The following is a 57,671-nucleotide window of genomic DNA, read 5'->3' as shown; positions in this document are numbered from 1 at the left end:
TCACCAGTAGCGTACATAGCTCCTCCCCCGTCTTGGTGAGGCGGTATTCGACCTTCGGCGGAACCTGCGGATAGATCTTCCGAGTCACCAAGCCGTCCTCCTCAAGCTGCCGGAGCTGCTGCGTGAGCATCTTCTGCGTCACGCCGGGCATCGCTCGGCGCAGTTCGGTGAAACGCTTGCAGCCATCGATCAGGCGCCACAGCGCCAACACCTTCCAGCGTCCTCCGATGATATCAACCAGGTCGGTGAGGGGACATTTGCTCTTCGCAGCGGCGATTTGATTGGTCATGGTATCCTTTTGGTAACTACGGCACTATATAGTGCCATCTTACAAAACGATACCAAGTGCGATATGATGATGCAAGGAAGCAATCGAAACCTTCCATAACGCTGAAACCAACCACTCACTATCGCCTTATGAAACCTAAAGTAAACCGGGCCGCCTACGACAAAACGGCCCTCATCGTCGGTGCCACGGGCATCGTCGGCCATAGTCTCGCCGAACATTTGATCGCCCAGGGATGGAGAACCTTCGGCCTCGCCCGCCGTCCGTCGGTCGAAATCGAGGGCCTCATTCCCATCACCGCCGATCTCCTCGATCCCGGCGCCCTCCGCCAGGCCCTCGCCGCCGTCCGCCCCACCCACGTCTTCTTCGCTACGTGGGCCCGCCACGACACCGAGGCGGAAAACATCCGGGTCAACGGCGCGATGATGCGGAACCTCCTGAACGTCCTCCGCCCGAAGAAGTCCCTCGAGCACTTCGCCCTCGTCACCGGCCTGAAACATTACATCGGGCCGTTTGAGATGTATGCCCAGGTCCCTCCTCCTCCGACCCCGTTCCTTGAGACGATCCCTCGCCTCGATATTCCGAACTTCTATTACACGTTGGAAGACGAAGTCTTCGCGGCGGCTGCCGCCGAGGGCTTCACCTGGAGCGTCCATCGCCCTCATACGCTCATCGGGTATTCCCGGAGCAACGTGATGAACATGGGGATGACGCTCGGGGCCTACGCCGCCTTCTGTCGCGAGACCGGTCGTCCCTTTGCCTTCCCCGGAAACGCCCAGCAGTGGAATGGCCTCACCGACGTGACGGATGCCCGGCTCCTGGCCAGCCACCTTGAATGGGCCGCAACGAGTCCGGAGGCGAAGAATCAGGCCCTCCATATCGTGAACGGCGATGTCTTCCGCTGGAGCGCGCTATGGGGTCGGCTGGCCGAATGGTTCGGTCTCGAATCCGTTCCCTTCACCGGTCAGGTCAACCGCCTCGCCGACCAGATGAAGGGAGCCGAGGCGACGTGGAACCAGATCGCTCGCCGCCATGGCCTCGTCGAACCGGATCTCGCTCGCCTCGCCTCGTTCTGGCACACCGACGGCGATCTGAACCGGCCCTTCGAGTGTATCACCGACATGTCGAAGAGCCGTCGTCTCGGCTTTGCCGACTACCAGACCTCGGAACAGTCGTTCCTCGACCTCTTCGCCCGGATGCACACGGATCGGCTCATCCCCTGATCTCCACCCCCATAGTCCAAACATTCCAATCAACCAAACCAAGAAACAAACCGTTATGAACCTCCATCTCAAAGGTAAGAAAGCAATTGTCACCGGCGGCTCCGCCGGTATCGGCCTCGCCATCGCCCAACTCCTCGCCGAGGAGGGCGTCGAGGTGACCATCCCCGGCCGCAGCGCGAAGAAGATCGACGAAATCCTCGCCAAGCTCCCTGCCGAAATCCTCTCCTCGATCAGCGCCGTCGAGGCCGACCTCACGAACGCCGAGGGGGTGAAGACGCTCGCGGCGGCGGTTCCCGAGACCGACATCCTCGTGAACAACCTCGGCATCTACGATTCGAAGGAGTTCGGCGCTATCGACGACGAGACCTGGTTCCGTTACTTCGAGACGAACGTCATGAGCGGCGTCCGCCTCTCCCGGCACTACTTCCCGGGCATGCTGAAGCGGAACGAAGGCCGGATCGTCTTCATCTCGAGCGAGGCCGGTGCCGAGATCCATCCCGACATGATCCACTACGGCGTCACGAAGACTTCGCAGCTTGCCCTCTCCCGAGGCCTGGCCGAACTGACGAAGGGAACGAAGGTCACGGTGAACTCGGTCCTCCCCGGGCCGACCCGCTCCGAGACGGTCGATACCTATATGAAGGAATGGGTCGGCAAGCCGGATGCTACTTCTGAAGAGGTCGAGAAGATCTTCTTTGAAAAGCGCTTCCCGGGTTCGCTGCTTCAGCGGATGGCGGAGAACCGCGAGGTCGCGAGCCTCGTCGCCTACCTCGCCAGCCCGCTGGCCGCCGCGACGAACGGCGCCGTCCTCCGAGCCGAAGGCGGCATCCTGCCGACGCTCTTCTGAGTCCCGGCCTTGGAGGGAGTCGGCCTAGCGGCTGATTTCCTCCGGGGCTCACTTCCCAAAACCCCGCCCAAACCGGACCCGAAAATCCGGTGCAGGCACCCCCTGCGCTTATGAACTTTTCCCGTTTCTTCATCGACCGGCCCATCTTTGCTGGTGTCGTTTCCTTCCTGATCTTCCTCGGAGGACTCATCTCGGCCTTCCAACTTCCGATTTCGGAATACCCCGAAGTCGTCCCGGCCACGGTTGTCATTACGGCCCAGTTCCCGGGCGCGAATCCGAAAACCATCGCCGAAACCGTCTCGACGCCGATCGAGGAGCAGGTCAACGGCGTCGAGGGAATGCTCTACATGTATTCCCAGGCGGCGAGCGACGGGACCGTCTCGATCACCGTCACCTTCAAGCTCGGCACCGATCCCGACCTCGCCCAGCAGCGCGTCCAGAGCCGCGTCAATCAGGCCCTGCCCCGCCTCCCCGAAACGACCCAGCGCCTCGGCGTCGTCACGGCGAAGAGTTCCCCCGACCTCACCATGGGCGTCAACATGGTATCGCCTAAGGGCCGCTACGACATCCTCTACCTGCGGAACTACGCCGTCCTCAACGTGAAGGACCAGCTTGCGAAGATCCAGGGCATCGGCCGAATCCAGATGCTCGGCGGGGGCGAGTACGCCATGCGCGTCTGGCTCGATCCCGAGAAGATCGCCGAGCGGGGGCTGACGGCCAACGAGGTCGTCGCTGCGATCCGGAGCCAGAACGTCGATGCCTCGGCGGGGATCGTCGGTGGCCCGCCCTATGACAAGGGGGTCGAGATTCAACTCCCCGCCAACGTCCAGGGACGCCTTCAGACCCCGGAGGAATTCGGGCAGATGATCGTCCGACGCGGCGGAGGCTCGATCACCCGCCTCCGCGACGTCGCCCGCGTCGAAATCGACGCGGCGGAATACGGTCTCCGGTCGCAACTCGACGGGAAGGAGAGCATCGCCCTCGTCATTTTCGCCCTGCCCGGGGCCAACGCCCTCGATATTTCGAATCAGGTCCGGGCGAAAATGGCCGAGCTGAAGAAGAACTTTCCCGACGACGTTGACTACTCGATCGTCTACGACCCGACGAATTTCGTCCGCGCCTCGATCAAGGCCGTCCTCCATACCCTGGTCGAAGCCCTCATCATGGTGGTCATCGTCGTCATCCTCTTCCTCCAGAATTGGCGGGCCTCGGTGATCCCGCTGCTGGCGGTTCCGGTCTCGATCATCGGCACCTTTGCCGTGATGCACTTCTTCGGCGGCTCGATCAACGCGCTCTCCCTCTTCGGTCTGGTGCTGGCTATTGGCATCGTCGTCGATGACGCAATCGTGGTCGTGGAGAACGTCGAACGGAACATCCACGAGGGCCTTTCGCCTCGCGAGGCGGCATTGAAGGCGATGGGTGAGGTGACGAGTCCGATCATCGCGATCACCCTCGTCCTCTGCGCCGTCTTCATTCCGATCGCCTTCATCAGCGGCCTTACCGGCCAATTCTATCGTCAGTTTGCATTGACGATTGCCTTCTCGACGATCATCTCGGCGTTCAATTCGCTCACGCTGAGCCCGGCCCTGGCGGCGATTCTTCTTCGCTCTCCCGATGCGCCGAAGGATCGCCTGACGCGGGTGATCGATGCCGTCTTCGGACCGTTCTTTCGCCTCTTCAACCGGGCTTTTGTCCGGGGATCGGAACGCTACGGCGTGGGACTGGGTGGTGTTGTTCGCCGGAAAACGGCGGCGATGGGGCTCTACGCGCTCCTCCTTGCGGGAACCTTTTTCGCCTTCAAGGCCGTTCCTCCCGGCTTTGTCCCAACGCAGGACAAGCAGTACCTCGTCAGCTTCGCCCAGCTTCCGAACGGGGCGACGCTAGACCGGACCGAGGAGGTCTGCCGCGAAATGGCCGAGATCGCGATGCGGGAACCCGGCGTCGAACACGCCGTTTCGTTCCCGGGACTCTCGATCAACGGCTTCATGAACAGTTCGAGCGCGGGCATTGTCTTCGTCGTTCTCAAGCCTTTCGAAGAGCGGACGAGCGCCGATCTCTCAGGCGAGGCGATCTCCCGCAAGCTCCAGCATAAGTACAATGGCCTCTCGAAAGCCTTCATCGCGATCTTCCCGCCGCCTCCCGTTCAGGGCCTCGGCACCATCGGTGGCTTCAAGCTTCAGGTCGAAGATCGCACCGATCTGGGTTACGACGCTCTCGATTCCGCAATGAAAGCAGTCGTCGCGAAGGCGGCGCAGACCCCCGAACTGGGGGCGACTTTCACCAGCTACCAGACGAATACGCCCCAACTCCAGATCGATGTCGACCGGACGAAGGCCGAACAACTTGGCGTCCCCGTGAAGGAAGTTTTCGACACGCTTCAGGTCTACCTCGGCTCCTATTACATCAACGATTTCAGCCGTTTCGGGCGGACCTACCAGGTCATCGCCCAGGCCGACAAGTCGTTCCGGGCGCAGGCGGGCGACATCCTCGGGCTGAAGACCCGGAACGACGAGGGCCGGATGGTTCCTCTCGGGGCGATGGTTCGCGTCTCCGATACGACCGGCCCCGAGAGCGCCATGCGCTACAACGCCTTCCGCTCTGCCGACCTGAACGGCGGTGCCGCACCGGGCTACTCCAGCGGCCAAGCCCAGGCGGCGATCACGAAGATCCTGAAGGAGACGCTGCCGCAAGGCATGGATTTCGAGTGGACCGACCTGACGTTCCAGCAGGAGATCGCGGGAAACACGGCGATCTTCGTCTTCCCGATCTGCGTCCTCCTCGTCTACCTCGTCCTGGCGGCGCAGTACGAGAGCCTCTTCGTCCCGCTCTCGGTGATCCTCATCATCCCGCTCTGCCTTCTCTCGGCGATCACCGGAGTCTGGCTAACGCGGGGGGACAACAACATCTTTACCCAGATCGGTCTCTTCGTATTGGCCGCTCTGGCATGCAAAAACGCGATCCTGATCGTTGAGTTTGCTAGGGAACTGGAAATGCATGGCAGGGAAACCGTCGATGCCGCCGTCGAGGCAGCCCGTCTGCGGCTGCGCCCGATCCTGATGACGTCGTTGGCATTCATCATGGGCGTCATGCCGCTGGTGACGTCGACGGGAGCCGGTGCCGAGATGCGTCAGGCGATGGGTATTACCGTTTTCGCCGGGATGCTTGGTGTCACCCTCTTCGGCCTACTGCTGACGCCCGTCTTCTATGTTCTTTTACGGACGATCGAGAAGCAGATACGTAGAACCCGATGAGCACGAAAAGAGAGGATAAATGAACCCCGATAAACAGATCTTTTTGAATTTAAGAGCGAAGCCTGCTCGCTTAGGTGCCTTGGAGGCTGCATGGTTTTTGGGATTCAATCTGCATGACATTCCGATTCTTGTGGCTGCGCGGCTGATGAAGCCGCTCGGCACTCCGGCGCCGAACAGCCCAAAATACTTTGCGGAATGCGAGCTGGAGACGCTTAAAAAAGATCGGGATTGGTTATCGAGGGCAACGAAAGCGACCAGCAACCATTGGAAACAAAAAAACAGACACAACTCTCGTATCACTGATTTAGCTCCGCCTGATCAACTCTAATTCGATCAGGAAGACGATCGAATCTCCCCTTCTCCCGAGCAGTGCGGGTAAAGCCACGCTTCTTCCGGGCGAGAATTCAATTTTCATTCCCAATGCTGTTTTCAAGAACGAGTGAGCCTGACAGAATCTTGCCGTGAAAGACTCTCGGTCAATTCCCGCCGTTACTTACGCCGTGGGAGATATTCATGGGCGGCTGGATCTTCTTACGGCTCTTTTAGGAGTGATCGTCAGCCATCGGCATACGATCAAGGGCGCCTCCAAGCTTATCTTTCTAGGCGACTACATCGATAGGGGAGCCGATTCAAAAGGCGTCGTGGATCTTATGCGCTCCGGGAAGCTTGCCACCGACTTCGACGAAGTGATCATTCTTAAAGGGAACCACGAATGGATTCTGTGGGAAATTCTTCGCAATGGGAAAGAGGCCGAGTCGTGGCTCTATCGAAACGGGGGCGTTGCTACCCTGAAAAGCTACGGCCTTGCCCCTGAGGAAAGAGATCAGTTTCCTGATGATCACCTGCGGTTCCTGAACGGGCTTCCTCTTTACCATAGTGATGGAGTCCGTCTCTTTACCCACGCCGGGCCGCCGAACGACGCAAAAATCGAGGCGATCCCTGAAAAGGAGCTTCTTCGTTTTCGGGGGAGAGTTCAGGACGTGGATGGGCGACTGGTCGTCCATGGGCACAATTACGTTCTTCGTAAGCCTTTGGTGACTCAAAACGCGATCAATATCGACACCGCCGCGCACGAAACGGATCAGTTGACCTGCGCTGTCTTTTTAGACGACTCCAGAGAGGCGACCTTTATTGCGACGCCGGGTGACGAAACCAAAATTGCCAGAAGAGAAAAGATGAACGCTCTCTTGGCGCTTTCGGCCCTGTAACGTTTCTGAGGTCCTGCCGAAGGCACACGGCCTAGAGAACGGCAGAACGAATCGACCAGTCAAAAAGGACATGAATGGTGAAGTCGTCTAGCACCCATTCGCTGTAGCTGTTCTTGTAAGCTCTTCCTTCAAAGTTTCCTTCCGCATTCTTGCCGCCACCGGTTCGCGTGAGACGTACCGAGTAACGGAACGGATAGTAAGTGGTCTTGGTCCAACGATCCTCCTCAGGAGCTCCTAGCTGAATCACCTTGATCGAATCGATCGAAAACCGATTGCCATTGGCCTCCAGGTTTTGAGTTAGGCCTTTTCGCAAAAGACCCTCGATGGTTAATTTGGATGCTCCCCCTAGGTGAAAGTCGAAGAGCGGCTCTGCCTCCTTCTCCTGACGGCTATGGGGCGATGCTGGGCTATCTTTCGCGGCGAACAGGCCTAGGCCGACGCCTAGTAGCGCGCAGGCGCCCAAGATGATCCAGGTCTGTTTCATAGTTTTGGCGTGCGGTGAGGGGCAATCACCCGAGATCCGAGGTTCCCGGAATCGGGCTGAAGAACTTGCTACAGCGAACCAGTGGTTCGCCGCAAGCGAAAAGAACTGCTGGTTCGCCGACTAACGAACCCCTGGTTCGGCAGTCTAGGGCCGGTGAAAGACAAGGCGGCCCTCAAATCGCTAAAGGTTCTTGGAGAGAATCTCAGCCGGCTCCGTCGTGAGGCCGGGTTGAGCCAGGACCAGCTAGCGGTCAAGGCAGACTTGACCAAGCGGTACGTCCAGATGCTTGAAGCAGGTCAGAAGTGTCCGACGCTTTTTGCTGTGAAGCGCCTTTACGTTGCACTGTCTTGTAGTGCTCAAGATCTGTTCGATGGGTTTTGATTCAGCAGGTTTGGGGCGGCTGATGGCGACTGGTTCGTCAGATACAATGCTACCCAGCTCTGGCCTGCCGAGGGGACGATCCCACCAAGTCTCTGCTACCCCGTTTTTTCCTGAAGGGCTCGGTGTTTGGTAGTCTCATTGATTATTTCGAGCATCTCCAAGGGACGGGACATGCGTTGTTCGTATTGAGGCAAGATAATCCACTTCTTAGCTCGATACTCGACGAACCGTTTCTGAGCCGCAATGAACTCGATTTTTGCTTCTTCGACGTATTTTTCCAGAAGGTGTTTTGCTCGCGTTTCTTCGGCACTTACATCGGTTGTTTGAATCGCGTGATCTATCCTCGTACAGACCTTTATAGATGCTGAAATCAGATCGGCGAAGGTCGGTTGAAACACCATCTTTTTGCTGGTGCTCGAATCATGTTCTTCTAACGGGAGGTCCTCTGAAAATCCCTTCGCCCTGGGCAGGCTTTCCAATGGATCGTAATCGCGACGTCTTAGATACAATTGAAACACGGAGTCGTTGAAAGTGACTCTGGCCACACGTTTTCGGAAGCGTTCGCCGTTATTCCAATCTCCCCAAGCGCCAATTCTGGTGGCGACAAAGTGCCTTGAAAAAAGCTGCATCTGCTTTTTTTCAATGAGCCATACTGTGTCAAAAGCATTCTTCAGCGCATATCCGACAAAGCGCGCCTGACTCCACCCCAGTCGATTCGCGTGAACTTCAAGTAGTGGTTGGAGATCCTCTGGGATTCTTATCTCCAGTCGCTTGGATTTTCTCCTGACGCTCTTTGTTGGCGGTTTTGTCTTTTTGATTTTCAACGGCTTCCAACAATTTTTGAAGGAATGACGGCATTCCCTGGAACTCTTGTTGTTGCCAATTTTAGGGGTTTTACGCAAGTAATCCCGTACCGATACGATGCGATCCTTAACCCGTAAAGAGGGCTTTGCCTTGGCTAAATCGCCCAGGCTATTTCAGCGCTTTGAAGCGGCCGGATGGCTCATCGTCAACAGAAAGGGCGGTCCCCGAAAGGCCACGCTATTCAGCGAAACCAGTCTCATGGCTGCGCTAGAGCGGGTTGCTAACGGAGAACATCCTCCGCTGTTGCCGTCGGAAGTAGAAGAACGGAGAAAGAGAAAAGAAACCAAACTCTAAAAATCAACGCAGGCAAAAAAGAAGGGCTCCCAGCCTGGCAGCATGGGAGCCCTTCGAGTCCGGCAGGCCGGACAGATCGCTTTGGAGGCGGGTCTGTTCGGATCATGCCTCTGTTGCCTCGTGCAATCAAGCGAAAACATGATTCAAGAAGACTCCCGGAGGTTCACTCCGGTCAGAGCAACCGTGGGCAATCGCCACTGGGGAAATTATTGGGAAGGACACAGTCCAAAGCTGGGCCGAAGGGTCCAATTAGAAAGCAGTCATACTCGGATAGCCAACTGGCAGACGGCCTTGGGATACTTGAGGCTGCCCCCGTCGAAAGACGCAGATCGCTTGCGAACATTGCTTTGGAGCGCTGTTGCCTCTCAGAAGCGCCTTCCTCTACGGCAACTCGAAAGGGAAATGAGGGGCTTCGATGCGGCGCATGTTCGCCGAGAGGTCTTCGAGTTACTTCGGGTGGGAGCGGCCTGCTCGGACATGGACTGTAAACCTTTGTCGGGAGGGACTCTTGTATGGAGCGCGTAGCTAAAACTCGCGAGCGAGGGCGGACGAGGTCGACTGTCGACGCAGGCTACCTGAAGCTTGAGAATTGGGCCACGGTCGATCGAGAGGCTCTCCCTGCGAATGTTAGGGAGCGCTACGATCAAAGGGTCAATGCGATGCGAGAATATGTCGCAGGGGTGAGACTCAAAACGATTTCCAAGAAATGGGGAATCGAATCCAGCGAAATCAGGCGCTTTTTCCGAGGCTGCATCAAAGATCATCCAGACGGACGCGTTTGGGGATTTCGGGCGTTGATTCCCGGAATTCGGACGGGAGCCTATAAAAAGGTGAGGTTGACTTGTCCGAGTCGGCAATACGCCGGCGCGTTGGCCCTGCTCTTCTATCGTTATCCGAGGATCCAGCAGGACGTTGAAGCTCATTTCCTGTCGAAGCATCCAAGGGGCCTTGCAAAGGAAAGCCGGGCCAAGGTCAAAACGACCCACAAGCTCTTCATTCGCCTATGCCGGGAGGCCGGAATTAGCGGAGACGAGTATCCCTTTCCGACCAAGGAGTTGGGGAGGAGAGCTCTGGCTAAGCACCTTCGTTCTCTCGCAGACACGGAAACGAATGCATTTACGGGATCCCAATACGGTAGCGATGCCGCAAGGGCGGGAGGCTATGGTGGGCACGGACAAAATGATTTGGTCACGATGTCACCCTATCAACGGGTGTTTTTCGATGGTCATCGTATTGATAGCGTCTTCTCGATCTCGTATCAAACTCCGCACGGGGAGTGGATAGAAGCCATTGCGGAACGGCCTTGGCTTCTGATCATCATGGACGTCTGGTCCAGGGCTATTCTTGGGTACATCATGTGCCTGAAAGCCGAGTACTCCGCTGACGATATTCTTCGATGCACCAAACGCACGATTGAGCCGTGGAAGCCTATCCCTCTAACCATCCCCGGCTTGAAAAGGTCCGAAGCCGGAGGAATGCCGAGCGGGCGATTCCCGCAGCTGCATTACGCGGCGTGGGATGAACTGTGGTACGACAACGCTAAAGCCAACCTTGCGGATCGGGTGCGAGATAAGCTGGTGAAGGAGATCGGATGTGCCGTTAACGCAGGTCCCGTCAAAACTCCCGAAAGGCGAGGGGTTCTCGAGCGGCTCTTTCAGACGCTTGAAGAGGCCGGCTTCCATCGCCTCCCCTCGACCACCGGATCCGGACCTCAAGATACACGGCGAAAAAACGCAGAGAAGAGCGCCGTTAAGTTCAAAATCAAGGCGCATGAACTCGAGCAGGTGCTCGATGTCATCATCAGCAACTACAACGGAACATCACACTCGAGCCTGAACTGGCGGTCGCCCTTGGAAGTGATCCAGTTCTATCTCGAACAACAGGAGCAAACCCAATGATTCGAATTCTCGATCCTGAAACTCGAGCCCGGTTGGGCCTTTTGAATATGCGCGTAGAACGAACGGTTCGGGGCTGCCTTAAGAAGGGGCGCCGGCCGTATGTGGAGTTCGAAGGCGTTCGCTATCAAAACGAAGTCCTTTCGAAATCTCCTAGTCTGGTCACCAAACAGATCTCGATATTCATCGATATCGACGACCTTCGCATGGTGAAGGCGTTTTTCCCCGACGGGCAGGAGCTCGGAACGCTGGTGGCTCGAGGAGGATGGGCAATCAGGGCGCACGACCTGGCTACGCGAAGGGCGATCAATCAACTGCGCTACCGAAAGCTCATCCAATTCGTCGATACGGAGGATCCTATTGAGATCTATCTGAAGTATCTCAACGAGACTGCCGGCGAATCGAAAAAAGCCCGAACCAAGTTGGCTCATATTCAAAAGAAGGCTCGCGAGAGCCAAACGGCTGAAGAGGAACCCAACACGGACTCAGCTCCGGTCTCCGCTCCTCAGCAGTTCGAACCCTTTGACAAGGGCTTATTCCAATCTCTCGGAATCAAGGCCCTCAACTTCTAATCATTATGTCTTCAGATCTGACTCATCCAGTCGAAACAACCAACTACGTCGTGACCACGACGGAAATCGAAAAAGTAGGAAATGCAGTCCTTGAGTGGGCTGGCAACAGGTGCCCTGGCGGCATCGTTCACGGGCCTCAACGAACGGGAAAGTCGAGGGCTATCCGTTTCCTGAGCGCGGCTCTTAGGAAGGTGTGGCCTAAACTGTTTGTCGTTCACTTTCCGTGCAAATCGTACCAAACGCGCTCTGAATCGGCCTTCTTTTCGGATCTCTTGAAGGCTGCGGGCCATTCTCTGTTCGACAGCGGCAACATCGCAAAAAAGCGAGATCGGTTGACCGAATTTCTCGCGGATAAGGCCCTTTCTGCGGGCGAAGATCGAATCGTGATCTTTGCGGACGACGCCCAGAGGTTGTCCGACACTCACTACGAGTGGCTGATGGATATTCAGAACGAACTTCAACTTCGGAACGTTTCACTCATCACGATCTTGGTTGGACAACCGAACTTGCTCGAGATGCGAACCATGTTCTCCAAATCCAAGCAGAAGCAGATCGTCGGCCGGTTCATGGTTCACGTGATAGATTTCCATGGCCTTCGCTCTGCCAAGGATGTGAAGCGTTGCCTCAAAAGCTTCGATGAGGAGACCGAACACCCTCCCGGAAGCGGCCGCTCGTATCCGTGTCACTATTTTCCTGCGGCTTGGAAAAAAGGTTGGCGTCTCTCCAGTCTTTCCGACCCGCTATGGGAGGCCATTGGTGAAGCGGCGAGGGAAGGGGGGATCAAAAGAGTTAAGGAGGTTCCGATGCAGTATTTTTGCCGCGTCATCGAGAACATTCTGCGACGGCATGGACCTCCGTCTTCCGCAGAGCCGAACATCACTCACTTGATGTTGAAGGATGCCGTGAACAGGTCGGGGCTTATCGACGCTCTTGCGTTTGAATGATGAGCGCTCTCCTTAACGATATGGAAAGGCAGGCATTCCTCGGCGGTTCGTTGTGTCTTCCGGCGAGTGCTCGGCGGCCCTACGAATCGCTTTGGTCTCTCTGTCGGAAACTGATGTTCTTCAATCGTGCGTCTTTAAGGACGATCTCTGAGATCTTTCGAAAAGATCAGTGTGACCGGGTCACCGATCTATGGACGCTCCGGCAGGTCAATCCTCGGAAGCTAGCCAGGGTGTTGGATGTGAGCGACGAAGAATGCCGGAAGGCGGGGGCGGAATATTATGTCGGCACTCTCAAGCCTGATTTGGAAAAGCTACTGATCCATCGAAGATTGAGATTCTGTCCCGAGTGTATCGCCGACGAATTTCACACCCCTCTCTTCCAGGTCAGTTTTGTGGAGCGTTGCCCGGTTCACTTGCTTCCCTTGCGAACCAAGAATGCTTTGTCCGCTGCGCTGCCGAATGCGCTCACGGCAGGCAGGATTGCTGAAATTTCCATCGATCCCCACGCGACGAGATATTTGGACGAAGCCGTGGACTGGATGCGACGGACGATTCTGAATCCTCCTCTGATCAGCCGAACGACGCATCCGCAAAAGCAATTGTCCAGGTTCCCGTTGGTTTGGGCCGAGGCTGCTTGTCTGAACGATATTCCGAAATGGATTCGGACGGAGGAAACGTTCAGCGCGCGACTGCAAATGTCGACAAGATGGCCATGTCGATTCAAAGGACGGCCTGGGATGGAATGCGATTCTATTGGAACGAACCCTCTCATTTCAGTGTACAAATCGATCACGCGCCATCTTTGGCGCCGGTTTCTAACCCGGGCGGAGCGAAAGACGGTCGTTCGATTATCGCGCCGAGATGAGATCAATGACAGAAACGGTCCATATCGGTTATGGGCCCATCCCGAAATGGCTCCAAAGATCGCGGCGCTTTTTTCGTGGAAGATGTTTTGGGAGAACGCCTATGAACCGGCTCTTCTATTCAACATCGCAGGCAATCCTCGCTTCAGAGATTGCTTCAGAGGGTTCGACGAGTTGATTCTGCATGCTTCGCACGGCCTGTGGTCGGACGAGGGAGAGGAATGGCAGTCCCTGCCGCTAAAGATGAAAATGCGAGTATTCGGAAGATCCTGCCTTTTTGGCTGGAGACATGTACGTGCGAGATCGAAGCTCCGGACCGATTGGACGTTTGCGCACTACCCGCAGTCACGGCCTCAATTCCCTCCCGCAAAGACGCTTCGGGGATGGTTGGATAAGCCAACTTGTGGGGTGGAAAGTTTGAAATCCTCTCTTTTGGCCTCCTGAAGAAGGGGATGTTCAGCTCTCGAAAGGGGAGACTTTCAGCTCTCCGGACATCTCCCGACAAAAATTTCCCGACAGATAGCCGGTTTTCTTTAAGCGTTTACTTTTTACGTATTAAGATTTAAAATACTCATTCTTAGCTATTTATACCTAAAGCGCTTGACCGACGGGGAGAAAAGTGGAGGATAGTGGAGCAAAGTGGGGCGATATGGCCCTGCCTGTGTACCTATGCAACCGGACCTGCGCGCCAGCTATACCGATACGTTCGAGCATGCCTTCGACGAGAAGGGTCGTATTACGATCCCGTCGGAATGGCGTGGCGGCGCGTATGAGGTGCGTCTCTTCGTCCTTCCCGCGAAGGATGGCTGCATCAAGGTCTATCCCGAGTCGTGGCTCGGCCGTCTCCAGGCGGGGATGAAGGAGCTGGAGCCCGCCCAGCGGGAGCAGGTGCGCCAGCTGGTCGGCACGGTGCAGGCGGCGCTGATCGACGCGCAGGGCCGCATCCTGCTGAAGGAAAAATTTCGCAAGCCGGCGGGGATCGAACGGGAGGCTGTCCTCGTGGGCCGTCTCGATCACTTTGCCATCTACAACCCCGCCGCTCTGCGGGCGATCACGCCGCAGACGACGACGCTGGAGGATGTTGCGGACGCCCTGGGTATCTGATCGAGACGATCTTGATTCCAAGGTTTGAGTCACGACACCGCTCCCATGATGTTTTCCGCTGTTTCTACTGTTCCCGATATGGCCGCTTTCTCGCATACCTCGGTCCTGCTGGGGGGACTCCTCGAATGGGCGAAGCCCGCGAAGGGGGAGCGTTGGATCGACGCGACGTTCGGCCGGGGCGGCCACACGACGGCGCTGCTGGAGCGGGGCTGCTCGGTGCTGGCGCTCGACCGCGATGCGGAGGCGATCGCCGCCGCCGCGGAGCTGGAGGCGGTGTGGTCGCATCCTGACAACCGGCTTTGCGCGATGCGGAGCGATTTTTCCGAGATCGCGCTCCGGTGTGCCGAGATGGGCTGGAACGACGGGCAGGGGGTCGACGGCGTTCTCTTCGACCTCGGCGTCTCCTCCCCTCAGTTCGACGATCCGCAGCGCGGCTTCAGTTTCCGCTATGAGGCACCGCTCGACATGCGGATGGATCAGCGCCAGGAGTTGACGGCGGGCAAGATCGTCAACGAGTGGGAGGAGGAGGCCCTCGCCGATTGCTTCTACCACCTGGGCGGCGAGCGGCAGAGCTACCGCATCGCGAAGGCGATCGTCCGCCGCCGGGAGAGCCGCCCCATCGGGACGACGACCGACCTGGCCGACGTCGTCTCCGCCGCCGCGCCGCGCCGCCGGGGGGAGAAGATCCATCCGGCGACCCAGATTTTCCAGGCGCTCCGCATGGCGGTGAACCGCGAGGTCGAGGTGCTGGAGGCGGCCCTCCCGGCGGCTACGGCGTTGCTCCGTCCCGGCGGGTGCCTGGCGGTGATCGCCTTCCACTCCGGCGAGGACCGGATCGTGAAGAACTTCATGCGGGACCGCGCCCGGCGGACGCTGGAGACGCCCGACTTCGCCCCCGTGGCGGCCAATCCCGATTTTTGCTTCGACCGCGTGGAGCGGGTTCTCCCGGACGACGGGGAGATCGAGGCCAACCCCCGCGCCCGCAGCGCCCGCCTCCGGCTGGCGTGGAAAAAAGAATAACCGTTTTTATGAGCCGCAACCGCGTCAAAGAAGTCCATTCCCTGCAGCTGGCCGCCGTCCTGAAGTGGGTCGTCGTCGGCCTCACGCTCTGCCTGTTCGGCGGGAGCTATGTCTACGAGAAGAACGAGGTGATGCGCCTCGCCACCGAGGTTCGCAACCAGGACAACGATCTCCGCAGCTGGAAGCGCCGCAACCAGCAGATGCAGGACAACATCACCCGGATCTCCTCCTACGACGAGCTCCGCCGCCGCCTCGCGGCGATGAACAGCGGCATGGTCCGCATCGGCGAGCTGAAGGTCGTGCAGATGGAGAACGGCCGCGTTCCGATCAGCTCGATCGCCCGCAACAACAGCGGCGGGGGGATGCCATGACGTTCCGCGGGCGGGCGCTCACCGTTTTTGTCTGCCTCGCCTTCGGCTTCACCGTCATCTCGTGGCGGCTGGTCCAGATCCAGCTGGTCGAGCACGACAAGTACTGGCGGCTGGCCGTCGAGAAGCATTGCGACCGCATCGAGCTTCCGGCCCGGCGCGGCCTGATCCTCGACGCGCACGGGCAGACGCTGGCGCAGACGGGCGTCCTCCACAACGTCGCCGTCGACGGGCGGAACCTCCTCCACCCGGAGAAGACCCTTCCCGAGATGGAGCGCCTCCTGAAGCTCCCCGCGGGCGCCCTCGCGCCGAAGTTCTCCGCGGAGAAGCGCTACCAGGTGCTCGTCACCGACGTGACCGAGGACCAGATGAACGACCTGAAGAACTTCGAGATCGCGAAGCGGGCCGAATGGCGGCGCGAGATCCTGGCGGCGAACACCGCCGACGCGAAGAAGGTCGTCGGCCAGCTCGACCGCTTCCTCATCTTCGAGGACCACTACCTCCGCTCCTACCCGAACGGGACCTACGCCAGCCACCTCGTCGGCTTCCTCGACAACACCGGCAAGGGCGTCGCCGGGGTCGAGAAGGCGATGGACGCGGCCCTGCGCGGCGTCTCCGGGGAGCAGTGGATCGAGCGCGACGCGCGGGGCCGGGAGATCACCGGCTACCGGGGCCGGGACCAGCAGCCGGTCGACGGGTCGAGCGTGATGCTGACCCTCGACCTCGCCGTGCAGAACATCGTCGAGGACGGCCTCGACAAGATCGACAAGAAGTATCACCCCGCCGCGACCTACGCGATCGTGATGCGTCCCCAGACGGGCGACATCCTCGCCCTCTCGAACCGCCCCACTTACGATCCGAACAATCGCCGGGGCGTGGCGATGGCCAATTTCCGCAACCGCTGCCTCACCGACATGGTCGAGCCTGGCTCGACGTTCAAGATCGTCACGCTCGCCGCCGTACTGAACGAGGGGCTGATGGGCCTCGACTCGAAGATTTTCTGCGAGAACGGCCGCTTCTTCTACGCCGACAAGTGGCTCCACGACGACGAGCCGAGCGGTCTCCTGACCCTGACCGAGGTCCTCGCCCGCTCCAGCAACATCGGCTTCGCGAAGCTCGGCCTGGAGCTGGGGAAGGACCGGCTGTACGACTACGCGCGGCGCTTCGGCTTCGGCCGCCAGACCGGGGTCCTGCCCGGGCAGGGCGAGTCGGCGGGGACGCTCCGCCCCGTCTCGCTCTGGTCGAATCTCTCGCCGACCCGGGTCCCGATGGGCCAGGAGGTCTCGGCGACGCCGCTCCAGATGGCCGTCGCGATGTCGGTGGTGGCGAACCGGGGAAGCCTCGTGAAGCCCCGCCTCGTCATGCAGGTGAACGACGCGCAGGGGCGCGTCGCCCAATACTTCCCGCCGACGGTGGTGCGGAGCGTGATCGGGACCGAGACGGCGAAGCAGGTCTCGCACGCCCTCGCCAACGTCGTCCTCGAGGGGACGGCGAAGGGAAAGATCAATCCCGCCCTCCACGCGGCGGGGAAGACCGGGACGGCGCAGAAGTTCGTCAACGGCACCTACAATTCCGGCAAGTACGTCGCCTCCTTCATCGGCTTCGTTCCCGAGGAGGATCCGCAGTTCGTCCTCGTCGTGATGGTCGACGAGCCCCACGGCGCGATCTACGGGGCGCAGGTCTCGGCCCCCGCCTTCTCCGACATGGCGACGCAGATCGCCCAAGTGATGAATGTCACCGTTCCGACGGGAGCGCCGAACATCGTCCAGCGCAAGGCATCGGCCGCGCCCAACGGGGCCGACGACGAGCCGGTCCGCGAAAGCATCCCGAGCGAGACGAACACGCCCGACGGTCCCGACGCGACGGTCCCTTCTCCTCTCGTCGCTGCGCCCGCCGCCCCCGTCGAAGAGCCGAGCCGGAGGGCCTCGCTGTGAAGCTCGCCGACCTGATCCAGGCCCTGCCGCAGTGCGAGCTCGACGGCAGCGTCGACCGGGAGATCCGGGCGCTCCGCTATGACTCCCGGCGGGTCGAGCCGGGCGATCTCTTCTTCGCCTGGCGCGGGGCGGCCCAGGACGGCCATCGTTTCATCGCCGACGCCTGCGCCCGGGGCGCCGCCGCCGTGGTGCTGGAGAGCGAGACCCACGAGATCGCCACGGCTTCCTTCATCCGGGTTCCCGACGCCCGGCGCGCCCTCGCGCTGATGGCCGGGGCCTATTACGGCTATCCGGCGCGGGAGCTTTCCCTCGTCGGCGTCACGGGGACCAACGGGAAGACGACGACGGCCTTCGCGGTCCAGCATTTCCTCCGCCTCCTCCACCCCGGCCTTCCCGTCGGGATGCTCGGCACGGTCCGCTACGATCTCGGGGAACGGATCGTCTCCGCCTCCCGGACGACGCCGGAGGGGAGCGACCTCCAGGAGTTCCTCGCCGAAATATTGCGGGCGGGATGCCGCTCGGCCGCGATGGAGGTTTCCTCCCACGCCCTCGACCAGGGCCGGATCGAGGGGATCAATTTCGACGCGGCGATCTTCACGAACCTGACGCCCGACCACCTCGACTACCACCAGACGATGGAGGCCTACTTCACGGCGAAGCGGCGGCTCTTCGAGCGCCTGACGCCGGGCCGGGGCGCGGCGGTGATCAACCTCGACGATCCCTACGGGCGGCGCCTCTTCTCGACCATCGGGGCGAGCGAGGCGATCATCGGCTACAGTGCTTCCGGAAACGGGACGGCCAACCTGCGCGCCGAGAACGTCCGCGCGGGGGTGGCCTCGACCGGCTTCGACCTCGTCTACGGCGAGAAGCGCCAGGCGGTGACGATGCCGCTGATCGGAAAATTCAACGTCGCCAACGTCCTCGGCGCGCTCGGGGCGGCCTTCGCCCTCGGCTTCCCGTTCGAGCGGAGCGCCGAGGCGCTGCTCGGCATCCCCCCCGTCCCGGGACGGATGGAGCGTTTCGGCGGCGAGAGCCTCCCGGCGGTGGTCGTCGATTACGCTCACACCGAGGATGCGATGCGCAAGGCGCTGCGGACGCTCCGGGAACTCGGCCCGCGCCGTCTCTCGGTGGTCATCGGCTGCGGCGGGAACCGGGACAAGACGAAACGGCCGAAGATGGCTGCCGCCGCCGTCGAGATGGCCGACCGCGTCTACTTCACCGCCGACAATCCGCGCAACGAGAGCGTCGCGGCGATTTTCAATGACATGAAGGCCGGGGTTCCCGAGGGCAAGCCCGCGCTCTGGATCGACGACCGCCGCGAGGCGATCGCCCGCGCCATCGCCGAGGCGGAGCCGGGCGATCTGGTCTGCGTCGCGGGCAAGGGCCACGAGGCGATGCAGGAGGTGAACGGGGTCTACACGCCGTTCGACGACCGGGCGCTGGTGGCCTCGCTCCTCGAGGAACGGTCGAAGCAAGGGAGGGTTCTCTGATGGAACCGCTCCGCCTCGACGAGATCGCGAAGATGGCCGAAGGGACGCTCCAGGCGGGCGCGCCTGGGACGGTCGTCACCCGCCTCCACACCGATACCCGGACGGTCGCCCCCGGCGATGCCTTCGTCTCCCTTGTCGGGGACCGGTTCGACGGGCATGAATTCGTCGGACGGGCCGCCGAAGCGGGCGCGGTCGCCGCCTTGGTGTCGCGGCGGCCGGAAGGCCCGTTGCCCGCGGGCTTCGGCCTCGTGATGGTGCCGGACACCCTGGCGGCGCTCCAGCGGGTCGCCTCGGCCTATCGGCGGAGCCATCCCGTCCGCGTCGTCGGGGTCACGGGGAGCAGCGGCAAGACGAGCACGAAGGAGATGATCGCCGCCGTCCTCGGCACCCGCTTCCGCACCGTCGCCACCGAGGGGAACCTGAACAATCACATCGGCGTCCCGCTCACGCTCCTCCGCATCGCGGGCGATACCGAGTATGCCGTCGTCGAGATGGGGATGAACCATCGCGGGGAGATCGCCTCGCTCGCCTCCTTCGCCGCGCCCGACATCGGGGTGATCTCGAACATCGGCTCGGCCCACATCGAGCATCTCGGCAGCCGCGAGGCGATCGCCGACGAGAAGACCGATCTCCTGGCCGCGCTCGCCGCCTCCGGGGCGGCGGTCCTCTCGGGCGGCGACGCCCTGCTCCGCGCCCGCGCGGGCCGCGTCGCGGGGAAGACCCTCTGGGTCGGCGAGGGTGCCGACGCCGCCTGGCGGGCCGAGAACGTGGCGACGACGACGCAGGGCATTTCCTTCGACCTGATCCGGACGGAAAGCGGCGAGCGTGCGGCGGTGGCGCTGCCGCTCTTCAACCGCGTCATGGTTTCCAACGCGCTCCTCGCCGCCGCCGTCGGCGGATTGGCGGGGCTCTCCCTCGCCGAGATCGCGGCAGGGCTATCCGGCGTGAGGCTTTCCGGGAAGCGGATGGAAGTCTCCCCCCTCGGCAAGGGCTGGCTGATCAACGACTGCTACAACGCGAATCCCGAATCGACGGCGGCGGCCCTCGCCGCGCTCCGCGATTTCCCCGCTCCCGCCCGGCGGGTCGCGGTGATCGGCTCGATGGGGGAATTGGGGGAGATGGCCCCGGCGTTCCATCGGGAGACGGGCCGGATCGCGGCGACGGCTTCGGACGCCGCGCTCCTCGTCTTCGTCGGGCCCCATGCGGCCGACCTCGGCGCGGGCGCGCGGGAGGCCGGGTTCCCCGAGGCGGCGATCGTGCTCGGCGGGGACACCGCCGCCGCCTCCCTCGCGGTGCCGCCGCTCCTTCGTTCCGACGACACGCTGCTCGTGAAGGGTTCCCGTTTCCTGAAGCTCGAAGGCCTCGTCGGAACGCTCCAATCGGCTTTCGCCCCCCCCTCCACTCCCTAACGTCATGCTCTATTATCTCCACTTCCTCCACCGGACCTTCGAGGGGTTCAATGTCTTTCACTACATCACGTTCCGCATCGTCGGCGCGACGTTGACGGCGCTGGTCCTCTGCTGGCTCTTCGGTCCCTGGCTGATCGAGATCCTCCGCCGCCTGAAGATGGGGCAGCCGCTCCGCCAGAAGGACGAGGTCCACAAGCTCGCCGAGCTCCACAGCGGCAAGAAGGGGACGCCGACGATGGGCGGCGTGCTGATCCTCCTGGCGGTGACGGTGAGCTGCCTGCTCTGGGTCCGCCTGGAGGAGGCGAAGCTCGTCTGGATCACCCTCGGCGCGATGCTCTTCCTCGGCGCGATCGGCTTCCTCGACGATTACATCAAGGTCAGCAAGAAGAAGTCGGCGGGGCTTCCGGGGCGGTTGAAGCTCGTCGCGCAGGTCGCGACGGGGCTCGCCGTCGGCGGCATCCTCCTCGCCGATCCGGTCTACCGGCACGGGGCGGAGTCGCTCGCCGTTCCCTTCCTCCGCACCACCTCGGTCGACCTCGGCTGGTGGGCGCTTCTCTTCTTCGTCCTCGTCATCACCGGCGCGTCGAACGCGGTGAACCTCACCGACGGCCTCGACGGCCTCGCCGGGGGGTGCACGATCACGGTCGCCTTCGTCTACGCGGTCTTCGCCTATGTGGTGGGGAACGCGAAGATCGCTTCCTACCTCTTCATCCCCCACGTGCCGCACGCGGGGGAGCTCGCGATCTTCTGCGGTGCGCTCCTCGGCGCGACGCTCGGCTTCCTCTGGTATAACTGCCACCCGGCCCGCGTCTTCATGGGGGACACCGGCTCCCTCGCCATCGGCGGCGCGCTCGGCGTCGTCGCGATCTGCATCGGGCAGGAACTGCTCCTCGTCCTGGCGGGCGGGATCTTCGTCATCGAGGCGCTCTCGGTCATCATCCAGGTTTTTTCCTTCAAGATGACGGGGAAACGGGTCTTCGCGATGGCCCCGATCCATCACCACTTCGAGCTCAAGGGCTGGGCCGAATCCCAGGTCACGATCCGCTTCTGGATCATGAGCCTCCTCTGCGCCCTCATGGCGCTGGCCACCCTCAAGCTCCGCTGATTTCAGTCCCAAACCAAAACAACAACACAACGCAGCACAAACCACGAAAGGAAAACGACACCATGAAAAATCCCCTCCAAGGCATGGCGGCCCGCATCAGCCGCTTCCGCTTCAACACCGAAGGCGGCCACGGCTCCCATAACGGCCTGGCCGACACCGAAGGCTCCGCCGACGGGCAGACGGGCGGCCTCAAGCTGATGACGGTCTTCATCGTCGTCCTCGCCCTCCACCTCGTCGTCATCGGCGGGATCAGCGCCTGGCACTTCATCAAGGGTCCGAGCGAGGCGGCCACCGACGAGACGGCGAAGAGCGCCGAGATGGCCAACGCCACGCCCGCGACGCCGGCCGAAGGGACCGACGCCACGGCCTCGACCGACGGGACGGCCTCCAAGGACGCCGCGATTCCGACCGAAGGAAGCGAGGTCGGCAACACGACCGCGACGACTCCGGCCTCGATCCCCGCGACTCCGGCCAATGCGGCCAAGCCGGTGATCGCCTCCGCCAAGCCCGCGACGGCTCCGGCGACGCCCGCCGCCGCCGTGCCCAAGCCTGCCGCTCCCGCCCAGCCGGTGGCCGACGCGAGCGCGAAGGTCTACGTGGTGAAGGCTGGCGACACGCTCCATCGCGTGGCGAAGCAGAACGGGATGAGCGTCGCCCAGCTCAAGGAGATGAATCACCTGACCGGCGACATGCTCAAGATCGGCCAGAAGCTCTCCGTGACGGGCAAGGCTGCCGCCCCCGCTGCCGTCGCGGCTTCCGCCCCCGCCTCGGCCCAGCCCGCCGCCGTCGCGACGGTCTCCGCTCCCGCCGCCCCCGCCGTTGCGGCCGCCGCCTCGGTCGAGAACCACAGCTATACGGTCGCGAAGGGTGACACCCTCACGAAGATCGCCAAGCAGTTCAAGGTGACTCCCGCCGCGATCATGGCGGCGAACTCCCCGAAGCTGAGCGACCCGAAGAAGCTCAAGATCGGCGAGATCCTGACGATCCCGGTGAAGGGCGACCGCCACGAGGTGAGCCAGGGCCAGGCCCCGGCCTCCGCCGTGCCGACGCTCCGCACCTCGTCGCCCGACCTGGTGATGAACAAGTAAGGGACGCGCTCCGCGTTGTTTTGTAGTCGAACGATCGCTCCCGTCCCCACCGCCAAAAAATGAACCGCTCCAGCACCGCCTTTTTCCACCGGCAGGCAGGCTACCTCCTGCTCGTCGTGGTGCTGAGCCTCATTGCCCTGGGCGTCGTGATGCTTTTCAGCATCAGCGGCAAGCAGGCGGCCGAGGGGACGGGCGCGATCTACGGCGCCCTGCGGAAGCAGATGGTGTGGGTCGTGATCGGGGGGGCGGCGTGCGCCGTCGTCTCCCGGATCGACTATCACCGGTATGTCTCCAAGGGGCTCTGGGTTTGGGCCAGCTCGATCTTTCTCCTTCTTCTCGTCTTCGTGCCGCACGTCGGGAAGAAGGTGAAGGGTTCGTGGCGCTGGATCGAGGTCGCCGGAATGACCTTCCAGCCCTCGGAATTCGTCAAGCTCGCCGTCATTGTTTTCCTGGCCTGGTGGTTCGCCAAATACCAGCGCCGCCTCAATTCATGGAAGGGGATGGGCGTCCCCGTCGCCGTCGTCTTCTTCTCGGTCTGCATCCTGATTGTCTCGAAGGACATCGGGACATCGGCCCTCCTTTTCGCGGTTCTCTCGGTGATGCTCTTCGTCGCCGGGGCTCCGAAGCGTTATCTCCTCCCGATCCCCGTCCTCGCCCTCTCCGGCCTCCTGACCGTGGCCTGGCTGATCCCGGAACGCCGGGCGCGGCTCTTCGCCTTCCTCCATCCCGAGGAATCGAAGGCGGGCAAGGGGTACCAGAACTTCCAGGCGCTGATCGCCCTCGGCTCGGGCGGCACCGACGGCCTCGGCCTCGGGAACAGCCGCCAGAAGATGTATTACCTCCCCGAGGCGCCGACCGATTTCATCTTCCCCATCGTCGGGGAGGAGTTGGGCCTCTGGATCTGCCTCGGCATCGTGATGGCCTTCCTCGTCCTCTTCCTCTGCAGCGGGTGGATCTCGATCCACGCGCCCGATCCGAGCGGCCTCTTCCTCGGCACCGGGATCACGACGATGATGGGCCTCCAGGCGATGATCAACCTCGGCGTCGTCACCTCGCTTCTTCCCAACAAGGGTTTCCCCCTTCCGTTCATCAGCTACGGCGGCTCGAACCTGCTGCTCTCGCTCGTCAGCATCGGAATTTTATTCAATTTGCATCGTCAGGCTGTACATCCGGAAGAACCCCAGGGTACAGTCCTGCCGGGCCGCAAAAAAGGCGGCCCGATTCGTATCTAATTCATATGGCGCTCAAGGTTCTCATCGCGTGCGGCGGGACGGGCGGGCATCTCTTTCCGGGGGTGGCCGTCGCGGAGGAGCTGCGCCGTCGCGGGCATGAGCCGTTCCTCCTGGTCTCGAAGAAGGAGATCGACCGGACGGCCCTCGCGGGCCGCGATCATCTTCCCTCCCGCGCCCTTCCCGCGATCGGGTGGCCCGGCCTCCTTTCGCCGAAGATCTTCCGTTTCGCCGCGCAACTGTGGGAGGCGCGCGGCCTTTGCCGGACGCTCTTCTCCGAGGTCGAACCCGACGTCGTCCTCGGGATGGGCGGTTTCACCAGCGCCGTCCCGGTCTGGGAGGCGAAGCGCCAGAATATCCCCGCGCTGATCCACGAATCGAACGCCGTCCCCGGACGGGTGACGCGGCTGATGGCCGCCTGGGCCGATCGGACCCTCCTCGGCTTCGGCGCCTGCGCGGCCTTCCTTCCCTCGGCCCGCTGCGAGGTGACGGGGACGCCGGTCCGCACGGAACTCTCCCGAATCTCCCGCGACGAGGCGGCGAAGCTCCTCGGCCTCGATCCCGATCCCGCCATCAAGACGATCCTCGCCATCGGAGGGAGCCAGGGGGCGCAGGGGATCAACCGGCTCCTCGTCTCGGCCCTTGCCCTTCCCGCGTGGAAGGGGGCGCTCGCGGGGTGGCAGTTCATTCATTTGACCGGGGCCTCGGACGAGGCGGCGACGGCGGAGGCCTATCGCGCCGCCGGGGCGAAGGCCGTCGTCCGTGCCTTCGCGGCCGGGGCCGACATGGCGGCGGCCTACAGCCTGGCCGACCTCGCGATCGCCCGCTCCGGGGCGTCGAGCCTCACCGAGCTGAGCCACTACGCCCTGCCCTCGATCCTCATTCCCTTTCCCGCCGCCGCCGACGACCACCAGACGGCGAACGCCCGCATCTACGAAGCCGCCGGGGCGGCGGAACTCCGCCCGCAATCGGCGCTGAAGATCGGGGAACTGGCCGAATCGGTACGGAACCTGCTTTCCGGTTCGGGTGGAACCGTGTTGGAGGCGATGAAGAGCGCCGCCGCGGGGCTGGCGGTGCCCGATGCGGCGGCGAGGGTGGCCAACGAGGTTGAATCATGCGCGAAGAAGTAAGAGCCAAAATTGTCGAAGTCCTGAAGTCCGAGGGGGCCCGCATCCATCTGGTCGGGGTCGGCGGGACCGGGATGAGCGCCCTCGCGCGCCTCCTCATCGGGGCCGGCTACCGGGTCTCGGGTTCCGATCTCCACGCCTCGGTCCCGGTCGAGAAGCTCGTCGGGGAGGGGCTTGTCTTTTATCCGAAGCACGTCGGGACTGTCGTGCTGGAGAGCGATCTGGTCGTCTATTCCTCGGCGATCGGGGAGGGGAATCCCGAGCGGCTAGAGGCCCAGCGCCTCGGCGTTCCCTCCGTCCGCCGGGCCGAGGTCCTTGCTGTCCTCGCGGAGCGGCGGCAGTCGATCGTCGTCGCCGGGATGCACGGCAAGACGACGACGAGCTCGATGCTCGCCCACGTCCTGCGCGGGGCGGGGCTCCGCCCCAGCCATTACGTCGGGGCCGAAGTCCCGATCCTCGGCGCGAGCGCCGGCTGGGACGGGGAGGAGGGTTCCCCCCTCGTGATCGAGGGCGACGAGAGCGACGGGACGCTGGTCGCCTTCCGGCCCGCCCATGCGATCCTCCTCAACATCGAGGAGGAGCACCTCGATCATTACGGCGACCTCAAGGCGATCCTGAAGGCCTTCTCCCAGTTCCTCGACCAGACGAAGGGCAAGGTGGTCTATTGCGCCGACGACGAGAACACGGCCCTCCTCTGCTCGAACCGGAAGGAGGTCATCAGCTACGGGATCGGGGAGACGGCGGCCTACCGGGCGGTGAACATCACGGCGCGGAACTTCGTCTCCGAATTCGAGGTGCTCCGCGACGGGATCCGCCTCGGGCGGGTCGTCCTCGAGGTGCCCGGTTTCCAGAATGTCCGCAACGCCCTCGGCGTGATCGCGATGGCGATGGAACTCGGCGTCCCCTTCGAGGCCGCCGCCGCCGCGCTCCTCGAATTCCGCGGGGCGACCCGCCGCTTCGAGGTCCGCTACAAGAGCGAGAATTTCATGGTGATCGACGACTACGCCCACCACCCCACCGAGGTCCGGGCGACGCTCGCCGCCGCGCGGTCGGGCGGGTGGAAGCGGGTCGTCGCGCTCTTCCAGCCCCACCGTTACACGCGGACCCAGTCCCTCCAGGCCGAGTTCGCCGCCGCCTTCGCCGACGCCGACCTCCTCTTCCTGACCGACATCTACGCGGCGAACGAGGAACCGATCGAGGGGGTTACCGGCGAGGCTTTCGCCGCCGCCGTCGAGGCGGGGGGCCATCCGAAGGTCCAATACGAGGCCGACCTGCGCAAGCTTCGCAAGATCGTGGCGCGGGAGATCGAGCCGGGCGACCTCGTCATCACGATGGGAGCCGGAAACATCCACGAGGCCGCCTCGACGCTCGCCTCCGAGCTGGCCTGGTACGAGGGGCTCAAGAAGACGCTTTCCCCCGAAAGCGCGCTCCTCCGGCAGGAACCGATGCGGAAGCACACCTCGATCCGCATCGGCGGCCCGGCCCAGTTCTGGTTCGAGCCCGCCTCGCTCGACGACCTCGCCGTCGGCCTCCGCTATGCGAAGCGGCACAGCGTTCCCGTCACCTTCATCGGGCGGGGGACGAATCTCCTGGTCCGCGACGGCGGCATCCGGGGCCTCTCGATCTATCTCGGGACTCCGGCCTTTTCCAAGGTCGAGTTCGACGGGGAAAGGATCACCGCCGGGGCGGGGGCGATCCTCCGCGCCATCGTGGCGGCGGCGAAGAAAAAGGGCCTGGGCGGGATTTCGTTCATGGAGGGGATTCCCGGAAACCTCGGCGGCGCGCTCCGGATGAACGCCGGGGCGATGCAGGGCTGGACGATGGAAGTGATCGAGCAGGTGAAGACCGTCGACCGCGACGGCAACGTCCGCACCTACCAGCGCGACCAGCTTGAGGTTTACTACCGGAACGTCCCCGTCCTCCGCGACGAGATCGCGATCGAGGCGGTGATCCGGACGAAGCCGCTCCCCGTGGAGCAGATCGAGGAGGAACTCAAGGGCTACAGCAAGAAGCGGTGGACGAGCCAGCCCGCCGCGCCGAGCGCCGGCTGCATCTTCAAGAATCCCGGGCCGGCCCCCGCGGGGAAACTGATCGACGACACGGGGCTGAAGAATCTTTCTTTCGGCAAAGCGCGAGTTTCGGATGTACATGGGAATTTTATCGTGAATGATGGGGGCGCCACCGCCGAAGAAGTGCAGACCCTCATGAAGACGATCCAACAGCGCATCAAGGACCGGCACGGCATCGACCTCGATCCCGAGGTGATCATCATCGGAGACGAACTGTGAGCGCGACCTTTTCTTCCATCCGCCGCGTCGCCGTCCTCATGGGCGGTCCGTCGAGCGAGCGCGAGGTTTCGCTGCGCACCGGGGCCGCCGTCGCGGGGGCGCTCCGCACGCTCGGCTACGACGTCGTCGAGGTCGACGTGACGGCGCGCGAGGTGGTCCTTCCCGAGGGGATCGATTTCGTCTTTCTTTCGCTCCACGGCACCTTCGGCGAGGACGGGACGGTCCAGGCGATGCTCGAGGCGCGGGGGGTCCCCTACACCGGGTGCGGCGTCGCGGCGAGCCGCCTCGCTTTCGACAAGGAGGCGAGCAAGGAGCTCTTCCGCGCCGCCGGGATCCCGACCCCCGCGGGCCATTGCGTGTTGCGCGGCGGGAGCCTGCCGGAGCCGATGGAGATGCCCGTCGTCGTGAAGCCCTCGAAGCAGGGCTCGACGGTCGGGATGAGCTTCGTCTTCGAGGAGAAAGACCTGGAACCCGCCCTGAGGAAAGCGTGGGAGTTCGACGAGCACGTCCTGGTGGAGCAGTTCATCAAGGGGCGGGAATTCACCGTCGGCATCCTCGGCAAGGAGGCGCTCCCGCCCGTCGAGATCGTCCCGAAGAGCGGCTTCTACGATTACGACAACAAGTACACCGCCGGGGCGACCGATTATTACTGTCCGGCCCGGATCGACGAGGAGACGACGCTCCGCATCCAGCGGGCGGCGCTCCTCGCCCACCGCGTCCTCTGCTGCCAGGTCTATTCCCGCGTCGACGTGATGCTCGACGAGAAGGGGCGGCCCTTCGTCCTCGAGGTGAACACGATTCCCGGGATGACGGCGACCAGCCTCCTGCCGAAGGCTGCCGCCGCCGCGGGGATCGACTTCCCCGGCCTCTGCGGCCGGATCCTCGAGCTTTCGGCCGCCGCTGCCGCCCATGCCCAGGACGGCAAAGGAAAGGAGACCCTCTAGTATGGCCCTCCGACGCAACCGGATGAAGAAGGCCCAGGCGAACGTCCTCTTCGCGACGACGACCGGGGTTCGCCATCAGCGCCGTCTCTGGACGAAGCGGACCCTCCTCTGCGGGGCGGTCTGCCTCTCCCTGACCCTCGTCGGCATCGCGACCCATTACGCGGCGGGCTTCCTCCTCAACCAGGCCTTCTACGAAAATCCCCGTTACGCCCTGAAGACGATTGTCGTGGACGTGAAGGGCGGCCTCCAGAGGAAGCAGGTCATCGCGGCGAGCCGCCTCTTCACGGGCCGGAACGTGATGACCGTCGACCTCGCCGAGGTCGAGCGCAACGTCGAGAAGCTCCCCTACGTCGCCAGCGCGCAGGTCCGCCGGGAGTTGCCCGACAAGATCATCATCACCGTCTCGGAACGGATGCCGATCGCGCGGATCGCCGACGAGCTGAAGCTTCCCCTCTACGTCGACCGCGACGGCGTCACGATCAAGCCGATGGCGAACGAGCCGCTGCGGACGAACCTCCCCGAGATCGTCGGCACCCGCTTCACCGGGGTCGAGCCCGGGCAGCACCTCGACCAGCCCGAGGTCCTCGCCGCCGTCCAGCTGCTGAAGTGCATGGAGCTGACGCCGGTCCGTGCCCGCCTCGACATCGCCCGCCTCGACGTCTCCCATCCGCTCGCGATCGGGATCGAGACGCGGGACGGGGCCTCGGTCCTCTTCCAGCTCCGCTACCTGCCTCAGCAGCTGGGGCGGCTGGAGGAGATCATCGATTACGCCGAGAGCCAGGGACAGCAGATCGCGAGCGTCGACCTGACCCCGGAACGCAACGTGCCGGTTCGCTTTAAATAATCATTCGTTTTTAAAAAAACAGAAAAAAGGGGCAAAGACATGTTCTTCAGGAATTATCCGAACATCCTCGTGGCGATGGAAGTGGGCAGCAGCAAGGTGGCCGTGGCGGTCGCCGAGCAGCGCGGCGACGGCTCCCTCGTCCTCCTCGGCGTCGGCGAGGCGAAGACGAGCGGTGTCCGCAAGTGCGAGATCGTGAACTTCGAGTACGCGAAGCAGAGCATCTCCCACGCCCTGAAGGACGCGGAGGAAAAGACCGGGGTCGAGATCTCCGAGGTCTACCTCGCCCTCTCCGGCGCCCACATCCATTCCGAGAACGTCGAGCTGACGACGGCGATCCACAGCGAGGGGAACGAGATCCTTCCCGAGCACCTCGACGACCTCGACGGGATGATCCGCCACCAGTCGCTGGAGCCGGGCTATTCCTTCATCCACGAGGTGATCCGCCACTACCGCCTCGACGACGGCTCGACGGTCGAGAATCCGGTCGGCCTCTCCTCGCGCCGCCTCTCGGCGGAATATCACCTCGTCTCCGGCATCACGACGCGCCTCCAGACCACCATCCGGTGCGTGAAGGAACTGGGCGTGAACGTGAAGGGGTACGCCCTCGGCAGCCTCGCGACGGCGCAGGCGGTGCTGAGCGAGGCGCAGAAGCGGGAGGGCTCGATCGTCGTGAACTGCGGCGCGGGCGCGACCGACTGGCTGGCCTACGACGCGGGCGCGGTGGTCGATACGGGGGTGATCGCCGTCGGCGGCGAGCACCTGACGAACGACCTCGCCCTCGGCCTGAAGCTCCCGCCGCTCAAGGCCGAAGACCTGAAGGTCCGGCACGGCCGGGTCGATATCGACCACGAGATCCCCGCCGCCGTCGTGATTCCCGGCGACTACAGCTTCGAGGAACGCCTCGTCCGGATGGATCACGTCCTCACGATCCTCAACGCCCGGCAAGACGAGACGCTCCGCATCGTCCTTGGGAAGCTCTCGGAACAGCCGTTCTGGCATCACTTCCGCGGCACGGTTTACTTCACGGGCGGCGCTTCGCGGGTTCCCGGATTCCTCGAGCTGGCCTCGGAGATTTTCCCCGTTCCCGTCGCGATGGCCGAGCCCCGGCCCGTCGAGGGTGACCAGAGCCACGTCACCCGGCCCGAGCTAGCCACGGTGATGGGGATGCTCCGCTACGCCCAGATCGAGGATGCCAACGAGGTGCCCGAGGGGGCCTTCGGCAGCCTGCGCAAGTTCTTCGCCGCGATGCGGCTCTTCTCTTTCTAATCCAAAGCCCAAGCACAATCCTAATCCCAACAGGACACCCCTATGATCGAACTGGTTCACGACGGAGCGGACGAGAATAACGGCGCAGGCGCGAACGGCATGACGCCCGAGGCGCTGCCGACGGTGATCGGCCTCGGCCAGGCGGGGATCCATGTGATCGACCAGCTGGTGATGCGCGGGCGGGAACGCTTCGAGGCGATCGCCCTCGACGCCGACGCCACGGCGGTCGACGGCTCGATCGCGCCGGAGAAGGCGACCCTCGGGATGGCGCTCTGCCGCGGCCTCGGCTGCTATGGGGATATGGCTCTGGGCCGCGCGGTCTGGAAGTGCGAGGCGGAACGGGTGAAGGCCCGGCTCCGCGAGGTGCGGCAGGCGGTCCTCGCCGTCGGCCTCGGCGGCGGCGCGGGATCGATGCTCGCCGTCGAGGCGGTGCGGGAGATCAAGCGGAACGAGGGACGCGTCATCGTCGTCGCCTCGCTCCCCTTTTCCTTCGAGCCCGAGTCCCGCCAGACGGCGGCCCGCCGGACGCTCGCCGAATTGCGGAAGGAGGCCGACGCGGTCCTGGTCTTCGCCGCCGACCGCGCCGATGCGTGGCAGGAAGCGCGCCAGAATATCAAGAAGGGCCTCCACGGGGTGAACCTGGCGATGGCCCGCGCCGTCGAGGCCGCCGCCCAGATCATGTCGCTGGGCGGGATGAGCTCGGTTTCTTTCGCCGATCTCCGCAGCCTCTACGGGCGCTTCGGGGAAGGGGAGTTCCGCGAGAATTGCTGGCTCGGCCGGGGCGAGGTGAACGCCGGGGAGGGGCAGAGCCTCGAGATGCTCGTCTCCCAGGTGCTGGAGAGCCCGCTCCTCGACAACGGGGCGGTCTTCGAGCAGGCCGATTCGGGGATGGCCTGCATCATGGCCGGGCACGAATTTTCCCTGACCGACCTGAAGGTGCTCCGGCAGGCGCTGGAGGCGGTCCTCCCGAAGTCGATCGTCCTTTCCTTCGGGACCCGGACCCTCGACCGGCACGAGGGGCGGATCACGCTTTCCCTCCTACTCGCCTCGACCCGCGCCCGGATCGCCGCGCAGCCGGAGATCCATCTTCCGGCCGCCGTGCCGGTCGAAGCTCCTGTGGTTCCCGTCGCCCCGTTGCTCGAAGTAGTCGAAATGATTGAGGCGACCGAAATCGCCGAGCTCCCCGCGCCGGTCTCGATCCCGCTTCCGGCGACGAAGGCGAAGCCTGCCGCCCAGCCTCAGCCGGTGTCGGCTGCGGTGGCGACGGTCGAGGCGACGGAAGAGCGGAATATCGTTCCTGCGGGGAACACGGTCCGGCGGACGAAGGCGGCGAAGCCGGTGAAGCAGGAAGAGCTTCCCTTCGAGGCCGGAAGCCGCGGCCGGTTCGAGAACAGTTCCGAAACGATCCACAACGGCGAGAACCTCGACCAGCCGACCTTCCTGCGCCGCCGCCTTCCTGTCTAGGGCCAATCGGCATTCAGGAGCAGGTCGCGTTGCTCCTAAAACGGCCTCCATCAAGACGCGAGCGACGCTGCATGCCTGAATGGCACGCGAGGAGCGAGCAACGCCGAGGGAGGCCGTTTTAGGAGCAACCCTTCGGGCCGGGGTTCCACGCCCCTTCCCCGTCGTTCTGCGCCGCCTCACGGGCCATTCAGGCACGCTTCGGCGTCGCACGCCTAGGGGAGAGGGGCGCAGCCCCTCCGGCGCGGCCTGGTCCTGAATGTCGATTGGCCCTAGCCGTCCTTTCCGACGGGGGAGGGGGTAATATTCCCTCTTTCCAAGGGGAGCCGTCTCTCTTAGGTTTGGGGATTGCCTGCGCCCCATGACCAAGAAATCGCCCACGCCTGAGAAACCCGCCGAAAAGGGAGAGAACAAGGAAGCGTCTTCCCCCTCCGTTTCCGCCGCCGGGAACGCCGAGGCCGCGCCGAAGCAGAAGCTCCTCGTCATCGACGACGAGAAGGACGTCCACTATTCGTTCAAGCGGCTCCTCGAGTCGGAGGGGACCTCGTCCGAGACGATCCAGGTGCTGAGCGCCGAGTCGGGCGACGAGGGGTTGAAGATCCTGAAGGCGCAGCCCGTCGACGTCGTCGTGATGGACATCCGCATGGGGAACCAGAATGGCCTGGAGACGCTGAAGCAGATCCGGCAGATCACCTCGAAGCAGGTTGTCATCATGATGACTGCGTACGGCACGTCCCAGACGGCGATCGAGGCGATGAAGCTCGGCGCGTACGATTATATCCTGAAGCCCTTCGATATCGGGCAGCTGAAGGAGCTTCTCCACCGCGCGCTCGAGGCGGCCCGGATGTTGCGGACCGAGATGCCGCTCCCGGCGAAGCTCACCCCGATGGAGAGCCAGATGATCGTCGGCAACGCGGCGGCGATGCAGTCGGTCTACAAGATCATCGGGCAGGTCGCGCCGACGAACACGACGGTCCTGATCACCGGCGAGAGCGGCACGGGCAAGGAGATGATCGCCCGCGCGATCTATCAGAACAGCCCCCGGAACAACAAGGTCTTCATCGCGATCAATTGCACGGCGATCCCGGAGAATCTGCTGGAGAGCGAGCTCTTCGGGCACGAGCGGGGCTCCTTCACCGGGGCGATGAACCAGCGCATCGGCAAGTTCGAGCTCGGCGACGGCGGCACCATCTTCCTCGACGAGATCGGGGACATGCCGGTGACGACCCAGGCGAAGATCCTCCGCGTCCTCCAGGAGGGGGAGATCTGCCGCCTCGGCAACAACGACCCGATCAAGACCGACGTCCGCATCATCGCGGCGACGAACAAGGACCTGGCCGAGGCGGTGAAGAAGCGCGAGTTCCGCGAGGATCTCTTCTACCGCCTCAACGTGGTGAACCTCCACCTGCCGCGCCTCTCCGAGCGGCGGAGTGACATCCCGGCGCTGGTCTCCTATTTCCTCCAGAAGCATCGGGCGAAGAACCCGAGCGGACCGCTCCAGGTGACCGCCGACGCGCTCGACGCGCTGACCAGTTACGATTGGCCGGGCAATGTCCGGGAACTGGAGAACATCGTCCAGCGGGCGATGGTCTTCGCCACCGGGGCCTCGATCCAGATCGCCCACCTGCCCGAGGCGATCGCCGGGCAGGGGAGCCGGACGAAGGCGGAGCCCTCCGCCGAGGAGCGGCTCTTCCCGGTCGTGAACGATCTGATCGCGGCATTCCGCACCCGGGGCCAGGGCGAAGGGGCGACGCTGGGCGATTTCGAGCTGCAGCTGGCCCGTCGCGCCCTGGAGGAATCGGGCGGCGACGAGAAAGAGGCTTCCGAGCTTCTCGGGATCGCGCCGGCTGAATTGAAGAGGCTTCTGGGGGGAAAGGGTCGGTAACATGAGGGGGGCCGGGGGGGTGCGCGCTGTTTTTCCAATCGTCGTTCTGTTGCTGCTGGTTTCTTTCCTTCGTGCGGAGGGGAAGGGGATTTCCTTCGCGTTCATCGATCCCGCCGGGGTCGATCTCCAGATGATCGGCGATCCGCCGCCGGAGGGGTCCTCCGATTGCCGGGCCGAGATCGGCACGCTTCTCTTCCTCCAGGCCGGGCGGACGCCCGAGGCCGCCGCGCGGGTGGCGACGGAGCGGGAGATCACGTCGGAGGCGTTCTCGGCGGCGGTCGGCCCGTGGTTCCATGCGGTGAACCTGCCGAAGACGGCGGCGCTCCTGGCCGCCGCGAAGGGCGACACGGAAATGGCGGCCGAGCGGGCGAAGCGGCTCTGGGCCCGGACGCCGCCGCCGAAGCTCGACCGGCGCATCCATCCCGCGTTTCCCCCGCCGGCCGGATCGTCCTATCCCTGCGCCGATGCGGCGGTGGGGACGGTCTGGGGGTTCATCCTCGCCGATCTGATCCCGGAGAAGAGGGAGGGGCTTTTCGTCCGCGCCGCCGAGATCGGCGACGATCAAGTCCTGGCGGGGGTGCGGTTCCCCTCGGACATCGTCGCGGGGCGGAAGCTCGGTGTAGAGCTGGTTCGCCGGATGCTGGAGGACCCGCAGTTCCAGGCATCGCTGGAGGCGGCCCGCGCCGAGGTGAAGGAGGCGGCGGCGAACAAGGCGCTGTGGGCGGCTCCAGTACCGGTGCCGGTGCCGATTCGCTAGGCCTTATCTCTTTTCCTTTGGCCCGGCTTCTCCCCGAAAGCCGCGCTGCGACCCTTTCGGGGGTCAGGAAAAAAGAAGCCCGCGGAGTCGATGGAGTCGACTCGACGCGGGCGTCGTTTCCGGGGGTGTCTCGGGCTGGGACTCAGGCCCCGGCGGGGGCTCCCTGGAGGCCGGGGAGGAGGCCGTCGTCGTCCTTCGGCTTCTTCTCGGGCTCGGGGTTGGCGGGGAGCGGTTCCGAGGGGGTGGGGAGGACGGGGGGCTCGATGTTCTTCGGGGGCGGGTTGGTCATCTTGCCGGTCTTGACGATGTCGGTGACCTGCTGGCCGTCGAGGGTCTCGTATTCGATCAGGGCGAGGGCGATGGCCTCGGTCTGGGAGCGGTATTCGGTGATGAGGGCGGTCGCCTTCGCATGGGCCCCGTTGACGAGGTCGAGGACTTCGTGGTCGATCTCTTCCGCCGTCTTCTCGCTGTAGCCGCGGGAACCGCCGAGGTCGCGCCCGAGGAAGAGCATGTTCGAGTCGTCGCCGTAGCGGATCATGCCGAGCTTCTCGCTCATGCCCCATTCGCAGACCATCTTCCGGGCGTACCAGGTCAGCTGCTGGATGTCGCCCGAGGCACCGCTGGTGAGCTCGCCGAAGAAGATCTCCTCCGCCACGCGGCCACCGGCGGCGACGCAGAGGAAGTCGAGGAGCTCTTTCTTGCGGGAGTTGTACTTGTCGGTTTCCGGGAGGTACATCGTCGAGCCGAGGGAGGGGCCGCGCGGGATGATGGTGACCTTGTGGAGGGGGTCGGTGTTCTCCAGGAGGACGTTGAGGACGGCGTGGCCGGCCTCGTGGTAGGCGGTGTTCTTCTTCTCCTTCTCGGTCATGGCGAGGGAGCGGCGCTCCCGGCCCCAGCGGACTTTGTCCCGGGCCTCTTCGAGGTCGGGCTGGGTGATCTGTTCCTTGTTGGCCTTGGCGGCGATGAGGGCGGCCTCGTTGATGAGGTTCGCCAGCTCGGCACCGGAGAAGCCGGGGGTACCCCGGGCGAGGGCGTTGAGGTCGGCCTTTGGGTCGATCTTCACCTTTTTCACGTGGACGGCGATGATCTGCTCGCGGCCCTTGATGTCGGGGAGGCTGACGCGGACTTCGCGGTCGAAGCGGCCCGGGCGGAGGAGGGCGGGATCGAGGACGTCCTTGCGGTTCGTCGCGGCGACGATGATGACCCCTTCCTGGGACTCGATGCCGTCCATCTCGACGAGGAGGGCGTTGAGGGTCTGCTCGCGCTCGTCGTGGCCGCCGCCCATGCCGGTGCCGCGGCTGCGGCCGACGGCGTCGATCTCGTCGATGAAGATGATGCAGGGGGCGGTTTTCTTCGCCTGCTCGAACATGTCGCGGACGCGCGAGGCGCCGACGCCGACGAACATCTCGACGAAGTCGGAGCCGCTGATGCTGAAGAAGGGAACGTCGGCCTCGCCCGCGATCGCCTTCGCGATGAGGGTCTTGCCGGTGCCGGGGGGGCCGACCATGAGGACGCCCTTCGGGATGCGGCCGCCGAGTTTCTGGAACTTGCGGGGATCGCGGAGGAATTCGACGATCTCGGAGACTTCCTCCTTCGCTTCCTCGACGCCGGCGACGTCCTTGAAGGTGATCTTGTTCTTGTCCTGGTTCAGCATCCGAGCGCGGCTCTTGCCGAAGCTGAAGGCGTTCTTCCCGGCCATCTTCAGCTGCTGGCGGAAGATGAAGTAGATGAAGAGGATGAAGAGGATGATGGGGAGGAAGGAGAGGAGTTGGCTCCAGCCGTTGGTGGTGGTCTCGGTCTCGACGTCGGGAAAGCCGTTCTCGGCAAGGGTCTTGCTGAGGTCGGGGGTGAAGCCGAGGTCGACGGGGGTGCGGAAGGGGGTGGTGACCGGGGTGGCGTCGGTGGCGCTCTTCGGGTGGGTGACCTTGCCCTTGAGGAAGGTGACCTCGCTCCCCGACTCGCGGACGAAGACGATGCTGTTCGGCTCGACCCGCTTTTCCTCGAGGGCCTTGCGGAGCTCGGCGCGGGAGAGGTCGAGGGTGGGGGCGACGTGGGAGCCCGCCCCCATCATGAAGTAGTAGGCGGCGACGATGAAGAAGACCGAGGCGACGAGGATCAAGCCGCCGCGCCAGCTGGGATCGTTCTGGGAGGGGTCGGTATTGGGGGTCGGGGTTTTCCCGGAGCTCGCGTTTTTGTTGCGGGTGGAAGAGCGTTTCCGGCGGGGTTTCGGATACTGGATGGGGGAATTGGCCATGGGAAAAGTGGAAGGTACTGGTAACACGTTCAGAATCAAAAGGCAATGCGCTCTCTTATGGCACTCCGGATGCCTTCTTGCGGAGCGTTGACGTTCAAGCGGTAGCGGGGGCCGCGACCCGGTAGAAGGTATCGCGCTGGGCGGGGACGCGCCCGGCCTCGCGGATCGCCTTTTCCATCCGGGCGACGGTCTGTTCCTGGGGGGTCTTCGAGCCCGCCATGTGGAAGATGAGTTCCTCGCGGATGGTGCCGTGGAGGTCGTCGGCCCCGTAGCTCTGGGCGATCTGGGCGATCGACATCCCCATGCTGACCCAGTAGGCGGTGAGGTGGGGGATGTTGTCGAGGTAGATGCGGGCGACGGCGATGTTCCGCAGGTCGACGCTGCCGCCGACGCGGCGGAGGGAGGCGGAGAGCTTGTTGTTCTCCGGCTCGTAGGCGAAGGGGATGAGGGCGGTGAAGCCGTTCGTCTCGTCCTGGAGGTTGCGGAGACGGCGGAGGTGGTCGACGCGGTGGCGGGGCTCCTCCAGGTGGCCGTAGAGCATGGTGCAGGTGCTCTGCTGGCCGAGACGGTGCCATTGGCGGTGGACGTCGAGCCATTCCTCGGCGTCTTCCTTGCCGCGGCAGATCTTGTCGCGGATCTCGGGGTCGAAGATCTCGGCCCCGCCGCCGGTGAGGGAATCGAGGCCCGCCTCGAGGAGGAGCTGGAGGGTCTCGCGGATCGGCTTCTTCGCGATCCGCTCGGCGAGGTGACGGATCTCGACGGCAGTGAAGGCCTTCACGCGGAGGCCGGGGCAGGCTTTTTTGATCTCCCGGATCATCTCGAGGTAGAAGGAGAAGGGGAGCTTCGGGTGGAGGCCGCCGACGCTGTGGATCTCGGTGAGGCCCTGGGCGTGGGCTTCCTTCGCCTTCCCGACGATTTCCTCGACCGAGAGCTCGAACGCCCCCTCCTGGCCGCCGCGCCGGTAGAAGGCGCAGAATTGGCAGCTGAGGATGCAGACGTTGGAGTAGTTCAGGTAGCGGTTGAGGATGTAGGTGGTGACGTTGCCGTTGAGCCGTTCCCGGACGTGGTTGGCCAGCAGGCCGACGGCGTTGAGGTCGGGCGACTCGTAGAGCCTCAGGGCGTCGGCCTCGTCGATCCGCTCCCCAGCGAAGACCTTCTCCGCGATGGAGGAAAGGCCGCTTTTTTCGAAGGTGCGGTTCAGGAGTGTTTCCATAGGAAGAGGGAGATCAGGGCGGCGACGAGGAGAAGGGAGCTTACCACGGCGTTGATCTGGAAGAAAGCGGCGTTAATGCGGCCGATATCGTTGCTCCGGCTCCACTTTTGCTCGAGGACGAGGGCGACGGCGACGCCGACCATCGCGAGGTTCCACGGGAGGCCGAGGCGGGCGGCGAGGCCGAAGAGGATGAAGCAGCCCCAGGCGAGCGCATGGAGGACCGAGGCGAGGCGGAGGGCGGCGGGGATGCCGTAACGGGAGGGGAAGGAATGGAGTCCCGCCTTGCGGTCGAACTCGGCGTCGAGAGTCGAATAGATGAGGTCGAAGCCGAAGACCCAGGCGAGGACGCCGAGCATGAGGAGCCACGGGGCGGGGGCGGCCAGGGTGCCGGTGACGGCGGCCCAGGCCCCCATCGGGGCGGCCCCGAGGGCGAAGCCGAGGAAGAGGTGGCAGTAGGCGGTGAATCGCTTCGTGACGGAGTAGCCGAGGATGAGGAGCATCGCCAGGGGGCAGAGGGCGGCGCAGAGGGGATTCAGCAGCCACGAACCGAGGGCGAAGAGGATCAGGCTGCCGATGAGCATCGCCTTCGCCGTGGCGGGGGTGACGAGGCGGCTCCGGTTCTCGGTCCGGGGGTTGAGCTTGTCCCACTCCCAGTCGGCGAGGCGGTTGAACGCCATGGCGGCGGTCCGGGCGGAGACCATGCAGAGGAGGATCAGCCCGACGACGGAGAGGGAGGGGAGGCCGCCCGCGGCGACGAGCATCGAGACGAGGGCGAACGGCAGGGCGAAGATCGTGTGGCTGAACCGGACGAATTCGAGGGCCGAGGCGATTTTTTGGAAGAGGGAGCGGGGATGGTCAGCCATGGAGGGAGGGGGGAACAAAAAACCCCGCGTCTTCCCGGACGGGAAGGGGGGCGGGGTCTTGCGTCCGGGAAAGGAAAACGCTTATTGGGCCCGCGCCTTATCGGGGTCGTCGAGGCCGGCCTTGATCTCCTGGTGGGTGACGCCGAGGTCGTGCTTCGTGGGGACGTAGGTGAAGCCGACGGCGAGGCCGACGAAGATGAGACCGGCGAAGGCCCAGAGCAGGATCGTCCGGAGGGGTTCCTTGATCGGAATCAGATTCTTGACGGCGGCGACGCCGTGCAGCGTCGTGTCGAGGGGTTCGTCGGCTTTGATCATGACGGAAAAAAGGTATCGGTTTTTTTCGGAGGTGGCAAGAGGGCGAAAAGAGGAGCCCGGACCTAGTGGGCGGGCGGGTCGGCGTGGAGCTGGACTTGGCCTTTGCCTTTGATGATGCGGCCGATTTCGTAGCCTTTGGTCAGCTTCAGGACTTTCTTGGCGTCGGCCTTGGAGACGACGATGACCATGCCGATGCCCATGTTGAAGACCTGATACGGTTCCGCACCGACGATGTCGCCCTCGTTGACGAGATACTGGAAGAGGGGGGGGATGGGCCACGACTCGATGTTGATCCGGGCGTCGAGGCTCTTCGGGAGGATGCGGGGGAGGTTGTCCTGGAGGCCGCCGCCGGTGATGTGGGCGAGGCCTTTCACCTTCACCGCGGCGTGGACCTTGCGGAGGAGGGGGAGGTAGTTGACGTGGACGGCGAGGAGGAGTTCCCCGAGGGTCCGCTTCTCCCCGGGGATGCGGCTCTGGAGGGTGAGGCCGAGCTTGTCGAAGAGGATGTTGCGGGCGAGGGAGTAGCCGTTGGTGTGGAGACCGGAGGAGGGGAGGCCGATGAGGATGTCGCCCGCCTTGATGGTCTTGCCGTCGAGGATCTTCTTCCGGTCGACGACGCCGACGATGGTGCCGACGAGGTCGTAGTCCTTGCCGTGGTAGATGCCGGGCATCTGGGCGGTCTCGCCGCCGATGAGGGCGGCCCCGGCCTTCTTGCAGCCGCGGGCGATGCCGGTGAGGATTTCCTTGAAACGGGAGGGCTCGAGCTTCGCGGTGCCGATGTAGTCGAGGAAGAAGAGGGGCTCGGCTCCGGTGACGGCGATGTCGTTGACGCAGTGGTTGACGAGGTCTTCGCCGATGGTGTCGTGGCGGTCGGCCATCTCGGCGACCTTGAGCTTCGTGCCGACGCCGTCGATGCTGCTGACGAGGACGGGGTCCTTCAGCTTCTTGAAGGCTCCCGATTTCGCCGAAAAGAGGCCGCCGAAGCCGCCGATGGCGCTGAGGACTTCGGGGCGGCGGGTGACGCCGACGATTTTCTGGATGCCGCTTTTGACTTGGTTGCCAAGATCGACGTCGACACCGGCTTCGCTGTACTTCTTCATGGGAAAGGGGATAGGGTCTTAGAAACGACGGGGCGCGTCAAGAACAGGGTCGAGGGGGGGAGGGGCGGAACCGGCGCTTCTCAGAGAAGGCGGGTCTGCCGGACCTCGGTGTCGGTGACGAGGGGGGTGCCCCGCTGGGAGCCCTCCATAGTGAGCTTGGTGAGCTTTTCGTCGACGTTGATGGGGTGGCTGCCGGTGAAGCAGGCGAGGCAGAACTGGTCGCTGGGGATCTTGCAGGCGCGGACCATGCTGTCGACGTCGAGGTAGCCGAGGGAGTCGGCTCCGAGGTATTTCGTGATCTCGTCGCGGGTCATCTGGTTGGCGATGAGGTCTTTCTTGTCGGGGAAGTCGATGCCGTAGTGGCAGGGGAAGCGATGGGGGGGGCAGCTGATCCGGATGTGGACTTCCTTGGCCCCGGCCTCGCGGAGGTTGACGACGCGGGCGCGGGCGGTGGTGCCGCGGACGATGGAGTCGTCGATGACGATGACGCGCTTGCCCTTCACCGATTCCTTGATGAGGTTGAGCTTCACGCGGACGCCGAAGTTCCGGATGAGCTGGGTGGGCTGGAGGAAGGTGCGGCCGATGTAGTGGTTCCGGACGAAGGCCTGGGCGTAGGGGATGCCCGATTGCTCCGAGTAGCCGAGGGCGGCGTAATTGCCCGAATCGGGGACGGGGACGACGATGTCGGCCTCGACGGGGTGGAGCTTCGCGAGTTCCATGCCCATGCGGATGCGGGATTCGCTGACGTTGACGCCGGAGAGGTTGCTGTCGGGCCGGGCGAAGTAGACGAACTCGAAGACGCAGAGGGCTTTCGAGGGGAGGTCGACGTAGGGCTTGATGGAGCGGAGGCCCTGGTCGTTGATGATGACGATCTCGCCCGGCTCGACGTCGCGGACGAATTCGGCGTGGATGAGGTCGAAGGCGCAGGTCTCGCTGGAGAGGACCCAGGCACCGTCGAGCTTGCCGATGGAGAGGGGGCGGAAGCCGAAGGCGTCCCGCGCGCCGATGATCTCGTTCTCCCCCATGATGACGATGGAGAAGGCGCCCTGGATGCGGGTGAGCGTCTGGATGAGGCTGCTGTCCCGGCTGGCGTTGGGCTTCGCCATGAGGTGGAGGATGATCTCGCTGTCGGTCGTCGTCTGGAAGATGGAGCCTTCGGCCTCGAGCTCGGCGCGGAGGATGTGGGCGTTGACGAGGTTGCCGTTGTGGGCGACGGCCAGCTGTCCCTTGGAGCAGGTGACGGTAATCGGCTGGGCGTTCTTGATGTGGCTGGAGCCGGTCGTCGAGTAGCGGACGTGGCCGATGGAACGGTTGCCGACGAGGTCTTTCAGGGTCCCTTCGGTGAAGACCTGGGAGACGAGGCCCATGCCCCGGTGGATCTTGAAGTCGGCCCCGTTGCCGGTGGAGCTGACGATGCCCGCGCTTTCCTGTCCCCGATGCTGGAGGGCGTAGAGACCGTAGTAGGTCAGTTCCGCCGCGTTGGGGTGGCCGTAGATGGCGAAGACCCCGCATTCATGGGAAGGATAGTAGGGCGATTTCATCGGGAGACGGGGTGACAGGAGACGGCAGCCGGTTTCATTGTAAAAATCGTGTGACGGAAAAGACGTTCGGAAGGGCGACTTTAGCGAGGATTTCGAGCGGGAGTAAAGGGTGGAGTAGGGTGTTTTCTCTGGTCCTTTCTTCGTCGTTCCGGTGCATCACTTTAGCACATTCTGAGGGAATTGTGTGGAGGGAGGAGGGAAGCGCTCCTCTCCCAAGCGTTTCTCTTCCGATAGGAGTCTGGGCGTATTGGTACCGCTACCCCTGCAATACGTACCCTCGGACGTTCACGGATTCAGCGGACAAAGTCTCTCTGAAGGACTCCATAGGCGGACGAGCATCCTCTTTCCAAGGCCCTCTGAACGGAGTCTGAGGGGGAACCCCTCAGAAGCTATTAAAGTGCGGTGCGCATGGAGGGGATACAGGGTGGAATGCGCAAGCCCCGAAGGGCTGCATTGCTCCCATGGCATCCAGGGAAGACTTATGCTTGGAAGCAGTATCCATGGGAAAGGTGCGCATGGAAGATCGGACGTACGGGGGGGAAAGGGTTCGCGTGGGCGGGGTAGCCCTTCGGGACCTGCGCGGTCAACCCTGTACAGCTGGATGTAATCCGCTTTATAGCCACAGAGGGGCTTCGCCCCTCCGTGACCTCCTGTTCTGAGGGCCTGAACTAGGCGGACGCGTTTCCCCCTGCGCCTCGTCTCCTAACTGGATTAAAATCCGCTGCTTCCAGAGCGTCCGAGGGTACGTACTGAAGGGGTAGCGGTACCAATACGCCTAGACTCCTATCGGGAGAGAAGCGCTTGGTAGACGGCTACCACTCCAGCGCGACGCTGGCCCACGTCAGGCCGCCGCCGAAGGCGACCATGAGGACGTTGTCCCCGGCCTTCAAGCGGCCCTCCTTCGATGCTTCGTGGAGGGCGACGGGGATGCAGGCGGCCGACATGTTGCCGTAGCGGCCGATGTTGACGTAGCAATGGTCCATGTCGGTCTTCAGCTTCTGGGCCAGGGTCTCGATGATGCGGAGGTTGGCCTGGTGGGGGACGACGAGGGCGATGTCGCTCCCCTTCAATCCGGCCCGGGCGAGGGTCTTCTCGGCGGAGCTGTTCATCGCGGTGACGGCGTGCTTGTAGACTTCCTTGCCCGACATCTGGAGGTATTGGAGCCCTTCCTGAATCACGGCCTCGGAGACCGGGATGGCGCAGCCGCTGGAGGGGAGGGAGAGGATGTCGCTCTGGGAGCCGTCGGCCCCCATGTCGCTCGCCAGGATGCCGTGGCCTTCGGCGCGGTTGCGGATGATGACGGCCCCGGCCCCGTCGCCGAAGAGGACGCAGGTGTTGCGGTCCTTCCAGTTGACGATGGAGGAGAGTTTTTCCGCGCCGATGACGAGGACGGTCTCGTAGACGTGGGAGGCGACGAACTGTTCCGCGACGATGAGGCCGTAGAGGAAGCCGGAGCAGGCGGCCTGGATGTCGAAGGCGGCGGCCTTCTTCGCGCCGATCTTCTGCTGGATGCGGCAGGCGGTGGAGGGGAAGATGGTGTCGGCGGTGCAGGTGGCGACGATGATCAGGTCGATCTCGTCGGCGAAGATCCCGCCCTCGTGCATGGCGTCGAGGGCGGCCTTGGCCCCGAGGTCGGAGGTGAACTCGCCCTCGGCGGCGATGCGCCGTTCCTTGATGCCGGTCCGGGTCTGGATCCACTCGTCGGTGGTGTCGACGAGCTTTTCGAGCTCGGCGTTGGTGAGGACCCGCTCCGGGAGGTACATGCCGGTCGCCACGATCGAGGCGTTGCGGCGGGGATGGGCTTGACGAGGGTGCTTGCGGGTTCCGGGCATGGAGGAAGGGGAAGAAGGTCTTTTTCTGCGGTGACGATCCTTAGGCCGCGCTCTCGGGGCGGAGCTTCGCGACGTACTCGACGATGGTGGGGTTGATCCGGTGCTCGATGGCTTCCTTGGCGACGCGGATGGCGTTCTTGACGGCCTTCGGGGTCGAGGAGCCGTGGGCGATGATGCAGATGCCGTTGATGCCGAGGAGGGGGGAGCCGCCGTATTCCTCGTAGTTGGTCTTTTTCTTGATCGCCTTGAAGGCGCCGCGGGCGAGCCACGCGCCGATCATGCGGAGCTTCGAGCGCATCAGCTCGGTCTTGAGCCAATGGAAGATGGCGCTGGCGAGGCTTTCGGCCGTCTTGAGGACGACGTTGCCGACGAAGCCGTCGCAGACGACGACCTCGACGGGGTTCTCGAAGAGGTCGTGGCCCTCGACGTTCCCCTTGAAGTTGACGCCGCACGAGCCGAGGAGGGTGAAGGTCTCCTTCGTCAGCTCGTTGCCCTTGGCGTCCTCGGTGCCGATGCTCATGAGGCCGACGCGGGGGTTCTCGAAGCCGAGGACCTGGCGGGAGTAGATCGAGCCCATGATGGCGTAATCGACGAGGTGCCGGGGGGTGGCGTCGATGTTCGCGCCGGCGTCCATGAGGACGAAGAGGTTGGTCTCCGTCGGGAGGACGGTGGCGATGCCGGGGCGCTCGATGCCGGGGAGGGTGCGGAGCTTGATGACGGCGGAGGCGACGGCGGCGCCGGTGTGGCCGGCGGAGACGACGGCCTCGGCGGCCCCTTCCTTGACGAGGTCGACGGAGCGGGAAATGGAGGAATCGCGCTTGCGGCGGACGCTCTCGACGGGGCTGTCGTTCATCTCGACGACCTGGGAGGCGTGGATGACCTCGAAGCGGCTTTCGAGGCCGCGGACGTCGTGCTTCGCGAGCTCGGCCCGGACGCGGGTCTCGTCGCCGACGAGGGCGAGGGTGATTTCGGGGTATTCCCGGAGGGCCAGGACGGCTCCGGCAACGGGATTGGCGGGGGCGAAATCGCCACCCATGGCATCGAGCGCAATTTTCATTTCAGGAAAGGGGAGGGGAAGGCTGGAACCTGCGGTCGGGAAAAAATCGGGGGGAGAAAAAAGAGGAACGGCCATGCCGGAAGGGAAGCGACTCCCCGCGCCGGCATGGCCGTACCCGTTTTTAAATCGGTCTGGATCGCCGCGCCCGTTCTTTTAAAACGGAGGCGGGGCGACGGAGGATGTTATTCCTCGACCGCGAGAACCTGACGGCCACGGTAGGTGCCGCTCTTCGGGTCCACGGTGTGGGGCAGGTGGCGGTTGCCGGTCTTCTTGTCGGTGAAGAGGCCGGGGGCCGTCCATTTGTTGGCGGCCTTGCGCGTGCGCATGCGGGCCTTCGACGTCTTGCGTTTGGGAACTCCCATATTCTTCCTTACTTTTTCTTCTTCTGAGGCTTGGTACTCTTCGTGCCGGCCTTATCAGTCTTAATCTTGTCCAATTCCTTCCAGATATCCGTGCCGGGAATTGGAACCAGCGCGTCGTCCTCCTGCGCGTGGATGCGGCATAGCTTCCCGTCGACCGGGGGGCAATGGGCCACTGCAGGCAAGTCGAGTAGAATGTCTTCCCGGATCAAGGGTGTCAAGTCCACCGTATCGGGAAGCGGGGCGTCCAAAAGCTGGACGAAGGGATCGACCCGGACGGGCCATTTGATCCATTTGCCGCACCGGCCGCACTCGACGTCGAGGGTGGTTTCCAGGGTGCCGTTGGCGATCAGGCTCTCGCCGTCCCGGATAATGGTGATTTTGGCATGGATCGGCTCCTTCCCCTTGGCCATCGGCTCGTTGAGCTCCAAAATGTGGGCGGGAAGGTCCTCCTCGATTTCCAGGGGGACTTCCTGGATCCGGGCGGGGTGAAACGTGAACATTTCGCCACTTTAACAAAGAGCGCAAGGGGCGTCGAGGGCGGGGGAGGGGAAAGTTGGGCGGATCCGGGCCGCGGCGGCCTTTCGGTCACTCTCTCGACCGGGGCCTCGACAGAAGGGGGGAATAGGCGGCCTTCATCCAGTAATCGTTGAGGGAGGCCATCAGGGTGGTGAGCATGGCCGGGGTGGGCGGCTTCACCAGGAAGGAGCGGGAGCCGAGCTCCTGGCTTTTCCTGCTGTCCCGATCCTCTTCCGACGAGGTGAGGACGACGACCAGGGTCGAATTCAAGAAGGACTGGCTGCGGATCCATTGCAGCACCTCGAACCCGCTTTTGTAGGGGAGCTTCAGATCGAGGAAGATCAGGCTCGGGAGGGGGAACCGCTCCCGGTTGGCGAATTTTCCGAGGCCCGCCAGGTAGTCGATGGCTTCCTGCCCGTTCTCGGCGACCTTCAGGGGATTGCCGATCTTGGCGGTTTTCAGGGCGCGTTTCATCAGGAAGACGTCGTTGGGATCGTCTTCCACCAGCAAAAGGACGGCGTTCGGATTCATAAGTGTTTAGATGCCGGGAAGTTGAATCCAGAACCGGCTTCCCGAGAAGCCGTCCGAGATCACGCCCATGGTGCCGTTCATTTTTTCGACGGTTTTCCGGACGATCGCCAATCCGATGCCGGTCCCCTCGTACAAATGCTGCGGATGGACCCGCTCGAACATACCCCAGATGCGGGACTGGTGCTCGGGCTTGATGCCGATCCCGTTGTCCTCGACCCAGAGCCGGACCTGGTCCCCACAGGCTTCGGTCCAGATCCGGATCCGGGGAGGGCGGTCGGGGGAGAAGAACTTCGCCGCATTGTCGACGAGGTTGGAGATCGCCTGGGAGAGGAACGACTCGTTCCCCACCACCGGTAGGAGCGGGTTCACGACCGTGATTTCGGCCTCCCGGGTCTTCGTCCGGATATATTGCTGGGCGATGTCCGAAACCAGGTTTTCGAGGGAGAGGGGGTTCAGGGGCATCGAGGAGCGGGGGATCTTGCTGTAGACGAGGACGTCCCGCGTGAGGCGGTCCATCCGCGATCCCGAACTGATGATCCGCTGGAGGTAGGCCCGGCCCTCCTCGTCGAGTTTTTCCCCGTAGTCCTCCAGCACGGCGGTGGCGTAGCCCTGCATGGCGCGGAGCGGCGCGCGGAGGTCGTGGGAGACGCTGTAGGAAAACTCCTCCATCTGGGAGACGGCTTCCTGAAGCGAGGCGGTCCGTTCCGTGACCAGCCGCTCCAGTTCCTGGCGTCGCTCCACCGCGGTCTGCCTCGCGGCGACGCTGTCAGTGATGTCGACGCTCGCGCCGATGTAGCCCTGGAAGGTGCCCTGGCTGCCGAAACGGGGCGCGCCGTGGCCGAGGAGCCACCGGTATTCCCCCGTGTGGTGGAGGACGCGGTACTCCATCTCGAAGGGAAGGCGGGCGTCGAAGGCCGACGTGTAGATCCGAACGGAGGGGGCGAGGTCGTCGGGGTGGAGGGTCTCGACCCAGCCGTCGCCGACCTGCTGCTCGAGGCTCCGGCCGACGAAGGCGAGCCAGGTTTGGTTGAAATAGGTGCAGAGCTTGTCGGGGCCCGCTTCCCAGATCAGCATCGGGGCGGCGTCGGCCATGGTGCGGAAGCGGGCTTCGCTCTCGCGGAGGGCTTCCTGCCGTTTTTTGTCCTCGGTGATGTCCCGGGCGATCTTGGAGGCGCCGATGATTTTTCCACTGGCGTCCCGGATCGGGGAAACGGTCAGGGAAAGGGAGATCTTCCGGCCTCCCTTGGCGAGGCGGACGGTCTCGAAGTGCTCGAGCCGCTCGCCCCGGCTGAGCCGGGCCAGGATGGAGAGTTCCTCCTCGTGCAACTCCTTCGGGATCAGGAGGAAGATGGGCTGCCCGACGGCTTCCTCCGCCGTGTAGCCGAAGATCCGTTCGGCGCCCCGGTTCCACGATCGGATGATGCCGTCGAGGGTCTTGCCGATGATGGCGTCGTCGGACGACTCGACGACGGCGGCCATCCGGTAGAGGGCTTCCTCGCTCCCTTTCCGCTCGGTCACGTCCCGGGTCGTCCCGACGATGACCTCGACGTTGCCCGCCTCGTCGAGGACCGGCTTGAAGATGTAGTCGTAAATCCCGTAGATGCCGCTCCCCCCGGTGAAGGGGACCTCGCCCCGGATCGGGGCCTTGGTCCGGATGACTTCCTCGATCTCGCGCATGTGCATGTCGGCGTGCCAGGCGGGGTAGTCCAATTCGTGGCAGGTCTTGCCGACGATCTGGTCGAGGGTCTTGTCCCAGACCTTCAGGAGGGAGACGTTGGCGTAGAGGAAGCGACCTTGGAGGTCGAAGATGTAGGCGAAATCGTCAGTCGTCGAAAGAATCGTCTCGTAGATGCGAACGGCTCGCTCCAGGTCGCCCCGAGGGGGAAGGGATTCTTTCTCAGGCATGAATTCGCTCTTGTTGACCAAGGCTCCTACTATCGTAGAGGTCGGGCGATTGTCCAGTTTTAGAGGGCGAAAAAGAGGACGATCCTGGGTCTGCCGGAAGATCGAACCCCGATGAAGGCGCGGGGTTTGAGTTGTTTCAGGACGTGGGCCTCCATAGGCTACACAACGGCCGCTGCAGCGCCTCCCATTCTATGGTCGCCCCTTTTTTGGTTAAGAATTTCCGCCGGTCGCATCGGAAAACCGAGGATGCGCTCGGTATCGCGCGGGAAGCCTTCTCAAACATCGCGGCGAGGTTTCCGGCCTTGGAGATCGTCGAAAACAGAGGCGAACCGGTCGAAATCAGTCTCACCCTGCCGAAGCAGGCGGGGTTGAAATTCGACGTTCGGCTCGCGCTGCAAAACGGGGATGAGTTGCATTTTTCGGTGGGTCATCTGTGGATGGAGTGGTTTCCGTGCACCGATGCTCCGGTGGCCGACTCGTATGTGGAGGCGGTAACGGGCTTCCTCTCCGGGGAGTACCGCGTTCTGGAATATTGGCAGGGTGGCACGTGTGCCAAGGCCAAGCTGCAAAAGCCTCGGGGAGAGGGATGGCGGACGGTGGCGACCTGGGGGGCGGGCTCTTTCCGCCTGCCGTGGGGAAGGTCGCTCCGGGAGATCCGCAACCGATAGGGGATTCCGCAACCCCGGGAGCATTATTCCTTCGCCGGGCTCTCTTTCCACCGATGGGAAAGGGCGTGGGCGACGCCGAGGTGGTCCAGGATCCGCGCGACGACGGTGTCGACGACTTCCTCGACGCTCTGCGGCTTGCCGTAATAGGATGGGGAGGCGGGGAGGATCAGCGCCCCGGCCTCGATCAGGGTGACGACGTTGCGGGCGTGGACGAGGTTCCACGGCATTTCGCGCGGGACGAGGAGCAATTTCCGCTTTTCCTTCAGGAAGACGTCGGCCGCGCGGGTGATGGTGCTGTCGCTGAAGCCGTGGGCGATCCGGCCGAGGGTCCCCATGGAGCAGGGGACGATCGCCATGGCGTCGTACTTCGACGAGCCGCTGACGAAGGGGACCTGCATGGTATTGTCCGGGTGGACGGGGAACCGCTCCGGCAGGACGAGGGGGCCGGTCTCGGCGGCGGCGACTTCGGCGGCGTGGGGGCTGAGGACGACATCGACGTGATGGTCGGTCTCGGCCAGGGCGGCGAGGAGGCGCTGGGCGTAGGGGGAACCGCTGGCCCCGGTGATGGCGACGACGAGTTTCATTCGGACGCCTTTGATTTAAAGGGAAATGGTGGCTGGGACCGGGATCGAACCGGTGACACGAGGATTTTCAGTCCTCTGCTCTACCAACTGAGCTACCCAGCCAGAGAAGGGAGGGCAGATCGTGCCGAAGGGTTTTGCGGGATGCAATATCAAAAGATTGGTTTTTAGGGGGGCGCGCGGATTGGGGAGCGCCCTTCGGGGCTGGCGGGGTCGACCCTGTACAGCTGGAGGCGATCCGCTTTATAGCCACAGAGGGGCTTCGCCCCTCCGTGACCTCCTGTTCTGAGGGCCTGAACTAGGCGGACGCGCTTTGGCGGCGCCTCGTTTTCTAACTGAATTAAAATCGGCTGCTTCCAGAGCGTCCGAGTGTACGGACTGCGGGGGTAAATGGTACCAATACGCCCAGACTCCTATTGGGAGACGGCTCTATGGGAGAGATATCTTCAGGGGTTCAGCACCGAGGAGATGAGCTTGCTCCTTGGATGCTCTTTCCCATGGCTCGGCCCTCAAGAAGGTTAGATTCAGCGGAGTAAAGTGCGCGTATGGGAGGTAGGCCTTTTGGGTCGCGCGAGGCAACCCCTCTTGCATCTCTAAACGCGCGGATCGCCTCCAGCTGCACAGGGAGATGTACCCGGTCCCGAAGGGCGGCCCCTTTTTCGCGATCCCTTCATGTTGTATTGAAAATAGGTAAAAATATCGCATTCCCGAATGCTTGTTAGTAACATGTGAATTATTTTCTGTACTTTTACGTAAAAAGTGTACAGTGAGCTCCATGCGTTTCCAGCCGAACCGGGATTATGTGAGCAATGATGTGGTGCAGACTCCGCTGCCTTTGGCGCGGCAATTGGTCGAGCACTTCAATCCCACGGGCCGGGTGCTGGAGCCGTGCCGGGGGGAGGGGAATATTTTCCGCTACCTGCCCGCCGATGCCGCCTGGTGCGAAATTTCCGAGGGGCGCGATTTCCTCGACTACAAGGAGCGGTGCGACTGGATCATCACGAACCCCCCCTGGTCGAAGATCCGGGAGTTCCTGGCCCACGGGATGGAGATCGCCGATCATGTCGTTTTCCTGATGACGGTGAACCATGCCTGGACGAAGGCGCGGGTCCGCGATGTCCGGGAGGCCGGTTTCGGTTTCCGGGAGCTGGTGATGGTCGACATGCCGGCCTCGTTCCCTCAGTCGGGCTTCCAGCTGGGGGCCGTTTATTGGTCCCGGAACTGGACCGGGCCGATCACGTTCACCGATTTCACCTCGAAGGTCGTCTCGCCCCGGGCCCGCGCCGCGGTTCCCGCCCGCGCCTCGGCGGTGCCGAAGCGGCCCGCCCGGACGGTGCGCCGGATTCCGGCGGCGGCCTTGGCGCGCTAACAGGCTCTAGAGCCTGCCCCGCGCTCCTTGACGCCGTCGGGTGGTTGGCCCACGTTAGGGGGCGTGATCTCCCGGCTGAAATCGATCTTTGCCAAGGCTCTCCCTTCTTCGGCCCCGGCGGCGGGGAATGACGAGGTGATCCGGCAATTGCCGCTCTTCCACACCCTGACCCGGCGGGAGCGGGGCCTGCTGCGGCTGATCCTCCACGAGCGGACCTACACGGCGGGCGAGGTGATCTGCGAGGAGGGGGAAGAGGGGCTCAGCATGTATGTGATCATCGAGGGGAAGGCGACGGCCTTCCGCACGGGCGACCGGGAACGGCGCGAATTGACCCTCGGCGTCGGCGATTCCTTCGGCGAAATGGCTCTGCTGCAAGGGGCGCGGCGTCCCGCGACCCTCGTCGCGTCGGAGAGCCCGACCCGGCTGCTGAGCCTCTTCCAGCCCGAGTTACTCCAGCTTCTCGAGGGGCATCACCGGATCGGGTACAAGATTTCCTACCAGCTGGCCTGCATGATCTCGAAGCGGTTCAGGACGTTCCTGGCGCGGGAGACGGGAAACGAGTTGATCCATTGATTTTTTGACCGATCGGCCATGGCCTCCCCCCACTTTCGCCATCTGACGGGTCCGGGCATCCGGCAGCCGCTGGTCTGGCTCGGCGTGATCGGGGCGACGTTCCTGATCCTGCTCCTCTTCAAGGCGGTCCTTTGGCTCTCGGTCCCGTTGACCCTGGCGCTGGTCTCCTATTATCTCTGCGCCCCGCTGGCGGAGCGGCTGAAGCGGCTCGGCCTCAGCCATGGGCAGGCGGTGACGGCGGTCGTCGTCGGGCTGCTGGCGGCGACGGGCCTGGTGGTCACCTCGCTCCTGCCCGGGTTCGGGACGTTTTCCGACCGGTTCGATTTCTACGTCAGCAAGGCCGACGGCCTCTCGTTCTCGGCCCTGCGGCTGCTGGAGGATCATTATCCGTGGATGGCCCGCCTCCATGCGGCCGATTTGGCGGGGGGGACGATTCATGGCTGGGCCGGGCAATTGATCCATCGGGACGTGGCGCGGGTCCTCGGCTCGCTCGCCGTCTGGATTTTTCCGCTGCTGCTGGTCCCCTACATGACGTTCTTCTTCCTGCGGGACGGCTCTTCCTTCAAGAAACTCCTCATGCGGGGGGTGCCGAATGCGTTCTTCGAGCGGGTGATGCTCCTGTTTCACCGGATGGATCATCAGATCCACCAGTATTTCCGGGGCATGGCGGCCCTCACGGCCCTCGATACGCTGACGCTCGGGTTCGGCCTCTGGCTCATCGGCCATCACCATCCCCTGTTCCATCCGTGGAATTGCCTCTTCCTCGGCCTCGCCTGTGCGGTGTTGGCGTGGCTGCCCTACCTGGGCTCCCTGCTCGGCTGCTTCCTGATTCTCCTGGTCTGCGTCGCCGAGGCCCCGGGCGATCCGACGCTCCTGGTGAGCGCGGGGGGGCTCTTCCTGATCGTCCGGCTGGTCGACGATTTCATCTATTCGCCGCTGACGGTCGGGAAATCGCTCAATATCCATCCCCTGCTCACCGTGGGGATGATCTTCGTCGGCGGGGCGATCGCCGGGATCGCGGGGATGGTGCTGGTCCTGCCGGTGCTGGGGATCTGCACGGTCATCGGGGAGGTCTTCGAGCTGGTCTGGTTCGACGAACGGCTCCGCGCCCGGCATGCCCATGCCGCCGCCCTCCGCAAGACGGCGGCGCGGGAGAGCCTCCAGAGCCGGTAAAAAAGAGGTCTTCAAATCGTAACCGGAGGAATCGGGAAGGCGGCTTGACGCGCTGTACAAAGAGAGAGCAGAGTGGAACTCCCCGTCCCTGCCTTCCCGTTTTTTACGATGAGCTCCGAACCCCTTCCCGATAACGCTGAGCCGACGTTCCGGCCTTCCCCCCAGCGCCTTTCGGTCTCCGACCTCCTGGGCCGGTCCCTCCTGCGCGGTTTCCGGGGCGCGGGCTGGATCAACCTGGTCGTGATCCTCGGTGTCGTGGCGGTCTTCATGGGGATCATCGACGTCTCCCGCCAGTGGCAGGCCCCGCTCCGCGACAAGGTCGACATCGATCTCTCCCTCTGGGCGTTGCCGAAGTACACGCTCTTTTCCTTCACGCGGGGGATGATCGCCTACGCGCTCTCCCTCCTCTTCACGATCGGCTACGCCTACTGGGCGGCGTACGACCGCCGGGCCGAACGGTTCCTCATCCAGGCGCTCGACGCCCTCCAGAGCCTCCCAGTCATGACGTTCCTCCCGGGCCTCGTCCTCGCCTGCGTCAGTTTCTTCCCCCACTCGAACGTCGGGCTCGAGATCGCCTGCATCCTCATGATCTTCACCGGGCAGGTCTGGAACATGACGTTCAGCTTCTATTACACGCTGAAGGCGATCCCGCAGGATTATCGGGACGTCGGCAGGCTGACGGGGATGACGCGGAAGCAGTTCCTCTTCGGCGTCGAGCTGCCGATGGGGGCCTCGGGCCTCGTCTTCAACAGCATGATCTCGATGGCGGGCGGCTGGTTCTTCCTCATGACGACGGAGGCCTTCACCCTGGGCGACCACGATTTCCGCCTCCCCGGCATCGGCTCCTATATGAGCGTCGCGCAGGGGGAGGGGGACATCGTCGCGCAGATCGCGGGGGGCCTGGCGATGGTCTTCATCATCGTCGTCCTCGACCAGCTCCTCTGGTATCCCCTCGTCGTCCTTTCCCAGCGTTTCAAGATGGAGGAGACCCAGTCGGGCCCCGTCGAGCGGTCGTGGTTCCTCGAATGGATCATGAAATCGACCCTGATCAACGGTTTCCTCGAATTCATCCAGAAGCCGAAGATCTTCCGCTTCGATCTTTCCGCCGCCGCCGTCCTCCCCGCCTCGGTCCTCCCCGGGCGGGACGACGGGAAGGACGGCGCGCCGGAATGGGTGGGGCAGGGGATCTACTTCCTCGCCGTCGGCGCCCTCGTCGTCCTGGCCGGGTGCGGCGTCTGGCAGGTCATCCTGCTGCTGAAGGCGGTCCCCTTCGGGGAATGGCTCAAGATTTTCGGCGTCACCACTCTGACGGGGCTCCGGGTCTTCGCCACGATCATCCTGGGGACGCTGTGGACGGTCCCCGTCGGCATCTGGATCGGGAAGAGCCAGAAATGGCGCGGACGCCTCCAGCCGATCATTCAGATCATCGCCTCCTTCCCCGCGCCGATGCTCTTCGTCTACCTCCTCACGCTGGTCCTCTTCGTCCACGGGACGCTCGAATGGGGGGCGATCGTCCTCATGCTCGCCGGGGCGCAGTGGTATATCCTTTTCAACATCATCAGCGGCGCCTCGGTCATCCCGGCGGAGCTCGACGAATATTCCCGCATGGCCGGGCTCAGCGGCTGGGTGAAGTGGACCCGCTTCTATCTTCCGGCGATCTTCCCCTCCCTCGTCACCGGCTGGGTGACGGCCGAGGGCGGCGCGTGGAACGCCAGCATCGTCTCCGAATACGTCGAGAAAAGCGGCCATGCCTACACCGCCACCGGCGTCGGGGCCTATATCAACACCGCGATGACGAGCGAGCACTTCGGCAACCTCGCTGCCGCCTCCCTCGTCATGATCGCCGGTTTCGTCCTCATCCGGCGCGTTCTCTGGAAGCCCCTGCAGCGGCTCTCCCAGGATCGTTTCCGCATTTTGAACTAACTTCCCTTCATCCCGGACCCGAACCCTCGACCCTCCCATGAACGCCCCTTCCTCCCTCTTCCAGCCCGCGCCGATCGATCCGGCCGCGCTTCCGCTTTGCGAGCTCCGCCGCGTCAGCTACGCCTACGGCGGGGAAAGCGAGGAGATCCTCCACGAGATCAACCTCGTCGTCCGGGGCAACGACGCCGTCGCCCTCCTGGGGCCCTCCGGCTGCGGAAAATCGACGATCCTCCGCATCCTCGCCGGCCTTATCCACCCGAAGCAGGGCGAGGTCCGGGTGAAGGACAGCCCCCTCCACGGGATCAATCCCGGCGTCGGCGTCGTTTTCCAGAACTTCGCCCTCTTCCCCTGGCTCACTGTCAGCCAGAATATCCTCCTCGGCCTCCACAAGCTCCAGTTGCCCGAGCAGGAACAGTTCGACCGCCTCAACACCGTCATCGACCTGGTCGGCCTCCAGGGCTACGCCAATTCGCTGCCGAAGGAACTCTCCGGCGGGATGAAGCAGCGCGTCGGCTTCGCCCGGGCCATCATCGCCCAGCCGGAGATCCTCTGTCTCGACGATCCCTTCAGCGCCCTCGACATCCTCACGGCGGAGACGCTCCGGAGCGAACTCCTCCGCCTCTGGACCGATCCGGCCCTCTCGCTGAATAGCATGGTGTTGGTGACCAACAAGATCGAGGAGACCGTCCTCCTCGCGCGACAGATCGTCGTCCTCGCCGCCCATCCGTGCCGGGTCCAGACGGTCGTGAAGAACGAGCTGCCCTATCCGCGTGACCCCGATTCGCCCGCCTTCAAGCAGCTCGTCTCCCAGATTCACGGCATCCTCACCCAGAGCATCCTCCCCGACGGGCCGGAAACGACCTTCTCCCCCGAATCGGGCGTCATCCCCGCCACCAGCCCCGCCGATCGCGGGCAGGCCCATATCATCACACCCCTGCCGCGGGCGCTCCTTTCCGAAGTCCAGGGCCTCGTGTCGATCCTCGGCGACGAGGCGGAAGATTTGTACGATCTCTCCTGCCTCATCAACAAGGACTTCGCGGCGACGCTGAACGTCGTGAAGGCGGCCGAATTGCTCGGCTTCGTCGATACGCCCGGCCAGGACGTCGTCCTCACGCCGCTCGGGAAACGCTTCCGCAGCCTCGGCATCGGCGGCAAGAAGGGGATCCTTCACGACCAGATCGGCAAATTGAAGATGATCGAACTCGTTATCCGCCTCATCGAGGCCAGCCCCGATAAGATCCTTCACGAAGACCGGCTCATCGCCGAGTTGGGCCGCATTTTCCCGCACGAAAAGCCGAAGATGCTCTGGAAGACTATCCTCAACTGGTGCCGGTACGCCGAAGTCCTCGATTACGACGCGCACAAGAGGGAAATCAGCCGCTTCGAGAAGGTGATCTTCGCCCCCGAGGCCCAGCCGGTCCCCCCGGCACCGTCCTCCGCGCCGTCGATGGGGGAGTAGGGCTTTCTTGGGGTGTGGGGCGGGGAATAGCCCTTCCCGCTGTCCCGCCAGGTTTCACCCATTCGCCCCCGTATCGTAACGAAGGCGTGCTACCACAGGGGATCATGCTCCCCCCCAAACCCAAGATCCTCTTTCTCTGCACCGGCAATTCCGCCCGGAGCATTCTCGCCGAATTCATCCTCCGGCACCTCTCCAAAGACCGCTTCGAGATCTACAGCGCCGGCGTCCGTCCCGCCGGGGAAGTGAATCCCCTCATCCTGCGCCACCTGCGCGAAGTCTGGAAAATCGATGCCTCCGCGGCCCGCAGCAAGAGCGTGAACGACCTTCCCGTCCAGCACTTCGACTTCGTCATCACCGTCTGCGACGAGGCCCGCAAAGACTGCCCCGCCTGGCCCGGACAGCCCGTCATCGCCCATTGGGGCGTCCCCGATCCCGCCCAATTCACCGGCAGCGAAGAGGAAAAACTCGAGAAGATTGCCGCCGTCAGCCTCCTCATCCGCCGCCGTCTCGAGCTTTTCATCAGCCTTCCTCTCGAAAAAATGGACCATCTCCGCCTCGAAACCACTGTTTCCGAGATCGCCCAAGGGGCCAAATAAGCCTCGTTCAGTCCTCCCGCACCGCCGCGCTCGCATTCCAGGGCGTCTCTTCCATCGCGAAGAGACGCCCTTTTCGCGTTTTTCCGTACCCCGCCGAAGCCCCATTTTATCGGGTAACTCCGCTTTCGCGTTCTCTTTTTAGCTCCGAAAACGCAAGAAGAGGGAGGAGAAGGGAAAGCGCCGCGTACGCCCATTTCATCAGCCTCCGCAGCCATCGGGGAGGGGAGTTTCGATGCGAAAAACGTACAAACTCGCGCAATCCGCTGCCGCAGTACGAGAAACGACGAAAAAAAGAACACCCGTTTTCGCGCTGATAATCAGCGAGAAGCAAATGAAGCGGGGAAAACATTCCAAAAACCCGTTGACCCGAGAGCCAATTTCAATATGATGACCCTCCCGTTCGAGATTGTTCTTTGGATTACTTCAGCAGCGCGGAATGAGACGAAAGCGAAAGCCGAGTCGAAGCCGCCAAAACGAAAGCGAAAAAAGTTAAAAAAACCGGTTGACGGTTTAAAATAAACTGATACGCTTAGCACCCCTTCGATTGACTCGATCAAACGAAAGGGTGTGAAAGAAAAGCGAAAAAATTAAAAAAAGTCGCTTGACGGTTTTGAAAAAGCTGATACGGTTCACACCCCTTCGATTGAAAAAGTTGAGAGGGTTCGGATCGGAAGACGAGACGAAAGGGTTTGGGAGGCGGCTCCTGAAACAAGATTTTTAGTTTGAGTAAAATCAAACGCGTTCTTTGGCAATATTGGGAATCGACCGCTCCATAGGGAGTGAGCGGAAGATTGAGATAATTTAGATAGACGAAGCACAAGATTGAATTGTGCGGAACGTCAAGTTCTAAGAGTAATATCAACCCTCCGCAGCAATGCGAAGGGTGTGACCTATACAAACACGGTTCGATGAGTCTTCGTGATTCTCGGATCGAATTTAGTGAAGGTCAGTAATACAGATTCACGAAAATAAAGGCCTAGCAATAGGCCATCATTTACGGAGAGTTTGATTCTGGCTCAGAACGAACGCTGGCGGCGTGGATAAGACATGCAAGTCGAACGCGAATTCATTTGATAGCAATATTAGATGAGTTTGAGTGGCGAAAGGGTGCGTAACACGTGGGAATGTGCCGAAAAGTGGGGAATAGCTCACCGAAAGGTGAGGTAATGCCCCATGTGAAGGAGACTTTAAAGTTAGGGATCGCAAGACCTGACGCTTTTCGAGCAGCCCGCGGCCTATCAGCTAGTTGGTGAGGTAATGGCTCACCAAGGCTATGACGGGTAGCTGGTCTGAGAGGACGACCAGCCACACTGGAACTGAGACACGGTCCAGACACCTACGGGTGGCAGCAGTCGAGAATTTTTCACAATGGGGGAAACCCTGATGGAGCGACGCCGCGTGGAGGATGA

At 63.3% G+C, this 57,671-nt stretch carries 49 protein-coding genes, 1 tRNA gene and 1 rRNA gene (2 of these 51 cut by a window edge); 34 read left to right on the top strand and 17 right to left on the bottom strand.

The window, feature by feature from the left end; all coding sequences use genetic code 11:
• A protein-coding gene (locus tag BLU04_RS15315) for a helix-turn-helix domain-containing protein (RefSeq protein WP_093287973.1) crosses the window boundary here: on the bottom strand, nt 1-289 show its 5' portion. 95 nt of this gene lie to the left of the window's left edge; only the first 289 of its 384 coding nucleotides appear in the window; its start codon is at nt 287-289; the stop codon falls past the left edge of the window.
• 128 nt (nt 290-417) lie between these two features.
• On the opposite strand from BLU04_RS15315, the gene BLU04_RS15310 reads away from it, so the two are divergent.
• The 5 genes from BLU04_RS15310 (at nt 418) to BLU04_RS15295 (ending at nt 6,815) form a co-directional block, all read left to right on the top strand.
• Nucleotides 418-1,509, top strand: coding sequence for an SDR family oxidoreductase (locus BLU04_RS15310; protein ID WP_093287971.1), 1,092 nt, complete (start codon nt 418-420; stop codon nt 1,507-1,509).
• A gap of 55 nt (nt 1,510-1,564) precedes the next feature.
• On the top strand, nt 1,565-2,356 hold the full coding sequence (locus tag BLU04_RS15305; RefSeq protein WP_093287969.1) for an SDR family oxidoreductase: 792 nt from the start codon (nt 1,565-1,567) through the stop codon (nt 2,354-2,356).
• Between the two features lie 110 nt (nt 2,357-2,466).
• Complete coding sequence (locus BLU04_RS15300; protein ID WP_093287967.1) at nt 2,467-5,607, top strand: multidrug efflux RND transporter permease subunit; 3,141 nt, start codon at nt 2,467-2,469, stop codon at nt 5,605-5,607.
• Nucleotides 5,608-5,626: 19 nt separating this feature from the next.
• Complete coding sequence (locus BLU04_RS16655) at nt 5,627-5,935, top strand: hypothetical protein (protein WP_157895404.1); 309 nt, start codon at nt 5,627-5,629, stop codon at nt 5,933-5,935.
• A 133-nt stretch (nt 5,936-6,068) separates the two neighbouring features.
• A complete protein-coding gene (locus BLU04_RS15295; RefSeq protein WP_093287965.1) occupies nt 6,069-6,815 on the top strand; it encodes a metallophosphoesterase in 747 nt (248 codons plus the stop codon).
• Between the two features lie 31 nt (nt 6,816-6,846).
• Here the strand turns inward: BLU04_RS15295 and BLU04_RS15290 are convergent, their stop codons facing one another.
• Entirely contained in the window at nt 6,847-7,299 is a 453-nt protein-coding gene (locus tag BLU04_RS15290; RefSeq protein ID WP_093287962.1) for a hypothetical protein, read from the bottom strand.
• 476 nt (nt 7,300-7,775) lie between these two features.
• Complete coding sequence (locus tag BLU04_RS16650; protein WP_157895403.1) at nt 7,776-8,504, bottom strand: hypothetical protein; 729 nt, start codon at nt 8,502-8,504, stop codon at nt 7,776-7,778.
• A 993-nt stretch (nt 8,505-9,497) separates the two neighbouring features.
• Here BLU04_RS16650 and BLU04_RS15275 point away from each other — a divergent pair.
• The 21 genes from BLU04_RS15275 (at nt 9,498) to BLU04_RS15180 (ending at nt 34,431) form a co-directional block, all read left to right on the top strand.
• The gene (locus BLU04_RS15275; RefSeq protein WP_162274700.1) at nt 9,498-10,736 is read left to right on the top strand and encodes a transposase family protein; all 1,239 of its coding nucleotides are present in this window, start codon (nt 9,498-9,500) and stop codon (nt 10,734-10,736) included.
• Nucleotides 10,733-11,305 (top strand): hypothetical protein, encoded by a 573-nt coding sequence (locus BLU04_RS15270; protein ID WP_157895401.1) that lies wholly within the window; start codon nt 10,733-10,735, stop codon nt 11,303-11,305. The genes BLU04_RS15275 and BLU04_RS15270 overlap by 4 nt, the downstream gene beginning before the upstream one ends.
• 5 nt (nt 11,306-11,310) lie before the next feature.
• Complete coding sequence (locus BLU04_RS15265; RefSeq protein WP_093287950.1) at nt 11,311-12,249, top strand: ATP-binding protein; 939 nt, start codon at nt 11,311-11,313, stop codon at nt 12,247-12,249.
• Nucleotides 12,250-12,488: 239 nt separating this feature from the next.
• Nucleotides 12,489-13,556, top strand: a complete 1,068-nt coding sequence (locus BLU04_RS16760) for a hypothetical protein (protein ID WP_162274699.1) — start codon at nt 12,489-12,491, stop codon at nt 13,554-13,556.
• A gap of 225 nt (nt 13,557-13,781) precedes the next feature.
• Nucleotides 13,782-14,216 (top strand): division/cell wall cluster transcriptional repressor MraZ, encoded by a 435-nt coding sequence (locus BLU04_RS15260; RefSeq protein WP_231964879.1) that lies wholly within the window; start codon nt 13,782-13,784, stop codon nt 14,214-14,216.
• Nucleotides 14,217-14,294: 78 nt separating this feature from the next.
• A complete protein-coding gene (gene rsmH / locus BLU04_RS15255; protein ID WP_157895400.1) occupies nt 14,295-15,236 on the top strand; it encodes a 16S rRNA (cytosine(1402)-N(4))-methyltransferase RsmH in 942 nt (313 codons plus the stop codon).
• An 8-nt stretch (nt 15,237-15,244) separates the two neighbouring features.
• Nucleotides 15,245-15,607 (top strand): hypothetical protein, encoded by a 363-nt coding sequence (locus BLU04_RS15250; RefSeq protein WP_093287945.1) that lies wholly within the window; start codon nt 15,245-15,247, stop codon nt 15,605-15,607.
• Nucleotides 15,604-17,538 carry a penicillin-binding protein 2 gene (locus tag BLU04_RS15245; RefSeq protein WP_093287942.1) on the top strand — a complete coding sequence of 645 codons (1,935 nt, stop codon included), beginning with the start codon at nt 15,604-15,606 and terminating at the stop codon, nt 17,536-17,538. Before BLU04_RS15250 ends, BLU04_RS15245 begins: the two co-directional genes overlap by 4 nt.
• Entirely contained in the window at nt 17,535-19,028 is a 1,494-nt protein-coding gene (locus BLU04_RS15240) for a UDP-N-acetylmuramoyl-L-alanyl-D-glutamate--2,6-diaminopimelate ligase (protein ID WP_157895399.1), read from the top strand. Before BLU04_RS15245 ends, BLU04_RS15240 begins: the two co-directional genes overlap by 4 nt.
• Nucleotides 19,028-20,437 carry a UDP-N-acetylmuramoyl-tripeptide--D-alanyl-D-alanine ligase gene (gene murF, locus BLU04_RS15235; RefSeq protein WP_093287940.1) on the top strand — a complete coding sequence of 470 codons (1,410 nt, stop codon included), beginning with the start codon at nt 19,028-19,030 and terminating at the stop codon, nt 20,435-20,437. Before BLU04_RS15240 ends, murF begins: the two co-directional genes overlap by 1 nt.
• Nucleotides 20,438-20,441: 4 nt before the next feature.
• Entirely contained in the window at nt 20,442-21,542 is a 1,101-nt protein-coding gene (mraY, locus tag BLU04_RS15230) for a phospho-N-acetylmuramoyl-pentapeptide-transferase (RefSeq protein WP_093287937.1), read from the top strand.
• A gap of 62 nt (nt 21,543-21,604) precedes the next feature.
• Nucleotides 21,605-22,630 carry a LysM peptidoglycan-binding domain-containing protein gene (locus tag BLU04_RS17190; RefSeq protein ID WP_093287934.1) on the top strand — a complete coding sequence of 342 codons (1,026 nt, stop codon included), beginning with the start codon at nt 21,605-21,607 and terminating at the stop codon, nt 22,628-22,630.
• 59 nt (nt 22,631-22,689) lie between these two features.
• The gene (gene ftsW / locus BLU04_RS15220) at nt 22,690-23,862 is read left to right on the top strand and encodes a putative lipid II flippase FtsW (protein WP_093287931.1); all 1,173 of its coding nucleotides are present in this window, start codon (nt 22,690-22,692) and stop codon (nt 23,860-23,862) included.
• Between the two features lie 5 nt (nt 23,863-23,867).
• Nucleotides 23,868-24,989 carry a UDP-N-acetylglucosamine--N-acetylmuramyl-(pentapeptide) pyrophosphoryl-undecaprenol N-acetylglucosamine transferase gene (locus tag BLU04_RS15215; RefSeq protein WP_093287928.1) on the top strand — a complete coding sequence of 374 codons (1,122 nt, stop codon included), beginning with the start codon at nt 23,868-23,870 and terminating at the stop codon, nt 24,987-24,989.
• The gene (murC, locus tag BLU04_RS15210) at nt 24,974-27,274 is read left to right on the top strand and encodes a UDP-N-acetylmuramate--L-alanine ligase (protein ID WP_093287925.1); all 2,301 of its coding nucleotides are present in this window, start codon (nt 24,974-24,976) and stop codon (nt 27,272-27,274) included. Before BLU04_RS15215 ends, murC begins: the two co-directional genes overlap by 16 nt.
• Nucleotides 27,271-28,218: a D-alanine--D-alanine ligase gene (locus BLU04_RS15205; RefSeq protein ID WP_231964877.1), complete on the top strand. Its 948-nt coding sequence runs from the start codon at nt 27,271-27,273 to the stop codon at nt 28,216-28,218. Before murC ends, BLU04_RS15205 begins: the two co-directional genes overlap by 4 nt.
• A gap of 1 nt (nt 28,219) precedes the next feature.
• Nucleotides 28,220-29,062, top strand: coding sequence for an FtsQ-type POTRA domain-containing protein (locus BLU04_RS15200; protein WP_157895398.1), 843 nt, complete (start codon nt 28,220-28,222; stop codon nt 29,060-29,062).
• Between the two features lie 39 nt (nt 29,063-29,101).
• On the top strand, nt 29,102-30,328 hold the full coding sequence (ftsA, locus tag BLU04_RS15195; protein WP_093287921.1) for a cell division protein FtsA: 1,227 nt from the start codon (nt 29,102-29,104) through the stop codon (nt 30,326-30,328).
• Between the two features lie 42 nt (nt 30,329-30,370).
• Nucleotides 30,371-31,792 carry a hypothetical protein gene (locus BLU04_RS15190; RefSeq protein WP_093287918.1) on the top strand — a complete coding sequence of 474 codons (1,422 nt, stop codon included), beginning with the start codon at nt 30,371-30,373 and terminating at the stop codon, nt 31,790-31,792.
• Nucleotides 31,793-32,150: 358 nt separating this feature from the next.
• Nucleotides 32,151-33,674, top strand: coding sequence for a sigma-54 dependent transcriptional regulator (locus BLU04_RS15185; RefSeq protein ID WP_093287915.1), 1,524 nt, complete (start codon nt 32,151-32,153; stop codon nt 33,672-33,674).
• Nucleotides 33,675-33,723: 49 nt separating this feature from the next.
• Nucleotides 33,724-34,431 (top strand): phosphatase PAP2 family protein, encoded by a 708-nt coding sequence (locus tag BLU04_RS15180; RefSeq protein WP_162274698.1) that lies wholly within the window; start codon nt 33,724-33,726, stop codon nt 34,429-34,431.
• A gap of 142 nt (nt 34,432-34,573) precedes the next feature.
• On the opposite strand, the gene ftsH is transcribed toward BLU04_RS15180, so the two are convergent.
• The 12 genes from ftsH to BLU04_RS15120 all read right to left on the bottom strand — a co-directional run bounded on the left by ftsH (nt 34,574) and on the right by BLU04_RS15120 (nt 47,920).
• The gene (gene ftsH / locus BLU04_RS15175; RefSeq protein WP_093287909.1) at nt 34,574-36,685 is read right to left on the bottom strand and encodes an ATP-dependent zinc metalloprotease FtsH; all 2,112 of its coding nucleotides are present in this window, start codon (nt 36,683-36,685) and stop codon (nt 34,574-34,576) included.
• A 94-nt stretch (nt 36,686-36,779) separates the two neighbouring features.
• The gene (gene mqnE, locus BLU04_RS15170) at nt 36,780-37,898 is read right to left on the bottom strand and encodes an aminofutalosine synthase MqnE (RefSeq protein WP_093287906.1); all 1,119 of its coding nucleotides are present in this window, start codon (nt 37,896-37,898) and stop codon (nt 36,780-36,782) included.
• On the bottom strand, nt 37,883-38,761 hold the full coding sequence (locus tag BLU04_RS15165; protein WP_093287903.1) for a UbiA-like polyprenyltransferase: 879 nt from the start codon (nt 38,759-38,761) through the stop codon (nt 37,883-37,885). The genes mqnE and BLU04_RS15165 overlap by 16 nt, the downstream gene beginning before the upstream one ends.
• Nucleotides 38,762-38,842: 81 nt before the next feature.
• A complete protein-coding gene (locus BLU04_RS15160) occupies nt 38,843-39,076 on the bottom strand; it encodes a hypothetical protein (protein WP_093287901.1) in 234 nt (77 codons plus the stop codon).
• A 62-nt stretch (nt 39,077-39,138) separates the two neighbouring features.
• Complete coding sequence (gene purM, locus BLU04_RS15155) at nt 39,139-40,176, bottom strand: phosphoribosylformylglycinamidine cyclo-ligase (RefSeq protein WP_093287898.1); 1,038 nt, start codon at nt 40,174-40,176, stop codon at nt 39,139-39,141.
• 80 nt (nt 40,177-40,256) lie between these two features.
• Complete coding sequence (purF, locus tag BLU04_RS15150; protein ID WP_093287896.1) at nt 40,257-41,717, bottom strand: amidophosphoribosyltransferase; 1,461 nt, start codon at nt 41,715-41,717, stop codon at nt 40,257-40,259.
• 812 nt (nt 41,718-42,529) lie between these two features.
• Nucleotides 42,530-43,549, bottom strand: a complete 1,020-nt coding sequence (locus BLU04_RS15145; RefSeq protein WP_093287893.1) for a beta-ketoacyl-ACP synthase III — start codon at nt 43,547-43,549, stop codon at nt 42,530-42,532.
• 40 nt (nt 43,550-43,589) lie between these two features.
• Nucleotides 43,590-44,606 carry a phosphate acyltransferase PlsX gene (gene plsX / locus BLU04_RS15140; protein ID WP_093288724.1) on the bottom strand — a complete coding sequence of 339 codons (1,017 nt, stop codon included), beginning with the start codon at nt 44,604-44,606 and terminating at the stop codon, nt 43,590-43,592.
• A 182-nt stretch (nt 44,607-44,788) separates the two neighbouring features.
• Nucleotides 44,789-44,968: a 50S ribosomal protein L32 gene (rpmF, locus tag BLU04_RS15135; protein ID WP_093287890.1), complete on the bottom strand. Its 180-nt coding sequence runs from the start codon at nt 44,966-44,968 to the stop codon at nt 44,789-44,791.
• 8 nt (nt 44,969-44,976) lie between these two features.
• Nucleotides 44,977-45,468: a hypothetical protein gene (locus tag BLU04_RS15130; protein ID WP_093287888.1), complete on the bottom strand. Its 492-nt coding sequence runs from the start codon at nt 45,466-45,468 to the stop codon at nt 44,977-44,979.
• 85 nt (nt 45,469-45,553) lie between these two features.
• Entirely contained in the window at nt 45,554-46,015 is a 462-nt protein-coding gene (locus BLU04_RS15125; protein ID WP_093287886.1) for a response regulator, read from the bottom strand.
• A 6-nt stretch (nt 46,016-46,021) separates the two neighbouring features.
• Nucleotides 46,022-47,920, bottom strand: coding sequence for a PAS domain S-box protein (locus tag BLU04_RS15120; RefSeq protein ID WP_157895396.1), 1,899 nt, complete (start codon nt 47,918-47,920; stop codon nt 46,022-46,024).
• A gap of 191 nt (nt 47,921-48,111) precedes the next feature.
• Here BLU04_RS15120 and BLU04_RS15115 point away from each other — a divergent pair, with 191 nt between their 5' ends.
• Nucleotides 48,112-48,588 (top strand): hypothetical protein, encoded by a 477-nt coding sequence (locus tag BLU04_RS15115; protein WP_157895395.1) that lies wholly within the window; start codon nt 48,112-48,114, stop codon nt 48,586-48,588.
• 23 nt (nt 48,589-48,611) lie between these two features.
• Here BLU04_RS15115 and BLU04_RS15110 read toward each other — a convergent pair whose 3' ends face one another.
• Together BLU04_RS15110 and BLU04_RS15105 are read right to left on the bottom strand one after the other, a co-directional pair.
• Complete coding sequence (locus BLU04_RS15110) at nt 48,612-49,172, bottom strand: UbiX family flavin prenyltransferase (RefSeq protein ID WP_093287877.1); 561 nt, start codon at nt 49,170-49,172, stop codon at nt 48,612-48,614.
• A gap of 26 nt (nt 49,173-49,198) precedes the next feature.
• Nucleotides 49,199-49,274 (bottom strand) — tRNA-Phe (locus tag BLU04_RS15105).
• Between the two features lie 670 nt (nt 49,275-49,944).
• Here BLU04_RS15105 and BLU04_RS15100 point away from each other — a divergent pair.
• The 7 genes from BLU04_RS15100 to BLU04_RS15070 all read left to right on the top strand — a co-directional run.
• A complete protein-coding gene (locus BLU04_RS15100; protein ID WP_197672974.1) occupies nt 49,945-50,538 on the top strand; it encodes a hypothetical protein in 594 nt (197 codons plus the stop codon).
• 63 nt (nt 50,539-50,601) lie between these two features.
• Nucleotides 50,602-51,111 carry a cyclic nucleotide-binding domain-containing protein gene (locus BLU04_RS15095; RefSeq protein WP_157895394.1) on the top strand — a complete coding sequence of 170 codons (510 nt, stop codon included), beginning with the start codon at nt 50,602-50,604 and terminating at the stop codon, nt 51,109-51,111.
• 18 nt (nt 51,112-51,129) lie between these two features.
• Nucleotides 51,130-52,284 (top strand): AI-2E family transporter, encoded by a 1,155-nt coding sequence (locus tag BLU04_RS15090; protein ID WP_093287871.1) that lies wholly within the window; start codon nt 51,130-51,132, stop codon nt 52,282-52,284.
• Between the two features lie 108 nt (nt 52,285-52,392).
• The gene (locus BLU04_RS15085) at nt 52,393-54,207 is read left to right on the top strand and encodes an ABC transporter permease subunit (RefSeq protein ID WP_157895393.1); all 1,815 of its coding nucleotides are present in this window, start codon (nt 52,393-52,395) and stop codon (nt 54,205-54,207) included.
• A 37-nt stretch (nt 54,208-54,244) separates the two neighbouring features.
• Entirely contained in the window at nt 54,245-55,666 is a 1,422-nt protein-coding gene (locus BLU04_RS15080; protein ID WP_093287864.1) for a nitrate/sulfonate/bicarbonate ABC transporter ATP-binding protein, read from the top strand.
• A 104-nt stretch (nt 55,667-55,770) separates the two neighbouring features.
• Nucleotides 55,771-56,262: an arsenate reductase ArsC gene (locus BLU04_RS15075; RefSeq protein ID WP_093287862.1), complete on the top strand. Its 492-nt coding sequence runs from the start codon at nt 55,771-55,773 to the stop codon at nt 56,260-56,262.
• A gap of 993 nt (nt 56,263-57,255) precedes the next feature.
• Nucleotides 57,256-57,671 (top strand): 16S ribosomal RNA (locus BLU04_RS15070); it runs 1,101 nt beyond the window's last position.

Origin of the sequence: Verrucomicrobium sp. GAS474 (assembly GCF_900105685.1) — a bacterium.
GTDB lineage: Bacteria > Verrucomicrobiota > Verrucomicrobiia > Methylacidiphilales > GAS474 > GAS474.
Note: the sequence above shows the minus strand (reverse complement) of the source record. Positions and strands in the feature narration are given on the sequence as shown.

Bases quoted from the DNA above. Each gene is read 5' to 3' on its own strand.
- BLU04_RS15310 (WP_093287971.1), top strand. From the start codon at position 418: ATGAAACCTAAAGTAAACCGGGCCGCCTACGACAAAACGGCCCTCATC.
- BLU04_RS15305 (WP_093287969.1), top strand. From the start codon at position 1,565: ATGAACCTCCATCTCAAAGGTAAGAAAGCAATTGTCACCGGCGGCTCC.
- BLU04_RS15300 (WP_093287967.1), top strand. From the start codon at position 2,467: ATGAACTTTTCCCGTTTCTTCATCGACCGGCCCATCTTTGCTGGTGTC.
- BLU04_RS16655 (WP_157895404.1), top strand. From the start codon at position 5,627: ATGAACCCCGATAAACAGATCTTTTTGAATTTAAGAGCGAAGCCTGCT.
- BLU04_RS15290 (WP_093287962.1), bottom strand. From the start codon at position 7,299: ATGAAACAGACCTGGATCATCTTGGGCGCCTGCGCGCTACTAGGCGTC.
- BLU04_RS15275 (WP_162274700.1), top strand. From the start codon at position 9,498: ATGCGAGAATATGTCGCAGGGGTGAGACTCAAAACGATTTCCAAGAAA.
- BLU04_RS15270 (WP_157895401.1), top strand. From the start codon at position 10,733: ATGATTCGAATTCTCGATCCTGAAACTCGAGCCCGGTTGGGCCTTTTG.
- BLU04_RS15265 (WP_093287950.1), top strand. From the start codon at position 11,311: ATGTCTTCAGATCTGACTCATCCAGTCGAAACAACCAACTACGTCGTG.
- BLU04_RS15260 (WP_231964879.1), top strand. From the start codon at position 13,782: ATGCAACCGGACCTGCGCGCCAGCTATACCGATACGTTCGAGCATGCC.
- rsmH (WP_157895400.1), top strand. From the start codon at position 14,295: ATGGCCGCTTTCTCGCATACCTCGGTCCTGCTGGGGGGACTCCTCGAA.
- BLU04_RS15250 (WP_093287945.1), top strand. From the start codon at position 15,245: ATGAGCCGCAACCGCGTCAAAGAAGTCCATTCCCTGCAGCTGGCCGCC.
- BLU04_RS15245 (WP_093287942.1), top strand. From the start codon at position 15,604: ATGACGTTCCGCGGGCGGGCGCTCACCGTTTTTGTCTGCCTCGCCTTC.
- murF (WP_093287940.1), top strand. From the start codon at position 19,028: ATGGAACCGCTCCGCCTCGACGAGATCGCGAAGATGGCCGAAGGGACG.
- mraY (WP_093287937.1), top strand. From the start codon at position 20,442: ATGCTCTATTATCTCCACTTCCTCCACCGGACCTTCGAGGGGTTCAAT.
- BLU04_RS17190 (WP_093287934.1), top strand. From the start codon at position 21,605: ATGAAAAATCCCCTCCAAGGCATGGCGGCCCGCATCAGCCGCTTCCGC.
- ftsW (WP_093287931.1), top strand. From the start codon at position 22,690: ATGAACCGCTCCAGCACCGCCTTTTTCCACCGGCAGGCAGGCTACCTC.
- BLU04_RS15215 (WP_093287928.1), top strand. From the start codon at position 23,868: ATGGCGCTCAAGGTTCTCATCGCGTGCGGCGGGACGGGCGGGCATCTC.
- murC (WP_093287925.1), top strand. From the start codon at position 24,974: ATGCGCGAAGAAGTAAGAGCCAAAATTGTCGAAGTCCTGAAGTCCGAG.
- BLU04_RS15200 (WP_157895398.1), top strand. From the start codon at position 28,220: ATGGCCCTCCGACGCAACCGGATGAAGAAGGCCCAGGCGAACGTCCTC.
- ftsA (WP_093287921.1), top strand. From the start codon at position 29,102: ATGTTCTTCAGGAATTATCCGAACATCCTCGTGGCGATGGAAGTGGGC.
- BLU04_RS15190 (WP_093287918.1), top strand. From the start codon at position 30,371: ATGATCGAACTGGTTCACGACGGAGCGGACGAGAATAACGGCGCAGGC.
- BLU04_RS15185 (WP_093287915.1), top strand. From the start codon at position 32,151: ATGACCAAGAAATCGCCCACGCCTGAGAAACCCGCCGAAAAGGGAGAG.
- ftsH (WP_093287909.1), bottom strand. From the start codon at position 36,685: ATGGCCAATTCCCCCATCCAGTATCCGAAACCCCGCCGGAAACGCTCT.
- mqnE (WP_093287906.1), bottom strand. From the start codon at position 37,898: ATGGAAACACTCCTGAACCGCACCTTCGAAAAAAGCGGCCTTTCCTCC.
- BLU04_RS15165 (WP_093287903.1), bottom strand. From the start codon at position 38,761: ATGGCTGACCATCCCCGCTCCCTCTTCCAAAAAATCGCCTCGGCCCTC.
- BLU04_RS15160 (WP_093287901.1), bottom strand. From the start codon at position 39,076: ATGATCAAAGCCGACGAACCCCTCGACACGACGCTGCACGGCGTCGCC.
- purM (WP_093287898.1), bottom strand. From the start codon at position 40,176: ATGAAGAAGTACAGCGAAGCCGGTGTCGACGTCGATCTTGGCAACCAA.
- purF (WP_093287896.1), bottom strand. From the start codon at position 41,717: ATGAAATCGCCCTACTATCCTTCCCATGAATGCGGGGTCTTCGCCATC.
- BLU04_RS15145 (WP_093287893.1), bottom strand. From the start codon at position 43,549: ATGCCCGGAACCCGCAAGCACCCTCGTCAAGCCCATCCCCGCCGCAAC.
- plsX (WP_093288724.1), bottom strand. From the start codon at position 44,606: ATGAAAATTGCGCTCGATGCCATGGGTGGCGATTTCGCCCCCGCCAAT.
- rpmF (WP_093287890.1), bottom strand. From the start codon at position 44,968: ATGGGAGTTCCCAAACGCAAGACGTCGAAGGCCCGCATGCGCACGCGC.
- BLU04_RS15130 (WP_093287888.1), bottom strand. From the start codon at position 45,468: ATGTTCACGTTTCACCCCGCCCGGATCCAGGAAGTCCCCCTGGAAATC.
- BLU04_RS15125 (WP_093287886.1), bottom strand. From the start codon at position 46,015: ATGAATCCGAACGCCGTCCTTTTGCTGGTGGAAGACGATCCCAACGAC.
- BLU04_RS15120 (WP_157895396.1), bottom strand. From the start codon at position 47,920: ATGCCTGAGAAAGAATCCCTTCCCCCTCGGGGCGACCTGGAGCGAGCC.
- BLU04_RS15115 (WP_157895395.1), top strand. From the start codon at position 48,112: ATGGTCGCCCCTTTTTTGGTTAAGAATTTCCGCCGGTCGCATCGGAAA.
- BLU04_RS15110 (WP_093287877.1), bottom strand. From the start codon at position 49,172: ATGAAACTCGTCGTCGCCATCACCGGGGCCAGCGGTTCCCCCTACGCC.
- BLU04_RS15100 (WP_197672974.1), top strand. From the start codon at position 49,945: ATGCGTTTCCAGCCGAACCGGGATTATGTGAGCAATGATGTGGTGCAG.
- BLU04_RS15090 (WP_093287871.1), top strand. From the start codon at position 51,130: ATGGCCTCCCCCCACTTTCGCCATCTGACGGGTCCGGGCATCCGGCAG.
- BLU04_RS15085 (WP_157895393.1), top strand. From the start codon at position 52,393: ATGAGCTCCGAACCCCTTCCCGATAACGCTGAGCCGACGTTCCGGCCT.
- BLU04_RS15080 (WP_093287864.1), top strand. From the start codon at position 54,245: ATGAACGCCCCTTCCTCCCTCTTCCAGCCCGCGCCGATCGATCCGGCC.
- BLU04_RS15075 (WP_093287862.1), top strand. From the start codon at position 55,771: ATGCTCCCCCCCAAACCCAAGATCCTCTTTCTCTGCACCGGCAATTCC.